General features: G+C 35.4%; 61 protein-coding genes, 1 tRNA gene and 6 pseudogenes (1 of these 68 only partly in view). 52 read left to right on the forward strand and 16 right to left on the reverse strand.

Features of this window, described 5'->3' with window-relative positions:
* The first annotated feature begins 448 nt into the window (after nucleotides 1-448).
* Nucleotides 449-1,462 (forward strand): type I glyceraldehyde-3-phosphate dehydrogenase, encoded by a 1,014-nt coding sequence (gene gap, locus FLP15_RS05425; RefSeq protein ID WP_142766282.1) that lies wholly within the window; start codon nucleotides 449-451, stop codon nucleotides 1,460-1,462.
* Between the two features lie 396 nt (nucleotides 1,463-1,858).
* Here the strand turns inward: gap and def are convergent, their stop codons facing one another.
* Nucleotides 1,859-2,449, reverse strand: a complete 591-nt coding sequence (gene def / locus FLP15_RS05430; protein ID WP_425351491.1) for a peptide deformylase — start codon at nucleotides 2,447-2,449, stop codon at nucleotides 1,859-1,861.
* Nucleotides 2,450-2,971: 522 nt separating this feature from the next.
* On the opposite strand from def, the gene FLP15_RS05435 reads away from it, so the two are divergent.
* The 7 genes from FLP15_RS05435 (at nucleotide 2,972) to FLP15_RS05465 (ending at nucleotide 10,489) form a co-directional block, all read left to right on the forward strand.
* On the forward strand, nucleotides 2,972-3,409 hold the full coding sequence (locus FLP15_RS05435; protein WP_142766283.1) for an RNA pyrophosphohydrolase: 438 nt from the start codon (nucleotides 2,972-2,974) through the stop codon (nucleotides 3,407-3,409).
* A gap of 2 nt (nucleotides 3,410-3,411) precedes the next feature.
* Nucleotides 3,412-3,873, forward strand: coding sequence for an RNA pyrophosphohydrolase (locus FLP15_RS05440; RefSeq protein WP_142766284.1), 462 nt, complete (start codon nucleotides 3,412-3,414; stop codon nucleotides 3,871-3,873).
* Nucleotides 3,873-4,484 (forward strand): hypothetical protein, encoded by a 612-nt coding sequence (locus FLP15_RS05445; protein WP_142766285.1) that lies wholly within the window; start codon nucleotides 3,873-3,875, stop codon nucleotides 4,482-4,484. The genes FLP15_RS05440 and FLP15_RS05445 overlap by 1 nt, the downstream gene beginning before the upstream one ends.
* A gap of 124 nt (nucleotides 4,485-4,608) precedes the next feature.
* Nucleotides 4,609-5,121, forward strand: a complete 513-nt coding sequence (locus FLP15_RS05450) for a hypothetical protein (protein ID WP_142766286.1) — start codon at nucleotides 4,609-4,611, stop codon at nucleotides 5,119-5,121.
* A 592-nt stretch (nucleotides 5,122-5,713) separates the two neighbouring features.
* Complete coding sequence (gene uvrB, locus FLP15_RS05455) at nucleotides 5,714-7,792, forward strand: excinuclease ABC subunit UvrB (protein WP_142766287.1); 2,079 nt, start codon at nucleotides 5,714-5,716, stop codon at nucleotides 7,790-7,792.
* A 727-nt stretch (nucleotides 7,793-8,519) separates the two neighbouring features.
* Nucleotides 8,520-9,338 (forward strand): ABC transporter substrate-binding protein, encoded by an 819-nt coding sequence (locus tag FLP15_RS05460; RefSeq protein WP_190288353.1) that lies wholly within the window; start codon nucleotides 8,520-8,522, stop codon nucleotides 9,336-9,338.
* Nucleotides 9,339-9,385: 47 nt separating this feature from the next.
* Complete coding sequence (locus FLP15_RS05465) at nucleotides 9,386-10,489, forward strand: M20 family metallopeptidase (RefSeq protein WP_142766288.1); 1,104 nt, start codon at nucleotides 9,386-9,388, stop codon at nucleotides 10,487-10,489.
* A 34-nt stretch (nucleotides 10,490-10,523) separates the two neighbouring features.
* On the opposite strand, the gene fabZ is transcribed toward FLP15_RS05465, so the two are convergent.
* Nucleotides 10,524-10,979, reverse strand: a complete 456-nt coding sequence (fabZ, locus tag FLP15_RS05470) for a 3-hydroxyacyl-ACP dehydratase FabZ (protein WP_120771047.1) — start codon at nucleotides 10,977-10,979, stop codon at nucleotides 10,524-10,526.
* A gap of 501 nt (nucleotides 10,980-11,480) precedes the next feature.
* On the opposite strand from fabZ, the gene fabI reads away from it, so the two are divergent.
* A complete protein-coding gene (gene fabI, locus FLP15_RS05475; RefSeq protein WP_142766289.1) occupies nucleotides 11,481-12,233 on the forward strand; it encodes an enoyl-ACP reductase FabI in 753 nt (250 codons plus the stop codon).
* A 30-nt stretch (nucleotides 12,234-12,263) separates the two neighbouring features.
* Here the strand turns inward: fabI and FLP15_RS05480 are convergent, their stop codons facing one another.
* Both FLP15_RS05480 and yidC read right to left on the reverse strand, forming a co-directional pair.
* On the reverse strand, nucleotides 12,264-12,695 hold the full coding sequence (locus FLP15_RS05480) for an NUDIX hydrolase (protein WP_142766290.1): 432 nt from the start codon (nucleotides 12,693-12,695) through the stop codon (nucleotides 12,264-12,266).
* Between the two features lie 168 nt (nucleotides 12,696-12,863).
* Nucleotides 12,864-13,826: a membrane protein insertase YidC gene (yidC, locus tag FLP15_RS05485; protein ID WP_142766291.1), complete on the reverse strand. Its 963-nt coding sequence runs from the start codon at nucleotides 13,824-13,826 to the stop codon at nucleotides 12,864-12,866.
* Nucleotides 13,827-14,313: 487 nt separating this feature from the next.
* Between yidC and FLP15_RS12710 the strand changes: the two genes are divergently transcribed.
* On the forward strand, nucleotides 14,314-14,454 hold the full coding sequence (locus FLP15_RS12710; protein ID WP_190288354.1) for a hypothetical protein: 141 nt from the start codon (nucleotides 14,314-14,316) through the stop codon (nucleotides 14,452-14,454).
* Here the strand turns inward: FLP15_RS12710 and FLP15_RS13830 are convergent.
* The 5 genes and pseudogenes from FLP15_RS13830 to FLP15_RS05510 form a co-directional block, all read right to left on the reverse strand.
* Nucleotides 14,435-15,195: pseudogene (locus FLP15_RS13830) on the reverse strand (HAD-IIB family hydrolase). The gene FLP15_RS12710 and the pseudogene FLP15_RS13830 overlap by 20 nt on opposite strands.
* Nucleotides 15,196-15,381: 186 nt before the next feature.
* Nucleotides 15,382-15,972, reverse strand: coding sequence for an ECF transporter S component (locus FLP15_RS05495; RefSeq protein WP_142766292.1), 591 nt, complete (start codon nucleotides 15,970-15,972; stop codon nucleotides 15,382-15,384).
* A gap of 12 nt (nucleotides 15,973-15,984) precedes the next feature.
* Entirely contained in the window at nucleotides 15,985-16,521 is a 537-nt protein-coding gene (gene coaC / locus FLP15_RS05500) for a phosphopantothenoylcysteine decarboxylase (protein WP_142766293.1), read from the reverse strand.
* Nucleotides 16,522-17,093: 572 nt separating this feature from the next.
* Nucleotides 17,094-17,785 (reverse strand): annotated as a pseudogene (locus FLP15_RS05505) (phosphopantothenate--cysteine ligase).
* A 739-nt stretch (nucleotides 17,786-18,524) separates the two neighbouring features.
* The gene (locus tag FLP15_RS05510) at nucleotides 18,525-18,710 is read right to left on the reverse strand and encodes a 2-hydroxymuconate tautomerase (RefSeq protein WP_142766294.1); all 186 of its coding nucleotides are present in this window, start codon (nucleotides 18,708-18,710) and stop codon (nucleotides 18,525-18,527) included.
* Nucleotides 18,711-19,523: 813 nt separating this feature from the next.
* On the opposite strand from FLP15_RS05510, the gene FLP15_RS05515 reads away from it, so the two are divergent.
* The 6 genes and pseudogenes from FLP15_RS05515 (at nucleotide 19,524) to FLP15_RS05540 (ending at nucleotide 23,903) form a co-directional block, all read left to right on the forward strand.
* Complete coding sequence (locus FLP15_RS05515; RefSeq protein ID WP_142766295.1) at nucleotides 19,524-20,684, forward strand: MFS transporter; 1,161 nt, start codon at nucleotides 19,524-19,526, stop codon at nucleotides 20,682-20,684.
* Nucleotides 20,685-20,926: 242 nt separating this feature from the next.
* Nucleotides 20,927-21,334: a MarR family winged helix-turn-helix transcriptional regulator gene (locus FLP15_RS05520; protein WP_142766296.1), complete on the forward strand. Its 408-nt coding sequence runs from the start codon at nucleotides 20,927-20,929 to the stop codon at nucleotides 21,332-21,334.
* Between the two features lie 11 nt (nucleotides 21,335-21,345).
* Nucleotides 21,346-21,984, forward strand: coding sequence for a nitroreductase family protein (locus tag FLP15_RS05525; RefSeq protein ID WP_142766297.1), 639 nt, complete (start codon nucleotides 21,346-21,348; stop codon nucleotides 21,982-21,984).
* Between the two features lie 9 nt (nucleotides 21,985-21,993).
* Complete coding sequence (locus tag FLP15_RS05530) at nucleotides 21,994-22,281, forward strand: putative quinol monooxygenase (protein ID WP_142766298.1); 288 nt, start codon at nucleotides 21,994-21,996, stop codon at nucleotides 22,279-22,281.
* 2 nt (nucleotides 22,282-22,283) lie between these two features.
* Complete coding sequence (locus FLP15_RS05535) at nucleotides 22,284-22,643, forward strand: DUF1304 domain-containing protein (RefSeq protein ID WP_142766299.1); 360 nt, start codon at nucleotides 22,284-22,286, stop codon at nucleotides 22,641-22,643.
* Between the two features lie 316 nt (nucleotides 22,644-22,959).
* Nucleotides 22,960-23,903 (forward strand): annotated as a pseudogene (locus FLP15_RS05540) (endo-beta-N-acetylglucosaminidase H).
* Nucleotides 23,904-24,301: 398 nt separating this feature from the next.
* On the opposite strand, the gene FLP15_RS05545 reads toward FLP15_RS05540, so the two are convergent.
* On the reverse strand, nucleotides 24,302-24,883 hold the full coding sequence (locus FLP15_RS05545) for a TetR/AcrR family transcriptional regulator (RefSeq protein ID WP_142766300.1): 582 nt from the start codon (nucleotides 24,881-24,883) through the stop codon (nucleotides 24,302-24,304).
* Nucleotides 24,884-25,057: 174 nt separating this feature from the next.
* Between FLP15_RS05545 and FLP15_RS05550 the strand changes: the two genes are divergently transcribed.
* Both FLP15_RS05550 and FLP15_RS05555 read left to right on the forward strand, forming a co-directional pair.
* On the forward strand, nucleotides 25,058-25,291 hold the full coding sequence (locus FLP15_RS05550) for a helix-turn-helix domain-containing protein (protein ID WP_120771061.1): 234 nt from the start codon (nucleotides 25,058-25,060) through the stop codon (nucleotides 25,289-25,291).
* A 657-nt stretch (nucleotides 25,292-25,948) separates the two neighbouring features.
* A complete protein-coding gene (locus FLP15_RS05555; RefSeq protein ID WP_142766301.1) occupies nucleotides 25,949-26,263 on the forward strand; it encodes a hypothetical protein in 315 nt (104 codons plus the stop codon).
* A gap of 332 nt (nucleotides 26,264-26,595) precedes the next feature.
* Here the strand turns inward: FLP15_RS05555 and FLP15_RS05560 are convergent, their stop codons facing one another.
* A complete protein-coding gene (locus tag FLP15_RS05560; RefSeq protein ID WP_142766302.1) occupies nucleotides 26,596-27,474 on the reverse strand; it encodes a lectin-like domain-containing protein in 879 nt (292 codons plus the stop codon).
* Between the two features lie 838 nt (nucleotides 27,475-28,312).
* Between FLP15_RS05560 and FLP15_RS05565 the strand changes: the two genes are divergently transcribed.
* From FLP15_RS05565 to fitD, 10 genes and pseudogenes are all read left to right on the forward strand, one after another.
* Nucleotides 28,313-28,876 carry a hypothetical protein gene (locus tag FLP15_RS05565; protein ID WP_142766303.1) on the forward strand — a complete coding sequence of 188 codons (564 nt, stop codon included), beginning with the start codon at nucleotides 28,313-28,315 and terminating at the stop codon, nucleotides 28,874-28,876.
* A 21-nt stretch (nucleotides 28,877-28,897) separates the two neighbouring features.
* On the forward strand, nucleotides 28,898-30,031 hold the full coding sequence (locus tag FLP15_RS05570; protein ID WP_142766304.1) for a WxLIP family cell surface protein: 1,134 nt from the start codon (nucleotides 28,898-28,900) through the stop codon (nucleotides 30,029-30,031).
* Nucleotides 30,032-30,141: 110 nt separating this feature from the next.
* Entirely contained in the window at nucleotides 30,142-30,492 is a 351-nt protein-coding gene (locus FLP15_RS05575; RefSeq protein WP_142766305.1) for an LPXTG cell wall anchor domain-containing protein, read from the forward strand.
* A gap of 16 nt (nucleotides 30,493-30,508) precedes the next feature.
* Nucleotides 30,509-31,174, forward strand: coding sequence for a WxL domain-containing protein (locus FLP15_RS05580; protein ID WP_142766306.1), 666 nt, complete (start codon nucleotides 30,509-30,511; stop codon nucleotides 31,172-31,174).
* 75 nt (nucleotides 31,175-31,249) lie between these two features.
* Complete coding sequence (locus FLP15_RS05585; protein WP_142766307.1) at nucleotides 31,250-33,286, forward strand: lectin-like domain-containing protein; 2,037 nt, start codon at nucleotides 31,250-31,252, stop codon at nucleotides 33,284-33,286.
* Nucleotides 33,283-33,750: a WxL domain-containing protein gene (locus FLP15_RS05590; RefSeq protein ID WP_190288355.1), complete on the forward strand. Its 468-nt coding sequence runs from the start codon at nucleotides 33,283-33,285 to the stop codon at nucleotides 33,748-33,750. The genes FLP15_RS05585 and FLP15_RS05590 overlap by 4 nt, the downstream gene beginning before the upstream one ends.
* 703 nt (nucleotides 33,751-34,453) lie before the next feature.
* A complete protein-coding gene (gene fitA / locus FLP15_RS05595; RefSeq protein WP_142766309.1) occupies nucleotides 34,454-35,401 on the forward strand; it encodes an iron chelate ABC transporter permease FitA in 948 nt (315 codons plus the stop codon).
* Nucleotides 35,398-36,366, forward strand: coding sequence for an iron chelate uptake ABC transporter family permease subunit FitB (gene fitB / locus FLP15_RS05600; RefSeq protein WP_142766310.1), 969 nt, complete (start codon nucleotides 35,398-35,400; stop codon nucleotides 36,364-36,366). Before fitA ends, fitB begins: the two co-directional genes overlap by 4 nt.
* Nucleotides 36,363-37,121, forward strand: coding sequence for an iron chelate ABC transporter ATP-binding protein FitD (fitC, locus tag FLP15_RS05605; protein WP_142766311.1), 759 nt, complete (start codon nucleotides 36,363-36,365; stop codon nucleotides 37,119-37,121). Before fitB ends, fitC begins: the two co-directional genes overlap by 4 nt.
* Before the next feature lie 48 nt (nucleotides 37,122-37,169).
* Nucleotides 37,170-38,119, forward strand: a pseudogene (fitD, locus tag FLP15_RS05610) (iron chelate ABC transporter substrate-binding protein FitD).
* A gap of 203 nt (nucleotides 38,120-38,322) precedes the next feature.
* Here the strand turns inward: fitD and FLP15_RS05615 are convergent.
* Complete coding sequence (locus tag FLP15_RS05615) at nucleotides 38,323-38,598, reverse strand: hypothetical protein (RefSeq protein ID WP_142766312.1); 276 nt, start codon at nucleotides 38,596-38,598, stop codon at nucleotides 38,323-38,325.
* Between the two features lie 160 nt (nucleotides 38,599-38,758).
* A complete protein-coding gene (locus FLP15_RS05620) occupies nucleotides 38,759-39,103 on the reverse strand; it encodes a hypothetical protein (protein ID WP_142766313.1) in 345 nt (114 codons plus the stop codon).
* 649 nt (nucleotides 39,104-39,752) lie between these two features.
* Between FLP15_RS05620 and FLP15_RS05625 the strand changes: the two genes are divergently transcribed.
* The 5 genes from FLP15_RS05625 (at nucleotide 39,753) to FLP15_RS05650 (ending at nucleotide 43,493) form a co-directional block, all read left to right on the forward strand.
* On the forward strand, nucleotides 39,753-40,109 hold the full coding sequence (locus tag FLP15_RS05625; protein ID WP_142766314.1) for a hypothetical protein: 357 nt from the start codon (nucleotides 39,753-39,755) through the stop codon (nucleotides 40,107-40,109).
* A gap of 1,031 nt (nucleotides 40,110-41,140) precedes the next feature.
* Complete coding sequence (locus FLP15_RS05635; RefSeq protein ID WP_142766315.1) at nucleotides 41,141-41,416, forward strand: hypothetical protein; 276 nt, start codon at nucleotides 41,141-41,143, stop codon at nucleotides 41,414-41,416.
* Nucleotide 41,417: 1 nt separating this feature from the next.
* On the forward strand, nucleotides 41,418-41,777 hold the full coding sequence (locus FLP15_RS05640) for a DUF342 domain-containing protein (protein WP_142766316.1): 360 nt from the start codon (nucleotides 41,418-41,420) through the stop codon (nucleotides 41,775-41,777).
* A complete protein-coding gene (locus FLP15_RS05645) occupies nucleotides 41,768-43,117 on the forward strand; it encodes a polymorphic toxin type 44 domain-containing protein (RefSeq protein WP_142766317.1) in 1,350 nt (449 codons plus the stop codon). The genes FLP15_RS05640 and FLP15_RS05645 overlap by 10 nt, the downstream gene beginning before the upstream one ends.
* The gene (locus FLP15_RS05650) at nucleotides 43,104-43,493 is read left to right on the forward strand and encodes a hypothetical protein (RefSeq protein WP_142766318.1); all 390 of its coding nucleotides are present in this window, start codon (nucleotides 43,104-43,106) and stop codon (nucleotides 43,491-43,493) included. The genes FLP15_RS05645 and FLP15_RS05650 overlap by 14 nt, the downstream gene beginning before the upstream one ends.
* Nucleotides 43,494-43,629: 136 nt before the next feature.
* On the opposite strand, the gene FLP15_RS05655 is transcribed toward FLP15_RS05650, so the two are convergent.
* The gene (locus tag FLP15_RS05655) at nucleotides 43,630-44,544 is read right to left on the reverse strand and encodes an ImmA/IrrE family metallo-endopeptidase (protein WP_142766319.1); all 915 of its coding nucleotides are present in this window, start codon (nucleotides 44,542-44,544) and stop codon (nucleotides 43,630-43,632) included.
* A 9-nt stretch (nucleotides 44,545-44,553) separates the two neighbouring features.
* Nucleotides 44,554-44,916, reverse strand: a complete 363-nt coding sequence (locus FLP15_RS05660) for a helix-turn-helix domain-containing protein (protein ID WP_142766320.1) — start codon at nucleotides 44,914-44,916, stop codon at nucleotides 44,554-44,556.
* A 732-nt stretch (nucleotides 44,917-45,648) separates the two neighbouring features.
* Between FLP15_RS05660 and FLP15_RS05665 the strand changes: the two genes are divergently transcribed.
* The 19 genes and pseudogenes from FLP15_RS05665 (at nucleotide 45,649) to FLP15_RS05745 (ending at nucleotide 55,989) form a co-directional block, all read left to right on the forward strand.
* Nucleotides 45,649-45,719 (forward strand) — tRNA-Trp (locus FLP15_RS05665).
* A gap of 81 nt (nucleotides 45,720-45,800) precedes the next feature.
* Nucleotides 45,801-46,811: a hypothetical protein gene (locus tag FLP15_RS05670; protein ID WP_142766321.1), complete on the forward strand. Its 1,011-nt coding sequence runs from the start codon at nucleotides 45,801-45,803 to the stop codon at nucleotides 46,809-46,811.
* A gap of 49 nt (nucleotides 46,812-46,860) precedes the next feature.
* A complete protein-coding gene (locus tag FLP15_RS05675; protein WP_142766322.1) occupies nucleotides 46,861-47,190 on the forward strand; it encodes a helix-turn-helix transcriptional regulator in 330 nt (109 codons plus the stop codon).
* The gene (locus FLP15_RS13035) at nucleotides 47,114-47,743 is read left to right on the forward strand and encodes a hypothetical protein (protein ID WP_223804738.1); all 630 of its coding nucleotides are present in this window, start codon (nucleotides 47,114-47,116) and stop codon (nucleotides 47,741-47,743) included. Before FLP15_RS05675 ends, FLP15_RS13035 begins: the two co-directional genes overlap by 77 nt.
* Nucleotides 47,740-47,994 (forward strand): hypothetical protein, encoded by a 255-nt coding sequence (locus FLP15_RS05685; protein WP_142766323.1) that lies wholly within the window; start codon nucleotides 47,740-47,742, stop codon nucleotides 47,992-47,994. Before FLP15_RS13035 ends, FLP15_RS05685 begins: the two co-directional genes overlap by 4 nt.
* Nucleotides 47,995-48,160: 166 nt before the next feature.
* Nucleotides 48,161-48,427: a hypothetical protein gene (locus FLP15_RS05690; RefSeq protein ID WP_142766324.1), complete on the forward strand. Its 267-nt coding sequence runs from the start codon at nucleotides 48,161-48,163 to the stop codon at nucleotides 48,425-48,427.
* Nucleotides 48,420-48,689 (forward strand): hypothetical protein, encoded by a 270-nt coding sequence (locus FLP15_RS05695; RefSeq protein WP_120772699.1) that lies wholly within the window; start codon nucleotides 48,420-48,422, stop codon nucleotides 48,687-48,689. Before FLP15_RS05690 ends, FLP15_RS05695 begins: the two co-directional genes overlap by 8 nt.
* A 440-nt stretch (nucleotides 48,690-49,129) precedes the next feature.
* Nucleotides 49,130-49,468 (forward strand): hypothetical protein, encoded by a 339-nt coding sequence (locus FLP15_RS05700; protein WP_142766325.1) that lies wholly within the window; start codon nucleotides 49,130-49,132, stop codon nucleotides 49,466-49,468.
* A 2-nt stretch (nucleotides 49,469-49,470) separates the two neighbouring features.
* Nucleotides 49,471-49,965 carry a DUF961 domain-containing protein gene (locus FLP15_RS05705; RefSeq protein WP_142766326.1) on the forward strand — a complete coding sequence of 165 codons (495 nt, stop codon included), beginning with the start codon at nucleotides 49,471-49,473 and terminating at the stop codon, nucleotides 49,963-49,965.
* 10 nt (nucleotides 49,966-49,975) lie between these two features.
* A complete protein-coding gene (locus FLP15_RS05710; protein ID WP_142766327.1) occupies nucleotides 49,976-51,586 on the forward strand; it encodes an FtsK/SpoIIIE domain-containing protein in 1,611 nt (536 codons plus the stop codon).
* Nucleotides 51,587-51,958: 372 nt separating this feature from the next.
* Nucleotides 51,959-53,320, forward strand: coding sequence for a replication initiation factor domain-containing protein (locus tag FLP15_RS05715; protein WP_142766328.1), 1,362 nt, complete (start codon nucleotides 51,959-51,961; stop codon nucleotides 53,318-53,320).
* Nucleotides 53,310-53,576 (forward strand): hypothetical protein, encoded by a 267-nt coding sequence (locus FLP15_RS05720; RefSeq protein WP_223804739.1) that lies wholly within the window; start codon nucleotides 53,310-53,312, stop codon nucleotides 53,574-53,576. Before FLP15_RS05715 ends, FLP15_RS05720 begins: the two co-directional genes overlap by 11 nt.
* A 29-nt stretch (nucleotides 53,577-53,605) precedes the next feature.
* The gene (locus FLP15_RS05725; protein ID WP_142766329.1) at nucleotides 53,606-53,866 is read left to right on the forward strand and encodes a hypothetical protein; all 261 of its coding nucleotides are present in this window, start codon (nucleotides 53,606-53,608) and stop codon (nucleotides 53,864-53,866) included.
* Nucleotides 53,867-54,049: 183 nt separating this feature from the next.
* Nucleotides 54,050-54,184 carry a hypothetical protein gene (locus tag FLP15_RS13575; protein WP_280954093.1) on the forward strand — a complete coding sequence of 45 codons (135 nt, stop codon included), beginning with the start codon at nucleotides 54,050-54,052 and terminating at the stop codon, nucleotides 54,182-54,184.
* Nucleotides 54,185-54,194: 10 nt separating this feature from the next.
* Nucleotides 54,195-54,395 (forward strand): annotated as a pseudogene (locus FLP15_RS13700) (helix-turn-helix domain-containing protein); the annotation flags it as partial.
* A gap of 117 nt (nucleotides 54,396-54,512) precedes the next feature.
* A pseudogene (locus FLP15_RS13705) lies at nucleotides 54,513-54,782 on the forward strand (helix-turn-helix domain-containing protein); the annotation flags it as partial.
* Nucleotides 54,779-55,240, forward strand: coding sequence for a hypothetical protein (locus FLP15_RS05735; protein WP_142766331.1), 462 nt, complete (start codon nucleotides 54,779-54,781; stop codon nucleotides 55,238-55,240). The pseudogene FLP15_RS13705 and the gene FLP15_RS05735, both read left to right, overlap by 4 nt.
* Nucleotides 55,237-55,644: a DUF3850 domain-containing protein gene (locus FLP15_RS05740; RefSeq protein ID WP_142766332.1), complete on the forward strand. Its 408-nt coding sequence runs from the start codon at nucleotides 55,237-55,239 to the stop codon at nucleotides 55,642-55,644. The genes FLP15_RS05735 and FLP15_RS05740 overlap by 4 nt, the downstream gene beginning before the upstream one ends.
* Nucleotides 55,645-55,725: 81 nt before the next feature.
* On the forward strand, nucleotides 55,726-55,989 hold the full coding sequence (locus FLP15_RS05745) for a hypothetical protein (RefSeq protein WP_142766333.1): 264 nt from the start codon (nucleotides 55,726-55,728) through the stop codon (nucleotides 55,987-55,989).
* Here FLP15_RS05745 and FLP15_RS05750 read toward each other — a convergent pair.
* Nucleotides 55,979-56,229, reverse strand: partial view of a hypothetical protein gene (locus FLP15_RS05750; RefSeq protein WP_142766334.1) — the 3' portion only. The gene runs 160 nt beyond the window's last position; 251 of the gene's 411 nt are visible here — the last part of the coding sequence; its start codon lies off the right edge, out of view — the gene reads right to left on this strand; the stop codon is at nucleotides 55,979-55,981. The genes FLP15_RS05745 and FLP15_RS05750 overlap by 11 nt on opposite strands.

The raw sequence follows: 56,229 nt of genomic DNA on the forward strand, positions 1-56,229 counted from the left end.
AACCACTTCGCCTTGTTACTTTAGCAGCTTTAGAGCGAATGGATACCTGTGGTGTGAAACGAACGTAGACCATTCGCAGAATAGCGCACAAAGTGCGTGGCTTGAGATGCTTGGAAAAAGCGCTCATTTCCTCATTCACATCTTTGATATAATGGTTTAAGCACAATAAGTAGTAGTAGAAAGTTGACAGGAAATGTAAAAAGTAGTATCATCTATATTAGAGATAAGAAATATCTCTAATAGCTATGATTAACTTCATTTAATTATAACAAAAAAAGTGAAAGAACTCATCTTATACTATTTATCAATAAATAATATGAGCATTACTTTAAGGTAAAATAATAATTGAAATTGAAACAAGACTTTGAAGTGATAGGATATAGTTGATGATTTTATATGGCTATAAGTAAATTTGGTATCAAAAATTTAAAAAACGGAGGACTACATCATGGTAGTTAAAGTTGGTATTAATGGTTTTGGGCGTATCGGACGGCTTGCATTACGTCGTATTCAAAATGTTGAGGGTGTTGAAGTAACTCATATCAATGACCTTACTGATCCAGCAATGCTTGCTCATTTGCTCAAATATGACACCACTCAGGGAAGATTTGATGGGAAAGTTGAAGTTAAAGATGATGGATTTGAGGTAAATGGTAAATTTATCAAAGTTACGGCAGAACGCAATCCAGAAGACATTAAATGGGCAGATTCAGGTGTTGAAATCGTACTTGAGGCGACAGGATTCTTTGCTACAAAAGAAAAGGCTGAAAAACATTTACACCCAGGAGGAGCAAAAAAAGTAGTGATTACAGCTCCTGGAGGAAATGATGTGAAGACCATTGTCTTTAATACGAATCATACTATTCTTGACGGAAGTGAAACAGTAATTTCCGCCGGCTCTTGCACAACAAATAGTTTAGCACCAATGGCGGATGTCTTGAATAAGAATTTTGGAGTCAAAGGTGGTACAATGACGACTGTCCACAGTTACACAGGTGACCAAATGACGCTTGATGGCCCACACCGTGGTGGAGATTTCCGCCGCGCGCGTGCTGCTGCTGAAAACATTGTTCCTGCTTCAAGTGGTGCGGCAAAAGCAATTGGACTGGTATTACCAGAACTTGAAGGATTGATGAAAGGTCACGCGCAACGTGTATCAACACCTACTGGCTCAATCACAGAGCTTGTTACAGTGCTAGAAAAACACGTCACTGTTGATGAAATCAATGCTGCGATGAAAGCTGCGGTTAATGAAAGCTTTGGATATAATGTAGATCCGATTGTTTCAAGTGACATCATTGGGATGACTTATGGTTCATTATTTGATGCAACGTTGACAGAAGTTACGGATCTTAAAGATGGTGGTCAGTTGGTAAAAACGGCGGCTTGGTATGACAATGAAATGAGCTTTACTGCTCAACTTATCCGCACTCTTGAGTATCTCGCAAAACTTGGAAAATAAAAGTTAGAATTAGCTTTATTCCACGTTAAGAGGGATATAATTGAAGCGAGATTAATCTTTACTATAAAGGTCAATAAATAAAACGCTCTGTCAGCATACTGACAGAACGTTTTTAACGTATTGACGATTAAAATTTACTGACAAAACCTCTGTCAGTGAATTTTAACTTAGCAAGTGCGTGCTATCTCCGTCCTTTGGGCTCCGGCTGTCCATCCTCGCTACAGCACGAACGTGCCTAGCTACGTACTTCGCACGCCGTTCTACGAATGGTCTATGCAACTTCCTCCGCGATGTGAGATTGTGCCCTAATATCAGTGGGAGAGAAAGAATCCCCCACCAATGAAGTAATCACTTCAATGATATTGGTGATAGGATATGCCAGCAAACGTTGAAAGATTACTTGACAACAAGCATTCCATCTTTGATTTCCCAAGGGTCGTTCATGTTGATATGGTCGTAGAACATGATACCGTTAGTGTGATCAATTTCATGTTGGACACATATTGCTGGAAAATCTTTAAGGCGAATCTTTTTCTTTTCTCCATCTTTATTGACGTATTCTACGGTAACACGTGCGTGACGGACGACATAGCCTGGCACCTCGTGGTCAACAGAAAGGCATCCCTCCCCACCTTCAACCGCAGCATCTTGAACAGAATGGCTAATAACCTTAGCATTATACATAATTTCGCGCATTTTATAGGCTTCTTTGGGTGCAATTTCATTGCCTTCTTCATCAAACTCGGATTCATTGGGAATTAAAACAGCAATTACCTTTTTGAGCAGTCCAAGCTGATTTGCAGCTAGTCCAACGCCACCACGAAGTCCTAATTTTTCACTCATCACGGGGTCTTGCGAATGGTGCAAGAACTGCAACATTTTTTCGCCTAAGATGATATCTTCATCTGATAATGGGAATGTGGCATCAGAGGCAACTTCACGCAAAGTAAAAAAACCTTCACGAACAATATCATCCATATCAATCATATGACTTGCCGTAATCAAATTTTGTTGAATTTCATCAGGAGTCAGTTGACTTAATTTATTATTTATTTCTTCACCAGTCATTTTTTAGTCCTTGTCTAAACATTGGGTGTACTTTATCAGCATTTGGACCCAACAAGTATTTTTTAAATATAAGCTAATTATATCATATTTTTACTGACGAAAATGGTAAAATTGTACTATGGAATTCTGTCAGTATTTTTATGAAAATATTGAGCAGATATACTGCCTTGCGCTTTAGTGTCTAAGCAAAGGGACAAATGCTCTGAGCGCAAGAATCGGATTGCGTGGAACGCAAAAGTTGCGATTGCGACTAGGCGCTTTGCCTTTTGCTCTTGCAAGCTTTGCTTGCTAAGCAAACGGACAGCGGAGCAACGAAGTTGCGGAGACCGTTCTCAGAACGGCGTGCAAAGCACGTAGCACCGTAGCGAGCATCGACAACGTAGCGCAACGAAGTGATTTCTAAATGGGACATTTGGAAATCAAAGAGTATTAGGTGATAAAATGAAAACTTACAGAAAAAGTGTCGCAGCAGTCATTGTCAATAGCGAGCATAAAATTTGGCTAGGCGAGCGTTCTTATGCGCCCGAAACCTATGGATTTGTGCAAGGAGGGATTGAAGCGACTGATGCAACAAATGAGGCAGCTTTGCGACGCGAATTTCGTGAGGAAATAGGTACAGATGATTTTACAATTCTGTCAGTACTGACAGAAACACTGTATTATGATTTCCCAAAAAACAAACGGCAAAATTACCTCGGTCAAGCGCAGCAGTTTTATCTCGTTCGACTGACAGACTTATCAAAAATTAATTTGGTTACTGACGAACCAGAGTGGCTATCTTACAGCTTTGTCAGTACTGACGAAATCAAAAATTATGATTTAAACATGGAAAGAAGCAACTATCTCAAGGCTTTAGCTTACTTTGAAAAGGAAATCTGAAAATGAAAGAATATCGTAAAAATGTTGCAGCAATCATTATCAATCGCGAACACAAAATTTGGCTTGGAGAGCGTGCTGACAAGATGGCATGGGGTTTTCCGCAAGGTGGTATTGATAAAGGAGAGCTACCTGAGGCAGCGCTCTATCGTGAGATGATGGAGGAACTTGCAACTAACGAATTTGAACTCATTGCCCAATATCCTGGCACCTTGAAATATGACTTTCCAGCAGATATGGAATTTCCGACATGGACTTATGCAGGACAAGAGCAATACTACTTTTTGATTAAGTTGCGTGATACAGCAAAGATAGACTTTAATAGTCACCCAGAAGAAATAGAATTTTTAACCTATAAATTTTTGTCACTTGATGAAATTCGTCAAATAGATTTTGATTTTAAAGACAAAGTTTACAAGAAAGCGCTGGATTATTTTGAACCTTTTATCATTAAAGGAGAAAACTAATGTGGGCGAGAAATTGTAAAAATTGTGGAGCCTCGTCTTTTAATCACGAGAAGGGGAAGATGATTTGTACTTATTGTGGAACAGAATATAAAGAAGATGTCAAGCCACGCAGTCGCAAAAATATTTGGCTGAGTATCCTTGCACTTACTTTTGTTGCGATTCTTATTTTGAGCTATCTCATAGCACGCCCAAACTTTGCTAAAGTGACAAAACAGACGATTTCCTCCTCTATGCGAACAAAAATTAACTATGGTGTGGTCAACGGCTCTGTGAATAGTCCACAATTTGCGCATGAACACATTAATAGTCTCAAAGGCTGGACGCTCGTAAAATATCAAAATATTCATCTTGCTGAACAACATATTAACCAAGCGAGCGCTTATCCAACTTATACAAATGGTGATTTATATACAAATGTAGAAAAAATAATAGGGAGTAAACCCACCAAGTTAGAAGAATCAAGAACCCAAGGGACAGATATCCAAGTTACGGCGACTTGGGATAGCGGAGCAACTCTCAAGGATGGCACAGTAAGTATTATGCTGATTTATGATAAAGCAACCGGGCAAATCACAACAAAAATTTTAACAGGACAAGTCTATGGGAACTAAACCAAGCTGTAGAAACTGTGGAGCAAATCAATGGCTCACTCAAAATGGCAGAACTTATTGCGCCTATTGCCATACTGAATACGAAAGCAAACCTTTACGAGCAAGAAGCCGAAAGCTTATCTGGTTGTCCCTTGCGATACTTTCGCTTTGTTTTATTATTGTACTTGCCATCATTGTAAAACCCAGCCTATCCGCTCGCGCAACAAAATTAACCAATATACAAAATTCATCAAGCGTTTCCGACAAAGTATACGAGCAAAATTTAAGTAGCAATATAGCCGAATCCGCCGAAAAGAAGGAAATTGCTCGGAAAAATATTGAGAGAGTTGTAGGCTGGACGATGAATAAATACAACGCAGTCAAACTCGCTGGTTTTGTTAGTCACAAAAATGATAAAAATGGAGATTATGTTGGTGGAACGGTCTATTCCAATCTTGTAAAAGAAATCGGGCAACCAACTAGCCTGATTGAGTATACCCAGTATTATCCGACAGGGACCGCGATTGAAGGTAAAGCAACATGGAACAGCACGGATGAGTCTGTCAGTATCATCATTTATTACGACAAAAGTTATGACCAAGTTATTAATAAACAACTCTATGTCAATAACCAACTTGTTGATGGATACAATTATTAATACTGTTTAATTTCTAAAAAGAACGTTTAGAAATTACTCCGCTCCATTGTCGATGCACCACGGGTATCCGTAGAACATTTGTCCTCTATTCGTAAGTCAGCAGAGCTGACAACGATAGAGGCATTCGCTCTATCTCTGCTTTTCTACGCTGTCGATTTCACTATCTCCACTGTCCATGCTCGCTATGGTGCTACGTGCTTTGCACGCCGTTCTGCGAACGGTCTCTCCGCTGTCCGTTTGCTTAGCAAGCAAAGCTTGCAAGAGCAAAAGGCAAAGCACCTAGTCGCAGTGGCAACCGACTAAAGTCGGAAGTTCAAATCGCAATCTGTAAAGCAGCAAGGCGAAATAGTTCGCTATGAAACAACTAGCATATTCGTTGCTGCTTTAGCGCCAATGGCTATCCTATAAAGTCGCTAGTTGCAATCGCAACTTTTGCATCTTACGTAAACCATTTCTTGCGCTTGACGCAATGCGTCAAGGGAGCAGATAAGAAAAGCAATGCCATCGCAAGGCAGTACATTTGCATTTTAACTACTAAGTCCGCTAATTTAGATTTAGAGATGAACCAGTATAAAAACAAAAGGAAAAAAATATGCCAATAGAACGTATTACAACCAATAAATTTGACCTTGTTAGTAAATACAGTCCAGCAGGTGACCAAGGTGAGGCAATAGAAGAACTTGTAGAAAATATTGAAAATGGTGAAAAAGCACAAATTCTACGCGGTGCAACAGGAACGGGAAAAACTTACACCATGAGTCAAGTCATTGCTCGCACTGGCAAACCAACACTTGTCATGGCACACAACAAGACTTTAGCAGGTCAACTTTACAGTGAGTTCAAAGAATTTTTCCCGAATAATGCAGTTGAATATTTCGTAAGCTACTACGATTATTATCAACCAGAAGCTTATGTTCCAAGCTCTGATACTTATATCGAAAAAGATAGTTCAGTGAATGATGAAATCGACAAACTTCGTCATAGCGCAACAAGTTCACTTCTTGAGCGTAATGATGTGATTGTTGTCGCATCAGTCAGTTGTATCTATGGATTAGGCTCACCCAAAGAATATCAAGATAGTGTTGTAAGCTTGCGCCCAGGTCAAGAAATCTCACGAGATTATTTGCTCAATGAACTTGTTGGTATCCAATTTGAACGTAATGATATTGACTTTCAACGTGGACGCTTTCGAGTTCGAGGAGATGTTGTTGAAATCTTTCCAGCTTCCAGAGATGAACACGCTTTTCGTGTTGAGTTTTTTGGTGATGAAATTGACCGAATCCGTGAAATAGAGGCTCTTACAGGACAAGTCTTAGGTGAAGTTGACCATCTTGCGATTTTCCCAGCGACTCACTTTATGACAAATGACGAGCGCATGGAAGAATCTATCGAGAAAATAGAGCTAGAACTCCAAAAACAACTCAAAGTTTTTCGAGAAGAAGGAAAACTCTTGGAAGCTCAGCGTCTAGAGCAACGCACTAATTATGACATCGAAATGCTTCGAGAAATGGGCTATTGTAACGGTGTCGAAAACTACTCACGACATATGGATGGACGTGAAGAAGGAGAGCCTCCTTATACTCTGCTTGACTTTTTCCCAGATGATTTTTTGATTATGATTGATGAGTCACATATGACGATGGGACAAGTGAAAGGGATGTATAATGGTGACCGTGCCCGAAAAGATATGTTGGTCAACTATGGTTTCCGTCTTCCATCAGCACTTGATAATCGCCCATTGAAACGTGAAGAATTTGAAAGTCATGTGCATCAGATTGTCTATGTTTCAGCAACTCCAGGGGATTATGAGATGGAGCAAACTGACACAATTGTTGAACAAATCATCAGACCAACAGGACTTCTTGACCCAGTTGTTGAGGTTCGGCCGATGATGGGACAAATTGACGATTTGGTTGGAGAAATTAACAAGCGAGCTGAAAAAAATGAGCGTGTTTTTGTTACAACACTTACCAAAAAAATGTCAGAAGATTTAACTGCTTATTTTAAAGAAATGGGAATTAAGGTCAAGTATATGCACAGTGATATTAAGACTTTAGAGCGAACAGAAATTATACGTGATCTCAGGCTTGGTGTCTTTGATGTACTTGTCGGTATTAACCTGTTGCGTGAAGGAATTGATGTTCCCGAAGTGAGCTTAGTTGCTATCCTTGATGCAGATAAAGAAGGATTTTTACGTAACGAACGTGGCTTGATTCAAACAATTGGTCGTGCTGCTCGTAATAGTGAAGGTCATGTCATCCTCTACTCAGATATGGCAAAACCACTGGATGAAAATGAGCCAGCAGACAAAGAAATTCTTGATACAGGATATTTCACAGAATATCAAGGTGAAAAATATAAGATTACACGCAGTATGCGCCATGCGATAGATGAAACTTCACGACGACGTGAAATCCAGATGGCTTACAATGAAAAACATGGTATTGTACCAAAAACGATTGTCAAAGAAATCCGTGATTTGATTGCAATTACAAAGAAATCTGAATCAGGAGAAATAGAAGAAGTTGATGCAAGTGCAATGACGAAGAAAGAACGTAAAGCTTTAGTTTCAAAACTTGAAAAGGAAATGCAAGAAGCAGCATCAGCACTCGATTTCGAAGGAGCAGCTCAATTGAGAGATATGGTATTGGAACTTCGTGCAATGGATTAGCCCCAGAGTATTTGACAATGAATATAAATGAAGTCAAGACTTATTCAGTGGGAGTTTCGTAAAACATTTGTCCATTTTCTCTAGTCGCTGTCTTCGCTGCGCTACGCTGTCCGTTTGATTGCCATTTGGCGTTGGCTCTATTCTTGTCACTTTAGTGACTTAGAGATAGAGGACAAATGTTCATCGGCACTTTAGTGCCTTACAGCCAATGCCTTTTGCTCTTGGGGCTTTAGCCCTAAGCAAACGGACAAATGTCCTAGGGTCATGCGAAGCTAGCTGCTAAAGCAGCAAGAGCAAAAGGCAAAGCGACTGATAAAAGGGCAACTCACCACTGAATTTAGGGTACAACCTCTAGGTGTAACAACTAAGCGACCTGTACGCAGCTAAAGCTGCAACAGTCTGCTTAACATCTTCGATATGAGGTCACACCGTAGCGAAGCTTCGTTATCCATTCTAAAGTCGCAAGGCAAAGTGGTCTTGTCCCAGAAGCCTAAGTGCTATCTCCGCTTCGCTGCGCTGTCCACTCTCGCTAAGTGGCTAAAGCCACAAGTCGAGTCGCAAAGCACTAATGCCCTAGGGCAGTCGGACGAAATTCAAAGCAATACTTGTTTTGATAAAAATTCACTTTATAGTGAATTTTTTTATATTTTTTCAATAAAAATACTTGACACAGTAAATTATAAGTGTATAATTATACCTATTATATTTATAAAATAGGAGATTAAACATGAACATTAAGAAAATTGCATTGGGAATAATTGGATTGGCAGCGGTAGCGACTTTGGCGGCTTGTGGAAACGCAAATGCATCTTCAAGTAATCAATTGGATAAAGTTAAGAAAGCCGGTGTACTAAAAGTTGCACTATCACCAGACTATCCACCCTTTGAATTTCAAATGATTAAAAATGGAAAAAATGCAATTGTTGGTTCAGATGTTGATTTAGCCAACGCGATCGGTAAGAAGCTGGGAGTTAAGGTGCAAATTGAAAGTATGGACTTTAATAATGTATTGGCGAGCTTAACGACTGGAAAAGCAGATATCGCTATTTCTGGCATTTCAAAAACACCTTCTCGTGAAAAAAGTGTTAATTTTTCAAATGTATATTATTCATCAGATAACTATCTGGTCGTTAAAAAATCTGATTTGAATAAATATACTTCTATTTCAGATTTTAAAGGTAAAAAAATCGCAGCACAAAAAGGTTCTATTCAAGAAGGAATAGTGACAAATCAACTTAAAGGCGCTGCTGAAATTGCATTACCACAGATTGGTGATGAAATTAATGAAATCAAAGGCGGACAAGTACAAGGTGCCGTAATTGAAGAATTGATTGCAAAGAGTTATGTAGCTGCTAATCCTGACTTAGCTATCTCAAAAGTGACACTTAAAATGCCCGAAGATAGCTATGGTTCAGCTGTTGCTCTGCCTAAAGGTTCATCAGAACTAACAAAAGTGGTCAACAGTGTCATTAAAGAACAACTTAAAAACGGACAAATTGATAAAGATATTCAGAAAAATTATGCCTTGTCAGAAGCCAATAAATAGATTGGGGTTTCTATTAAAACGACAAATGAACAGGCATAAGGAGAGTTATGGAAGCGTCAGTTGAATTATTAAAAAAATTAGTATCTATTCCATCTGCATCAGGGAATGAGAAAGAGATTCTAGAATATATTGAGCAATGGTTAATAGATAAAAAATTCGATTTTGTATTACGTGAAAAAAGTTTTGTTGCAGGACAAATTAAGGCGCAAGTGAAAGCTAAGAAAGCGGTCATTTTTGCTGGTCATATTGATACTGTTGTTGCTGGAAATTTGGAGGACTGGAATTTTCCTCCAACTGAGCCACAAGTCAAAGATGGAAAAATTTTCGGTCTTGGTGTAAGCGACATGAAAGGCGGAGATGTTGGTAATTTAATTGCTGCAGCTGATTTTGTAGGAGAAGCGCTCACACAGGATATTTGGGTTGTAGGGACAGCTAATGAAGAACTAGATGGTAAAGGTTCAGAGGATTTTGCAAATTGGTTCGTAAAAAATACAGATTATCAATCAGCAGTTTGCATTATTTCGGAACCAACAAGCCTGAATAAAATTTATGTTGGACAGCGTGGGAATCATTTTATGAAGCTGCATTTTACAGGAAAAGCAGGTCATGCTTCACATCAAGAGCATTTTGGATTGAGTGCTTTGGGGACAGCAAGTCAGTTTTTGGCAAATATTGATACTATTGCTGAAGATTTAAAGAAGTATAAAAATCAGGTTTTAGGAGTTCCATCATTTGTAGCGACGTCCATTCAGGCTGGAGATTCAAGTTCACCAAATAAAACAGCAGATTATGCAGATGTAGTAGTAGATTGTCGTCTAACGCCAGAGCTAGAAGAGGTTTTTGAAGCTTATATGGAGGAGTTAGGTAAAAAATACAACTTTACTTATGAGAATGTTGTAACTCCAGTATTATCTACTTTGACAGATGGACAGGCTCCTTTTGTAGAAATATTGAAAGAATTATCTGATGCGACAACGACTGCTGCTGTCGGTTCAAATGACCAAGGCTTTTTTGAAAATATTGGGGTCAGTACAGTAGTATTTGGACCAGGAGAGCATGATCAGGGACACGTTGCCAATGAATATTTTATTATTGAGAACTTGGAGAAACATATTCAATTATTAAAGCAATTTATTCATCAGATGCAGTAAAATAAAAATGTTACTCAATCGAGTAACATTTTTATTATTTTGTTTGTTCAGCAGCTTCATCAACGATGAAAGTAAATTGGCAAGTCGTTACTTTTTTACCATCAACATAAGCAGCAGCATCAGCCGTCCCAACTTTTCCTCGGAATTTAGTAATTTCAAATTCGAGTTTCATAACATCGCCAGGTACAACTTTTTGGCGGAACTTAGCTTTGTCGATTCCACCGATATAAGCCATTTTACCTTGAAATTCTTCTTTTTTGAGAATCAATATCGAACCAGCTTGAGCAAGTGATTCAAGAATCAAAACACCTGGAAAAGTAGGATTGCCTGGAAAATGACCATTGAAAACTTCTTCATTGATTGTCACATTTTTTGTGGCAATGATTTTATTTTCAGAGAGTTCATCAACATAGTCAATAAACATGATTGGGTAGCGATTAGGAATAACTTCCATCACTTCAGTTGCGGTCATGGCATATTGTTTTGTCATTGTATTCTTTTTCCTTTTACGAATTTATGGATACTTATAATTATATCACGTAAGATAGATTTTGTTATATTTGAACATGTTTTTTTTACTTACCGAGTGCTTCTATGAATGTGAAGTGTTATGAACTAATATAAGCAGAGAATTGAGAAACTCTAACTTGACAGTTCGGCATTTTTAAGTTAAAATTTTATGTATCAAGTATTTTGATATACAAAACCTTTTACATTTAATCTTACCAATTTCTTGTGAAAGTGTCAACTTTTTTATTAAAGATATGAGAAGTGCTCACTTACAGGCTATGAAAGATAGAAAAATCTATGGTTTCGCATAATCGCAGGCTCTAGGTTTTATCTTTTTTTACGGGCTTTTAAGTGAAAGGCTGGTATTTATACTCAACTAACTTTAAACCATCTGTGAGTGTTTTTAGCGAATCTAGTATAAAAATATCAGAGTGTGCTTTGAATTCAATTATTAAATTAAAGAAAAGGACTTATTTTATTTATGTTTTTAGAAGGTAAAAAGATTGTCGTTATGGGTGTCGCCAACAATAAATCTATTGCTTGGGGATGTGCAAAGGCGTTGAAAGATCAAGGTGCTACACTAATTTATACTTTCCAAAATGAACGTATGGAAAAACAATTGGCAAAATTGGCTGAACCGGAAGATTTGCTTATTGAATGTGATGTTGCTTCTGATGAATCAATTCGTCGTGCTTTTTCAACAATCGAAAGTCGTGTAGGGAAAATTGATGGTTTAGTTCATGCTGTTGCTTACTCTAAAAAAGAAGAACTTGGCGGGAATGTCACTGATATTTCACGTGACGGTTATGCGCTGGCACAAGATATTTCGGCTTATAGCTTGCTTGCTGTTTCCAAAGCCGCAAAACCTTTGCTCAATAAGGGTTCTGGTATTGTAACTTTGACTTACATGGGTTCAGTTCGTGCGATTCCAAACTACAATGTCATGGGGATTGCTAAAGCGGCACTCGAATCTACAGTTCGTTATCTTGCTGCTGAAATGGCACACGTTGGTGTTCATGTAAATGGTATTTCTGCTGGTGCAATTAAAACGCTTGCTGTATCAGGTGTTTCAGGTTATAAAGATTTGATTAAAGAATCTGATAGCCGTACAGCAGATGGTATTGGTGTAACAATCGAAGAAGTAGGGCAAACTGCTGCTTTCCTTGTTAGTCCTCTTGCTGCGGGTATCATTGGTGACATCATTTATGTTGATAAGGGTGTTCATTTGACTTAAGAATAATGAAAAGCACTGACAGAAACTCTGTCAGTGTTTTTTGATATATCTTATCAGCCAATTATCACGGATTTCTTGAGAAATGGGGCTGTCAGTATGCTGACAGCTCTTTTTGATTTGCATTTTTCTATGAGGGACCATGAGAAAAGGCAGATGATGGATGGAGAAAAATTTGACTTTTGCAGTTTCTGAGCCAGATTTTAGGGCAGTTCCATCGATGATTCTTCCTGTGAAGATATACTGACGGTCATCGAGCTCGATGTTATCGTACTGACCTGAGTATTGGTCAATCTTTATCTGGAAACCTGTTTCTTCAAAATACTCGCGAACTGCAGCCTCCATAGGACTTTCGCCTGAGTCAATATGTCCACCAGGTAAATCCCAAAGGGGAAAGTCGCGACGTTTGACTAATAAAATCTTATCATCTTTTTTACAAATGGTAAATGCTCCCGATGTTTTCATAGCGTAATAATAGCATAAAACACTTGGTCTGACAAGATTTTTTAAATCATTCTTTATAAATAAGAAACTCTGTCAGTTCAATGCGATTAACGTGAGCATTGAATCGGCGGATAAAATCTTCATCAGCAGAGCTGATAAAGCTGTCAGTACACTGACAGAGTTTTCTTTTTATTTTCGGTTTTGTTTACCAGCGTTTCGGCCGCCTTTTTTGCGTTCTTCATCATTTCTTTCGCTAGTGATCGCTTTAAAATTTTCTTGAACAGATGTTGGAGTAACATCTTTGACGCCTTCATCATTGATTTTTGGAGGATTTTTTGTAAATTCTTCGTCAATTTTACGACGCATCCGAGGCTTCATAATGAAAGTAATGATGACTTGTTGGATGACAATAACGAAACCACCAACAGCCCAGTAGAGTGCAACTCCAGCAGGTGACATGAAGCTGAAGATAACAATCATGGCAGGACTCATAATCAACATTGTCATTCCTGTTTTCTTTTGCTCTGGAGTCATTGAAAATGTTGAAATCCAAGTTTGGAGGAAGTAGAGTACTCCTGAGATGATTGTTAAAATGATGCTAGGGTGACCAAGTGGGATACCAAAGAAAGTTGCATTTGAAATTCCTTGAGTATAGGCAGCGGCATTATAGAGCGCGATAAAGAAAGGCCATTGTATCAGCATTGGTAAGCAGCCAATCGAGGCAAGCATGTTAATCCCATTATCTTTTTGGGCTTTCATGAGTGCTTGTTGGGCAGCCATTTTTTCTTCGGAAGTTGTTGCTGATTTTAAACGTTCATTTAATGGAGCAAAAACAGGAGCGAGATAAGCCGTTTTTTCTTGCATATATGTTGATTTGTAGGCTTGATTTAAACCTAAAGGCAAAATCAAGAAACGAATAATCAAGGTAACAAGAATAATTCCCCAGCCATAACCTAAACCGAGATTATGGGCAAAAAGGTCAACAAACCCAGACATGGGACGGACAAGGAGATTATAGGTCAAACCATGAGTAGCGGCTTGCGTGGGGACACGAACGCCGTTAACAACATGAGTCTGAACACAGCCAGATAGAAGCAACAGCGCTGCCACAGAAATTCCGGCTAGGGTTAATTTTTTCTTTGAATTTTTCAAAATAAGTTCACTTTCTATAAAGATGAGTTAGAGTGTAAAGTGTAAAAAACCTAAATAGTGAAGCACAGCTTCTTTACAGTCAACAGGTTTGAAATCACCAGTTGACATTACTACCTTATCGGCTTGAGGATATGCTAGTTGTTTCATATAGTCAATTGTCACTGCAACTTGGGGTCTTAGTTAAGTATCATATCATTGCTTCAGCACATAGTTAGGCGAGCATGGATAGCGCAGCAACGAAATTGCGGAAAACGTGAAATCGACAGTAGAGTTATCTACTAATTTTCAGAAAAAGTTAGAGATGACTGTACTAGCTACTCTTTCAAGAGATAAAGAATACAACACAAGCAGTGTTTTTGAACACATCTACTCATAAATTAAACATACTTTACCATTTTACCTGATTTTTTGTTGAAATTCAATAGGACTAAAGCCCGAAAAATCACGGAGATAGTTGACAAAAAGCTGTCAGTTCAATGCGATTACCATGAGCATTGAATCGGCGGATAAAAGTTTTGTCAGCGAAGCTGAAAAAGCTGTCAGCATACTGACAGCTTCATTTTTATTAATAAGAGTCTTGTCAGCAATATTTTCTGGCAAATCAGATGTTAAAGTTCGTCGTCCATAGCAATAACAGTTTTCAAAATTGCTGCTGTTTCTTGCCAGTCACGCACTGTAATTGTTTCGATGCCCATTTGCACAACAGGGTAGTCATTACCACCAGGTTGAGTCATATCACCAAAATAAAGGATTTCAGGTTTAGTCACATTGAGTTCTTTCATCATATGATTCATACCAAATTCTTTGTTTTGTCCTGGAACAAATCCATTGATTGTTGTTGTACCTGCAACTTCAAATTCGAAATCAGGAGCGTATTTAGAGGCGAGCTTCGCAATTTCATTACGTTTGGTCATGTCTGGATCCCAAGCTTGTTTTGCCTCAACACCAGCTTTTTGACCGATTGCAGAATAGGCAATCATTGACTCACGATTTTCATTGATTTCGTCGCCTGGAAGAAGCACTGACTCATCCCAATGTCCAAGTTCTTTAGCTGCTTTTTCAAGTGCTCCATGATAGCGTTTGCTTGCTCATCGGTTAATGAGAAATTAAAGACTTGTTTCCATTCACCATTTTCATGAGCATAGTATTGTGTGCCTTGTGCGACAAATAAATGAAAATTATCTAAGTTTGCAGTTTCGGGCAAATTATTGATAATTTGAATCAGAAATTGGTCGTATTTTTGCCCACTAATTGGAGCAATGATATATTTCTGAGACAATGTTGCGAGCAACTCAGCCATTTCAGGAAAGATTGGCATTTTTGGTTCGTTGAGTGTGTTGTCAATGTCGAAACTTAAGATTTTTTTCATAAGTCTTTCTCCTTTAAGGTACAAAAACGACTGACTTGACTTTGAGAAGTAGCTAAAACGGGCTAGTCTATTTTTCAAAGCCAAGTCGTTTTCGTTCGTTTTATTTTTTATTTATCAACGCTTACATTATAACACTTTTATAACAAAAAACACAGTCAAACTATGAATGAGACTGTGTTTTTTTCATTATTGATTACCTCTAGCTTTGGATAAAGCAGGGACAATTGCCATTGTCAAGATGACTGCGATGACAACTTCAGCGATAGAATTTCCAGTGATAATAGAAGCGAGTAAAGCACCAAAAGTTTGTTTAGTGACAGCTCGAAAGAATAAGAAGATAAATCCGAGGACAAGCACAGTATTTGTCGCAGTGCCGACGAAGGCAGCCAGACCAGCTCCAAACTGATTTTTACTCATTTTGTAAATGTAATAAGGAAAAACTCCGATTAAAATTCGAGGAACAATAGCGATAACTAAAGCCCAAATTGAACCATGATTCGTTCCAGGAATAGGTTGTAAAGGGCTGAACATGAAGCTTGAAGGCAAGGTGACTACAGTCGCGTTAACCACGCTGATAATCCCCATCACTAAACCAAGGAACGCGCCTTTTTTGCTCCCAAGAACGATTGAGCCGATAATCACTGGAATGTGCAATAGCGTGGGAACAATTGGCAAAGGCCAGACACTATAAACAATCTGGCTTAAAATTTGGACAACGACCATGATTGCGATAAAAATCGCAAGAATCGCAACGTCAGATGCTTTAGAATTTTTCATATTTACCTCGTTTTATAGGGATTGCTCAATGCTTGATAAGATGTCTGGTAGGTCAGCAAGTGCGCCCTCTCCAAAGTCTCCACAGGCAAGTAAAGATTTTTTAGGTTGAATAATATTATAATCTATTTTCTTAAGAATCTCAATATTTCGTTGCGTTAACGGATTTTGGTACATTTTCGTATTCATCGCTGGCGCAAGATATTTTGGCACGCTAGGCTCTAAAGCGAGTGCGACACTTGTCACGATATCATTTGCAGCACCTTGCGAGAGACGGCTGATAGTGTCTGCGGTAGCGGGTGCAACGAGAAATAGTTCTGTGTTTTTAGCAAGGTCAATATGGTTGACAATTTCAGGACGTTCCTCGTCCATGACATTAAAGTGAACTTTGTTTTTGGAGAGGACTTGAAGAGTCAGAGGAGTGATAAATTGAGTAGCGGCGTGAGTCATGAGTACAGTGACCTCATGATTTTGCTTTGTCAGTAACGAAACAAGGTCAGCAGCTTTATATGCGGCAATGCTGCCTGTAACAGCTAAAGTGATTTTTGTCATGATCAGTCCTTTCTGGGGTTGAAGTCCGAACTTATACTAGTTCACCTTTAATTTTACATAGTAAAATTATTAGATGGCTACGCTGTCCATTGGCTGTATTTCTACTTTGCTCTGCTTCCGACACTATCTCCGCAACTTCGTTGCTTCGCTGTCCATGCGAAGCACCTAGTCGCAGTGGCAAGCCACTAGGTGAAGCAACTAGCATATCCGTAAGCGCTAAAGCGCCAACGGCTATCCTATAAAGTGGTAAGTTCAAATCGCAATCTGTTGAAGCGTAATGCCAAATATAATCAAACGGACAAATGTTTTACGCGCAAGAAGAGGTTTGCGTGAAACGCAAAGCTTTTAATTGCGACTCGGTGCTTTGCCTTTTGCTCTTGCTGCTTTAGCAGATTGCGATTTGAACTTGCCACTTTAGTGGCTTAGTGAAATCGACGGCGAAGCAAAGCGGAGATAGAGCGAATGGATACCCGTGGTGCATCGACATCGTAGCGCAGTGAAGTAATTTTTAAATGGAACATTCAGAAATTAAACAGTATTAGTGTCAATTTGTTGTTGATTTTTATAGTGAATTAGCTATAGTACGTTTTTGATACTGACAGAATTTTGTCAGCAATTTCAGATTTTGTATGGAGTTCCTCCATACTGTCAGTACTTACAATAAAGGCTTTGTGCTGACTGTTTTTGATATTTTCAAGATCATTTGCAATGATGAAATCGGCTCGAGTACTGATGAGTTTTTCTTTGGCAACATCAAGCAATTCTTGCTTCTCCACTCCTGCAAGCAATTTGAAACCAAAAAGAAGTACATGAGGGTTCCAAGTTTTGATAAAACTAATAATTTTGGGTGTTTTTTCCAAAAGCATAATTTGATAATTAGATTTTGATGAGATTTTTTTGGCATGATGAGGATGAAAATTAAGTAAATCTTGTTCTGTCAGTACTGACGGAAAATTTTCGAGTCCAGTCATGTAAAGGGGCGATAATCACTGACTGCCATGCTATGGACGACCACATCTACTAAGGGAACACAGCGTTTCATTTCCTTGTAAAGATTCTCAGTTCCCATGATTGTGATAATCTTTAACCGTTGGTTCGCTTGTGGTAAAACTGCTTTGTCACCAGCAAGAAGAATAACTTCATGTCCATCTTCTAAAAAACGCTCTGCAGTTAATTTGCCAAGTCCTCCTGTAGCAAAATTACTGATGCCACGCACGCTGTCAATAGGTTCAGTTGTTCCACCAGAAGTAATTAGAACTTTCATTTTTATATTTAAACTTTCATATTTAGTTTTTTAGAAAAATTGTACGATATAACATACAGAAATGACTATAACGTCAGACCAGTGTCTTGAGGGCAAAAATTGTGAGAAAAAGTAAAATCTCATTTTATCAGTTGTTCTGTAATCAGCGTGCCTTTAGTTCTCGAAGTTTTAACTTAGCAAGTGCGTGCTATCTTCGCCCTTTGGGCTACACTGTCCATCCTCGCTATGGTGCTACGTGCTTCGCACGCCGTTCTGCGAACGTTCTACGCAACTTTGTTGCTCCGCTGTCCGTTTGCTTAGCTGCTAAAGCAGCACTAAGCTCCGCTTTAGTTCTACTGCCCTAGGGTCTTGCGCTTAGACTTCAGGGACAGGGTGACCTCATATCTTTGATGTGAGGTTGTACCTTAACATTGATGGGGAGAAACCCCGCCAATGAAGTAATCACTTCAATCGCTAAGTAGGTGGACAGCGTAGACAGTTTATAGAACAGAGCACTGAGTGATGTATTCTGCTACATTTTTACACTAGGACAGTTATAAAGTACCATAAATCATTCGTATTTTTTACAATAATTTTGCTATGGAACTCACTTGTATTTTATCTTATTAAAAATTAATTTTCAAGCATACCTACCTCATTGACTGAAAATGCAAAAAAAAATATCTGTCAGTACTGACAGATGTTTTTACTGGCAGTATCAATGTTCATGAGTTATCGCATCAAACTGACAGCATTTCTCTTAATTCTTTTTACGCATTTCACCCGCTTGAAAAAGTGTTCCTTCAGGCAAATCAGTGAAAATAACATTTATCGCTGATGCAGGAGCACCTGCGTGTTTAGTAATTGATTCAGTAATTTCTTTAGCTATAGCAGCTTTTTGCTCCAGCGTGCGTCCTTCAAAAAGTTCAACATGGACAAAGGGCATAAACTTTGGTTCTGGTGTGGAATGTCCACATCAGCCTTTCTGTTATTATGAAAGTATTTTATCATAAAATCAATATTTACACCATTTCTGTCAGTACTGACAGAATCATTTATTTTTAAAATTCTATTGTAAAAGAGTGTATTTTATAGTATAATCAAGGAATTAGGAAAAAAATAAGAAGCTCAAGTTTTGAGCACTACAAACAAAAAGTAACTAGTTATAGTTCTTATTTTTTTGCAATAAAAATTAGAAGAAAGATAATAGCAAAAGCTATCTCTTTTTTTCTAACCCAAATCGGAGCGCTTACCTTGTGATAAGCGCTCCGATTTTAACTTAGCAAGTGCATGCTATCTCCGCCCTTTGGGCTACGCTGTCGATGCTCGCTACGGTGCTGGAGCACCTAGTCGCAATCGCAATTCCCCCACCTCATAAGGTGGCAGGATAAGCAGCACTGAGCTCTGCTTTCGTTCTACTGCCCTAGGATCTTAGCGCTTTAGCGCTTAGACTTCAGGGACAGGGTGACCTCATATCTTTGATGTGAGGTTGTGCCCTAACATTGGTGGGGGAGAAAGAATCTCCCACCAATGAAGTAATCACTTCAACAAAGTTTGTCCTCTTTGAAATGAGTGAAAAAGATAAATCGCACAAAGAACTATACTTTCTTACGCGATTTCCTATCTATGTGTTTTTAACACTCCACTGTCAGTTTGTTTATCTCCTGAAACAGCAAGAGCAAGAGCAAGAGAAGAGCCAAGTAGCATTTTTCATCATTTCAAAGCAGTCGACTTACATCTTATTAACAAGGAGGAACCAATGAAGAACAAAAAAAGAATGATGAATTTAGCCATTTCCAATTTGTTTTTAGTATTTTTAGGAGCAGGATTAGTCATTCCTGTTCTCCCAAAATTAAAAGAACAGATGAACTTTTCAGGGACAACAATGGGAATGATGATTTCTATTTTTGCTATCGCTCAATTGGTTGCTTCGCCAATTGCAGGAGCTTTGTCAGATAAAATCGGTAGAAAAAAACTTATCGCAATCGGGATGATTATCTTCTCCTTTTCTGAATTATTATTTGGTTTAGCGCAAATAAAAATGGGATTCTATATTTCACGTGGTTTAGGTGGGGTGGCAGCAGCTCTAGTAATGCCCTCTGTGACAGCATACGTAGCAGATTTGACGACAATTGCAGAGCGTTCTAAAGCAATGGGATTAGTATCAGCTGCGATTAGTGGTGGTTTTATTATAGGTCCAGGAGCGGGCGGATTTATTGCAACTTTAGGGATTCGTGCTCCATTTTATGTCGCGGCCCTTTTGGCTCTCGTTGGATTTATTCTGACTTTAACCATTCTCAAAGAGCCAGAACATCCGATTCAAACAGATAAAGCAGTTAAACATGGTTCATTTTGGAATATATTAAAAAATCCAACCTTTACATCAATATTTATCATCATTTTGATTTCATCATTTGGTTTGCAAGCTTTTGAGTCAATTTATAGCATCATGGCAACCATTAATTTTGGTTTTACAACAGGCGAAATCGCAATGGTGATAACAGTAAGCGGTATTCTTGCACTGATTTTCCAACTCTTTTTATTTGATACAATTGTAAGTAAAATGACTGAACTTGGATTGATTCAGTGTACTTTCTTTGTCAGTGCAATATTCATTGCGATTATTGCCGTTACTAAGAATAATCTTGTTGTTGCATTGTCAACATTCATTATTTTCCTTGCCTTTGATTTATTTAGACCCGCTGTCACAACGTACCTCTCAAGACACGCAGGTGAGCAGCAAGGAGCGATTAATGGATTAAACTCAACTTTTACAAGTTTTGGTAATATTTTAGGACCACTTGCAGCAGGATATATGTTTGACATCAACCATCTTTTCCCATACTATATCTCCGCAGCAATTCTTTTGGGAACTGGATTTCTATCTCTATTTATGAATAGAAAAAAAGCCCTAGCATAACTATTATCATCTCATTTGGACAATTATAGAGTTTCACCGAGCCAGTGAGAGAGAAGCTGCTATTTGATTATCATGCATTATGTAAGGTAGAGAATATACAAAACTAGTAGTACATCTAAAAAGAGGATTTTTCAGAAATCCTCTTTTTAGATTCTATAAAACCTTTTTTGTTTACAATAGAATACAAAAATGATATGATTGACCAATCAATGATTGACTAGTCAAGAAATGAGGTGAGAAATATGAAGCTTAGAAATGTGAGTAAGTTGCTCTATCAGCTAAAAATAGCAAATCAGGAGATGACATCATCTTTTGAAAAAGTAACGGGATTTAGTATCACTAGATATGAACTTATGATGATTTTAAAAACCAAGGGGAGATGTTCCCAAACTCAATTACAAACAGAGCTCAAGATAGATAGTGCTGCGGTAACAAGACATTTGAAAATACTTGAAGAAAAAAATTACGTTACTAGAGAGAGAAATAAAGATAATAATCGAGAAGTTTTTGTAGAAATCACAGACAAGGCGAAGGAAGATTTAGCATATTGTGAAAAAGAACACCCTTCTGCCGAACAATCTTTAAATATCACTTTAACCGAAGCAGAAGAAGATTATTTATTACAACTACTAACGAAATTAACAAAATAGAAGAGGAAAAAATGGAAACAAAATTGATTAATAATGATTTTTCAGAAATTACTTTTGGAAGAAAATCAATCAGACTTTATGATGAAAATTTTAAAATTTCACACGAAGAAATGCTTCAATTAATTCAGGAAGCGACTGCTGCACCATCATCAGTAAATATGCAGCCGTGGCGTTTTGTCGTGATTGAAAGCAAAGAGGAAAAAGAAAAATTAAAGCCGTTGATTCGCTTCAACACCAGACAAAATGATACTTCTTCAGCGATGATACTAATCTTTGGTGATACAAATTGTTATGAACTTGGGGAAGAAATCTATAATCAAGCTGTAGAAGAAGGAAAGATGCCTGAAGAAGTTAGAAATCAACAATTAGAAGCAATCATTCCATATTATAAAAGTTTCACAAAAAGTGAAATGAATGATGTGGTCAAAATAGATGCTAGTCTAGCCGCTATGCAATTGATGTTAGTAGCACGTGCTCATGGTTATGATACTAATCCAATTGGTGGCTTTGAAAGTGATCAGCTTGCGGAAACATTTGGATTAGATAAAGCACGCTATGTTCCAGTATTGATTTTGTCCATCGGAAAAGCAATCGAAGAAGGCTATGAGTCAGTTCGATTAAATGCTAGTAAAATAACATCATTTAAGTAAGGAAAGCAAATGAAAGTTATTAATATCTCGTTTTATATAAAAGAAACAAAAAGAAATGAATTTTTAAAAGCAATGGCTCCATTGATTGCATCTGCTCGACAAGAAAAAGGTTGTCAACGATATGATTTATACGAGAATATTGAACAAAAAAATAATTTTTCTATGATTGAGCATTGGGAAAGTCAGGAAGATATTGAACAACATAATCAAAACCCACTTTTATTATCACTTTTTGAACACCTTTCTGCTTATAGTGAAAAGAAAGCCAAAATCACAGTCTTTGATAAAGGAGAATAGAAATGTCAATTTTAACAACGCTTCTGACAATTTTTGTTGCATTAGAATTTTTTTATATCATGTATTTGGAAACTTTCGCAACAGATTCAAAAACAACTGGTCGAGTTTTTAAAATGAATAAAAAGGAACTAGAACGCTCATCGGTTAGCTTATTGTTTAAAAATCAAGGTATTTACAATGGATTGTTAGGTATCGGGCTTCTTTACGGTTTGTTTTTTTCAGTAGCTTCTTTAGAGATTGTAAGAGTGTTACTAGTATATATTATCCTAGTGGCGCTTTATGGAAGCTTAACGACTGATAAAAAAATTATTTTCACTCAAGGAGGATTAGCGATTTTAGCCCTAATTTCGTCTTTTGTTTGAAGTGAAATGAGTTTAAGGAGCAAGAGAAGTCCTGCTCTTTTTGAATATCCAAAATTATTCAAAGAGGTATTAATATATAAATAAAGTTCGATATCATTAGTTTGCATTCAAAGAGTAGGAAAGTTTTCATAGGCATTTGCTAATCTAGAAAAACGTAAAGTATCGTACCTCTGGGCAGATATGTACGAATCAGGAAGTATTGAGAATGTAACTCATTGTGAATAAAAAATTATGAAATAATACTTGTTTTTTAATGATAAAAAAGATAGAATGACTCTGTAAACGCTATCAATTTTATTTTAAGGAAGGAAATTTTATGAACAGTATACCCAGCACTCGACTTTTTAATAAAAAGAATGCTCTTGTCCTAGCTCTTTTGACTTTGCTGATTTTTGTTGGCAGTCTATTTTTACCTCCTTTCATTTTAAAAGCTCACGCGGCTACAGAAGGAATACCTAAAACGGTCATGTATGTAGAAGTGAACAATAATGACTTTAATAATGTTGGAAAATATACATTGGAAGGTACAACAAAACCAGCTTTTGACATAGGGATTATTTTTGCAGCAAACATTAACTACGATACAACAAGCAAAAAACCTTATTTATTTTTAAATGAACGTGTCACACAAACTTTAAATGAATACGAAACACAAATTCGTCCAGTTCAGGCGCGTGGTACAAAAGTTCTTCTATCAATTTTAGGCAACCATCAGGGCGCAGGTTTTGCGAATTTTACGACTTATGAAAGTGCTGACGCCTTTGCCGCAGAGATTGAACAAGTGGTTAATAAATACCATCTAGATGGTGTAGATTTTGATGATGAATACGCAGAATATGGTAAAAATGGAACAGCACAGCCAAATAATTCTTCTTTCATTTGGTTACTTCAAGCGTTACGTAGTCGCTTGGGAACAGATAAATTAATTACCCTCTACAATATTGGCCCTTCAGCTTATAACTCTGCGACTAATCCATTGATGAGTGAGTTGGTTAATTATTCATGGAATCCCTATTATGGTAGCTGGCAACCACCACAAATTGTTGGATGGATGCTTCACGACTTGGGGCAGCAGCAGTTGAAGTAGGGGTGAATCAAGGCACAGCAGTACAGTTAGCAAACAGAACTAAAACAGAAAAATACGGTATTTACTTAATGTATAACCTTTCAGGAACAAATTCAGCTTCATATATTTCCGCCGTAACACAAGAACTTTATGGTCGTAAAACATTATATAGTTCAACTATCCCAGTACCATAAATGAGAATCTATTTTATTGATAAATGATTAGGATAACTAGTAAATCATAGTTTAGTCCAAACCAAAAAAAAACTGAGCGAAAGTCATTTTGCTCAGTTTTTTTTATATTGTTCCCAAAATGATTTTCTCACACTTAAATAGATTATTTTATCAAGGGGAGTTTATCAAGTAAGGTAATGAAATTAAATAAAACCATCTAATTATAATATATAAATTGAACAAAACCATCTATTTCTAAGATTGATTATCAAAAATACAGATGATCTATCAATAAAATTAAAGGAAATCAGCGATTTGCCATATTTATCAATATTAATTATAATACTATTGTCATTTGATGACATATATTGATAACAATATTTTATTTTTATATACAAAAAAAGATTTACCTCTTGAGATCAATTTAGACCAATATCACCATAAATCAAGTCTTTCATGGATGTTTTCATGAGATAAAGAAATTTTTCTTTGAATACTTCAGGTGGGACAGGAGTTTTTGCGGAAAGCCAAAGTGAAAAGCAAGCATAAAGAAAAATGTTATAAAAGCGAAGGAGTTCTTCTGCCGAGAAGTAAGGGGCAAGATGATGTTCTTTTACCAATCTTTCATAGCGCTCGTGTAACCAATCAATGGAAAGTTCTACGGTATGGTCGGCAGGAAGAAATGGAAGAGGAGTAGTATAAATCAGATGTGCTTCATCTCTATGTCGCCATAGCACTGTTATTACAATATCAATAAAAATTTCAATTGGAAGTTCATTAGGGTTAAATCTAAAGATTTGCTCGTTAATTTCTTGAATAATAGTGATATTGATATAATCAATGATTCCCGCAACGCCTTGGTTATTAAAGTTGCTTTGGATAGTGTTTCTAGTAATCCCAGAACGACGAGAAATTTCCTCTACGGTGATATTTTGAGTTTCATTTTCTGCGGCAATCTTGAGTAAAGTTTGGATAATGATTTGTTTAGTGTCTTTTGCCATTATTAAAAATTCCTCTTTAGGCGAATATTAGTTTGATTGTTATTATACCAAATATATAAAAGAATGATAAATCTTAAGATTACGACGCGGACAGAAGTAAGATGTTATGATTCTAAAAAATAAGTAGTGAAAATTTTAAGTTATATTGATTTAAAGATAAGGAGCAAAAATTAAATGATTTTTGAACAAGATTTTAAAATAAATTATGATCCTGCAATGTTTTATTGTAGGATAGAGGAGTGCATCAAAGCATCTGGGAAGACATTTAATGCAGTGGAAAGAGAATTGGGTTATCCTCGAAATTCACTTCACAACTATCGTGGAGGCAAAATACCGAGTTGGGTGCGAGTGCTAGAGATTTCAAGATATTTCGGTGTTGATTTAGAATGGCTTGTGGGATTGGAATGAAAATATTGTTATCGAAATTGATGGATAGACCAGTAGTTGCTGGTCTTTTTGATTGTCGTGATATTTTAGTATTTTGCTGGGGTATTATCATATTGTCGAATTATTTGACAAAGTTTTTCGTATCCTTGAATCATCCTTCGTATATATTGGATTTCTCTTTTGTAGGGGATAAAACTATAAAATAGTTTTATAGGTCGAAAAAAGTGCTATAAATGTTATAACAGGAGAGCTTTGTTTATTGTTTATTTCTACAAAAGTAGAAGTGAACGTTTAGTAAAAAGTGACAAGGTGAGAAGCATCTTTTGAGACAAGCTATCTCATTTTTTATTTGGGGAGTTTGGAATCCCAGTCTATTAATATGGAATATTAGGAACATTAAGGAGAAAGCGGGTAACGTATGGCACAGTTTTATTGAAAGCCTGAAAAGTTTTATTTCACTGAATCTCTGAAAAATAAAAAATCACTAATCTTATATGTAATTAGGGAGTGGTTTTAGCGTAGTTTATATATTCAAAGTATAAGCGAGGTAGCTTCATTATGTCATTAGGATATAAAATGTTATAATAAAAGAAAATGATATTATTTAGAAAATTGAAAAAATAAAAAGCTTAATTTGATAAGTATTATAACGCTTTTGATGATAAAGGAGGGGAGCTTATGAAAAAAGTAATAACATTATTCACTTTTTGGGGAGTTGTAGTGAGTTTACTGATAATACTGCTTCATCAAGTAGGACAAGACTCAAAGAGTTTCATATTGATTGCTTTGAATCCGATTTTATTCATGCTAGGTCAAGGTGAAGAGTCATTGACATTTATGAATTCTGGTTTTCAAATAAATGCTCAAACCATTGATGGAATGATATCAATATATTGGTATATTGCTTCAATTCTGACCTTTGCTTTTTACGGTGGGATTATTGATTTTATGCGCTATACTATAAAACGAAAACGAGATGATGGTGTCCTATAATTTAAAAACGATATCTTAGATTTAGCGGAGTATAAACAGTTTATTTTCAGTTAAGATAACTAATGAAGAAATAAAAATTTTCACTACTTACTTTTTTAGGGAACACATCATAGTTCTAACCAACTGAGTTAAAGAACCTAAGAGAAAATTAGTAACACTAGTTAATTTCTTCTTAGGTTAAAGGTATACTTATTATGAAATTTTTTATTTCCTAGAGAAAAAACACTATCATAGCAGGAACCATGTCTAACCATATTGTAGTATACATTATCTAAAATAAACTCGTTATTTTATCTATGGTTCCAGATTCAAATAAAATAATAATTCCCAATTCAATATAGATTATGGTCATTCGTAGAGTAGTAAGTGTCCCCAGCTCCTCCCGTAACAGAATTGATGTAATTTACTCTGAGGGGCTGAGTTGCTTTAGCTGAGTTCAGATAGGCGCCACTATTAGAGTAATACATTTTTGAGTAATGCCCACCAGTAGAGCCAATTAGACCAATAGATAACATTTGAGCAACAGTACAGTCATAAGAAACTTGCCCTGTTTGTCCCATGATGTTTCCGTTTGTATCTGAACCAGAGCCATAGGTCATTGTCAGTCTTCCCGATACGTTACCCTTTGCATCAACCCTACCAGTTGTAGTTGGTACCCATTTAAGTTGAACATAATCAGTGTAAGTATTTCTCGGACTAAGTATCGTTCCGTTCTTCCAATTTGCACCATTTACTGAGGATGATGCACTGACGGGAGGTGAAAGTAATGAACTACCATCGGCGGATACTTGTCGAATGGCAATCATATTGGAGATATTAGGTAAAATTAAATTTTCAGTTCTTACTCCTACATTGGGGTCGTTATACTTTGAGTCATTATTATAAAAAAAATCTCGCCCAGCAAAAATAGCATCTGGAATCCCTACGACTCCAAGTCCAGCATTAGTTTGCCCAGCAGTCATTCCTTGGGCATCTGTTTTAGCTAACACAAACCCTAAACTATCTCCTGCTGCGTAATCGTAAAGCCAGCTGATATCAATTTTAAAAGCACCTGTGATTGTTACATTTTGACTAAAATCTGCTGCATAATCAAAGATACTTCCTCCTGCTTGTGTCCCTTTATCATTAATAAGATTTAACCAGCCATCACTTGACCAGCTAGGACTTGCTCCTCCAACTCCAAAATTGGTCCAATTTGATAAATTGGCCATATCTGTTCTATCAAAGGTATGATTCCCTGTATCAAAATTTGAGTTCGGAGGAATTGGTGGCGATATACTTTGGTATAAAGCATTTCTTTATATTAGAGGGAGGGATGATAGCAGGAACTTAATTCATTATCAAGTATAAATTTATGGATATCATTTGTTATTTTCCATTAGTTGCTATATAAGCGTAACGTTATGACATTAAAAGCTTATTATTCATCAAATCAAAAAAGAAATTCAATTCAAAAAGTATCAAAGTGGTTATCTCAACATCATGTCCCTTATTATAGTAAAAGGATAATTTTATCAACTTTATTAATCCAAATTAAAAAAACTCCTCCGATGAATCGTGTGAAATTTCGGAGGAGTTTTTTGATTTGGTTAAAGAGTAGAGAGGTATCATAAAAAATTTAAACTGTTTAACTATTAATGAGAAAATATTAAAATATATAAGTTGATGACGAGTTCTGGTTCTCATTGTTATAATTATTTTCTAATTGAAATATTTCGTAAATTTTTTTGAAGTGAAATCAAAAAAAATCATTAATATCAGGGATTAAAGAGGATTTTATTTTCCGAAAAACAAGAGTTTTTCGGAAAGAACTTCTATAATAAAAAATATAATTCCAATTTGTTTTTAATCTTTTAATTATATTACTTATTAAGATTACAATTTTATTATTGCTCTGTCAAGTAATATGTTCCGAATTTAATTTAAACAAATTTTCAGAATTTTATATCTAAAAAAATTCCTTATGTCAAGAGATAAAAAAATAAAAAACTTGTTTATTTCTTTATCTCTCCGAAAAACTCTTGTTTTTTGGAGAGATGAGGAAGTGAAATGATCAAAAAGAACCTGTTATATAAAGAAGAGTTAAAATTAATTAATAAAAAAATAAGGAAGTTAAGGATTCCGCTTGCAAAATTATCTAAATCTCTAGAGATTCCTATCGTTAGATTGTCAGATATTCTCTCCTCGAAAGTAGAAACAGATCGAGGCACCATTCAGAATCTGCATATTTTTTTAGGAATGCGTGAAAAAGTAGAAGAAACACAAGAGACTCCTCTTTTAAGTGAAGTGCGTTTGAATAAAGAACAAACGAAAATATTTTTTCTTTTTGTAAGAAAAATAATGAAAGAGAGAAGGTTGACCATTATTAAATTAGCTCAAGGGTTGGATATGGAGGTCTCGACGGTCTCAGATATTCTTTACTTCAGAAGGGGAGCTCCTGGAAGCTTTATAAAAGCGCTCGCCCAATTTTTACGCTTCGAAGGAGAGCTAACGACTGAAGTGGCGTTGTTTCAGTTGCTTGAGTGTCATGGCTATGAATATTCAAAAGAGGAATCAACGGTAATAGCTAAAAGATATCTTGAACCAAAATTAATGAAATTTGTCCAATCTTGAGAAGGAGAAGAGATTAAATAAATGAAATGGAAAACAATAAAACATGTAACAATAGCTTTTTCTATCAGCCTATTCATTGGATTAACTGCTCATGTTGTTTATGCAGAGGAAAGTTCAGGGTTCTCAGTTACACCTGTACTTGAAGAAAATCAAATAGAAGCTGGACTTGGATATTTCAACCTTCTGTTAAAACCTGAGCAGAAACAAACCCTTAAATTTAACATCACTAATAATGGAAAAACACCAGTAGAAGTGGAGACGAGTTTTGGCACAGCTTTCACGGGTGATTTAGGTAATGTTTTATATACCCCTAATAAGATAAAACCTGTTTCTTCCTTAAAGATTAATATAAAAGATTACGTTAAACTTCCAAAAACAGTTACAGTACCTGCTCATGGTAAAACGGTGGTTTCGGCAGAGGTAACGATGCCACACGAAACTTTTAAAGGGGTTATTGCAGGAGGCTTTAACTTCAATGAAAAAGAAAATGGAGCAAACACCAAAGGTTCAGAGGGGGCAAAATCTGGGGCTTCAATTACTAATCGTTATACTTATGTTATTGGTTTAGTTCTACAAAATTCCAAGGACAAAGTTGACCCTGCTTTAAGTTTGGGAACTGTTACTCCCTCACAAGTGAACGGTCGTAATGTCATCAGTGCCAATTTAAAAAATTCTGCGATGACTTATCTTTTAGACATGAATATTGATGTAGAAGTGACTAAACTCAACGATTCTTCTATTAAGTACAGTTTTGATAATGCTACATTAAAAATGGCACCTAATTCAAACTTTAATCTAGGCATTCCTGTATCAATTCAGGGAGCATTAAAAAATGGACAAAGCTCTGTTCCGCTTAAAGCTGGAAAATATCAGTTAGAAATGACTGTCTACGGGAACAAAAATACCAATGGGAAGTATCAGAGTATGGTGGAGGGTCAAATCACAAAATATGATTATAAGTGGACTTTTTCAAAAGAGTTTGAAATTACAGGAAATCAAGCTAAAACACTGAATGAGAAAGATGTCACGATAGATCATGTTAAAGAAACACCTTGGATGCTCTATGGTTTAGGACTTGTTATCTTAGCTTTAACTATAATTATTTTCATTCTCGTATATAAGAGCAGAAAAAAGAAACAAGAGATTGAGTCATAAAATTTTTAGAAACTAAAAATAGTTTAAGTGCGTTTAGCGTTCAATGGAAATATATTGATGTCAACTTTGCATTGGACGTTAAGCGCATTTAATAACGAAAGGAGTTTAAAGTGAAGAGTTTTTTGAAATTTTATATCGTGGCTCAACTATTGTTTATTGTAGCACCGCCAACACGAGCAGATGCGGATATAAAATCTACGGAAAGTATCGTATCAGTGACCTTTATCGCTAATCCCAATCTTCCGAAACCACCAGCCCCTGGTCTTCCTCCGAATGGAAATCCAGTACAAGGGCAGATACAAGCCTCTAGTTTGAAAGGAAAACTTCCTAAAACTGGCGAATCACAGTCTAATCTAATTGTGTTAGGTTTTACTATTATGCTTGTAGCACTATTACTTTTTATAAGTAAAAAGAAAAAATTTAATTCATATTCTCAAAACACCCCTAAATTCTTCAATTAAGAAAGGAAGAACCATTATGAAAAAAGTAACTACATTATCTTCAGCTGCAATTGCACTTCTTACTTTGGCAGCTTCTGTCTCTCCTCTGACAGCATTAGCTGACACAACAGCAACTTCAGAGAACACCGTTACATTTACTGCTCCTACAACTGTACCTGACGTACCTAATCCAACTGACCCAACAGAACCTCCCACAGTTATCCCTTCACAACCAGGCGCTCTAGCTGTAGACTTTGCTTCTGCGATTGATTTTGGAAGCCATACACTGGATGGAGCAACGACCACTTTTGCAGGAGCAGTGGCTTCTGGAACAACTGGTGATGCTGGGACTCCAATTCTTGCTTGGCATGATCTTGATGGTACTTCCCCAGCTGTCAGCTATGAGATTACGGCAGCTGTAACCAACCCCTTTGGAATGGATGGAGCAACAGTGACGTATGGTGAAGGAGATTTAATTAATACATCAGGATCTGATGCGACAGCTACTACAGGTGTATCTACTAATGGAGCGATTACACTTGGAGAAAACGGAACACCTGCGACAGTAATCGCAAGTACAGGTGCACTTGATGGTCACTATGTGGATGCTTTCAGCGATGTGTCACTTTATGTACCGGTAGCTTCACAAACAGCAGGAGAGCATTCAGCTACGGTAACATGGACAATGACTAATGCTGTATAAGTAACTTACCAAATGATATATGGCTTAAGATTCCTTTTGTTAGAAGGAATCTTAATGCTTTGAAAGGAAATGACAGTGGCAAAATTTATATACTTACTTAGAAAGATAACAAATATTGGCGCAGGCGCCTTACTTTTAGTAAGCTTTTTGTTGCCAACTTTAAGTTTGATTTCGCACACTTTATCCGTCAAAGCTGCTACAGGCACTCCGCCACCAATTCCTCCGAACTCAAATTTTGATACAGGGAATCATACCTTTGATAGAACAGATATGGCCAATTTATCAAATTGGACCAATTTTGGAGTTGGAGGAGCAAGTCCTAGCTGGTCAAGTGATGGCTGGTTAAATCTTATTAATGATAAAGGGACACAAGCAGGAGGAAGTATCTTTGATTATGCAGCAGATTTTAGTCAAAATGTAACAATCACAGGTGCTTTTAAAATTGATATCAGCTGGCTTTACGATTACGCAGCAGGAGATAGTTTAGGGTTTGTGTTAGCTAAAACAGATGCCCAAGGAATGACTGCTGGGCAAACTAATGCTGGACTTGGAGTCGTAGGGATTCCAGATGCTATTTTTGCTGGGCGAGATTTTTTTTATAATAATGACTCAAAGTATAACGACCCCAATGTAGGAGTAAGAACTGAAAATTTAATTTTACCTAATATCTCCAATATGATTGCCATTCGACAAGTATCCGCCGATGGTAGTTCATTACTTTCACCTCCCGTCAGTGCATCATCCTCAGTAAATGGTGCAAATTGGAAGAACGGAACGATACTTAGTCCGAGAAATACTTACACTGATTATGTTCAACTTAAATGGGTACCAACTACAACTGGTAGGGTTGATGCAAAGGGTAACGTATCGGGAAGACTGACAATGACCTATGGCTCTGGTTCAGATACAAACGGAAACATCATGGGACAAACAGGGCAAGTTTCTTATGACTGTACTGTTGCTCAAATGTTATCTATTGGTCTAATTGGCTCTACTGGTGGGCATTACTCAAAAATGTATTACTCTAATAGTGGCGCCTATCTGAACTCAGCTAAAGCAACTCAGCCCCTCAGAGTAAATTACATCAATTCTGTTACGGGACAACCGATTGAATCTGCTCCTTACTCTACAGTAGAAGCAAATGTTGGAGATAGAATCGGAGTGGTGAGCCCAACAAATTTAGCACTTCCAGCTGATAGCTATGATTATAGAGCTCCTAATTTGACTGGTTATACATTTACTGGGATTTCAACAGGAAGTGGAGTAAATACATCGTCTGTTGCGCAAACAGGATCGGTGGTAGTTAATAATAATGATCCATTAACAACTACGGGCTTGATTACACCAAGGAATAACTCGATTAATATTTACTATCGTCCCTCAACAGTATCTGCATCGTTTTTATCAGTGTATCTTGGTGGAACACCTGGTACAACAAATATTGGTAGCGCAGGAGGGGTTGCGATTGCCACACCTTCTGGAAATCCAACCACGGTAGGTTTTGCGGCACCATTATCTGGCATTCCAGCGACAACAGGTTTAGTTGGACTACCAGCAAGTGCGCCAGACGTTGATATTCCTGAGGGTTATAATATGTATGGAGTTGTTGGACCAGATGGTATTGCCTATCTGCGTTCAACATATGGAACTCCACAAGCAACACTGACAGCCGCTTTAAATGCCAATCCTTTGACAACAGCTGATGTCACTGTTCCGTCTGGGTTACCGAATAGTTTTACGGTTATCCTTCAAGCAGAGCAGGTAAGTGTTATGATTCACACAAGAGTAAATGAAGAAGGAGTACCCGAAGGCACTGAAATACCTGACGAACAAAGTTTTCAACTTTCCCAAGGTTTAGTTGGCGCACCAATCTCTGCTTCGGATATTTCAAGTGCCATCTCTACTTTAACAACTGGTGGAGGTGTCCTTGATATGACAAGTACCTTGTATAACAATTGGTATATCATTGATCTAGTAGGTCCTAAGAATGATACAATAAATACTAGTGAATTAACCGATAATGCGGCAGCAGTTGCTCGATTAACAGATTTAGTTAATTATACGCCTTATATTCTAGCTTCGGGGCTAAGAATGTCTATACCATTAATTTGAGTTATTCAGGCACCTTATCGTTAGAGGTTCCAGAATTAATCTCTTTTGGTTCCCATGAAATTTCAGGAAATACGATAGCTGCTCAAGGAATAATGGATAGTGATGTTCTAGTCCATGATGGTAGAGGTACACCAAGGTCTTGGAGAATGGAGGTTCAACAATCTGCCCCACTAACTGCCTATGATACAACGACAGGATTGGTTATTCATAGTTTTGGTCTTGATGGTGCATTGCACTTTGTGGATAGTGCAGGAAACGATACCGCATTGACAGGGACAGCTTCTCCTACAGTCTTTAATCAAACTGTAGGAACGGATCATTTAGTGAGTGTCTTAGAGGCAAGCAGTATAGGAGGGGCAGGATTATATTTAGAAGTTTTGCCTGAGCAACAAATTGCTACATGGCAAGGAAAGGGAATAGTCTACAAAGGTGCACTAAATTGGATTATCTCGGACGCTCCTTGATTTGATAAAAGTATGTAATTCTTTTTACAACAAAACAATACAAAATTTTTTCAATAAACAAGATAAAACGAGAAATTGCGAAATTTCTCGTTTTTTTATAGTCAAAATATAATTTTAAAATAATAACAAAATTTTGGTAACGATAAGCTTTATAATTCCTGCATCAATAGTTATAAAAATGAGATAAAAATTAATAACGTAATAATCTCTTTCTCAGTGACGATTATTTTCTTTAAATTGAGTGAACGACCTATTGAATTTCTCAACAACTTTGAAAAGATATGGCTTCCTCGTAATTCCGCTCCATTCCATAATGGATAAATTATTTTTATTTTATAGAGTTATATATACTAAATATAGTACAAAACATTATCAACCCTTAATATATATGATTGTAAAGGTTTTATTGCAAAGCTTTTCACATCAATCTTTAATCCCGATATATTGTTTTCTTCGAAAAATCATTGTATTCTTTTTTATGCTTTGCTATAATAGATAATGTAAAATATGTTTTACATTATTCCCGCAATTGACAGAATTGGAGGAACTATGAAAATACTTGATACCATCCATGTGGGACAAATTTACTATATAGATAAAATATTTGGTGCTAATCAACCAAAGGTGTACGAGATGAGATTTTTTCCGTAAAGTTATAAATGAGAATGAAAATCTTTCTCAATTAGAAAAGAAGAGTGAGTATATGAAAAAAATAGGCCTATTTGTTCTCTTACTCCTTTTGAGTGTTTTATCAATTTTTGTAGGTGTTAAAGAACTTTCTTTGACACAGTTATTTCAATGGGATGCTCAACAACGGTTGGTATTAGTCACAACAAGGATTCCTAGAACAATTAGTTTATTGATTGCAGGCAGTACGCTAAGTATTTCTGGTTTGATTATGCAACATTTAACTCAAAATAAGTTTGTTTCTCCTAGTACATCTGGTACGATGGACAGCGCAAGGTTAGGTATTCTAGTGGTTATGATCTTTTTTCCTAGTGCGCCGTTGTTGTTTCGGTCGTTCATTGCTTTTTTATTTGCCTTAGGTGGGACGCTATTTTTTATCTATTTAACTAGATTTTTACCAGCGAAAAATCAAGTAATGATCCCGTTAGTTGGGGTCATGTTTGGGAATATTATTGGGTCAATCGCAACTTTTTTTGCGTATCAATTTCAATTAGTGCAAAATATGTCTTCTTGGCTACAAGGTAATTTTTCAACTGTTATGAAAGGAGGCTATGAATTATTATTTTTAACCGTTCCATTGTTAATTATGGTGTACTTATATGCCTATCAATTTACGATGGCAGGAATGGGAGAAGATATGGCGACCAATTTGGGCTTGGATTACCAGCGAATCCAATTACTTGGCTTGTCAATTGTGGCTTTGTCTAGTGCGGTAATCTTAATTATGGTGGGGAGTATTCCTTTTTTAGGCGTTATTGTTCCCAACTTAGTTTCATTGCGTTATGGAGACCACATGAAAAACACCCTAGTTCTGACGGCTGTTGGTGGCAGCATTTTCTTATTAATTTGCGATATTTTAGCGCGAGTAGTAATTGCTCCTTATGAAATTCCAGTGAGTGTCGTGGTAGGCGCTTTAGGAAGCCTCATTTTTATTACATTATTGATGAGGAGGCGCTGGACATGAAAAAACAAGAACAGCGTTCTTCGGTTAGGTTGATGATATTGTTATTGGCTGTTTTGGGGATTTGTTTCTTATATTTATCCTACAATACTTATGGCATTTGGGCTTTTGCGTTAGAACTACGAGGGGGAAAAGTGCTTGCCTTTATTTTGGTAGGAATTGCTGGGGCTTTTTCAACAATTAGTTTTCAGACAATGACTCAAAATCATTTTTTAACCCCGAATATTTTAGGTTTGGACTCGTTGTATGTGTTAGTGCAAACTTTGCTCTTTTTCTTTCTAGGTGGGCGCCAAACGTTGGGCGAAACTTCATTAACCACATTTCTAATGAACGTCCTGTTGATGGTGGGCATCAGTGTCACATTGTCGTATTTTCTGTTGAAAAAAAGTGGTAATGATTTATTCCTTTTGTTGATGATTGGTATGATTTTAGGAACCTTTTTCAACAGTATCAGTACCTTTTTGCAAGTGGTGATGGATCCTAATGAATATGATTTACTACAAGGGAGACTCTTTGCGAGTTTTGGGAATGTGGATAGTCAATATTTGTTGATTGCAGGGCTTTTGATTGCGGGCTTAGTGTTTTTTCTATGGATAAAAAGTTATTTGTTGGATGTGTTACATTTGGGGAATAATCAGGCGAAAAATCTAGGAATTAATGTGCCAAGATTTCAATTAGTTTTACTGTTTGTTATCAGCGGTTTGGTGGGACTGTCCACTGCCTTAGTCGGTCCGGTGACCTTCTTAGGATTTATTGTCGCTAATGTCAGTTACCAATGGATGAATACCTATCGCCACCGTGAATTATTTATTGCAGGGAGTTTATTGGCAATTTTCTTATTAGTTTTTGCTCAATTTTTGATTGAGCAAGTCTTCAAATTGAACACGACGTTAAGTATAGTTATTGAGTTTGTCGGTGGCTTGTATTTCGTCGGTAAAATTGTAAGTGAAAGGAAACAGCGTAGATGATTGAAATAAAAAATGTTTCAAAAAAGTATGGTGAAAAAATTGTTGTCTCTGAAGTACGATTACCTATTACTGAAAAGAAACTAACGGCTTTTATTGGTCCTAACGGTGCTGGAAAAAGCACACTTTTATCTATGATAAGTCGCCTGATACCCAAGGATACTGGGGAAATCTATCTTGATCATAATGAAGTGAAAACATGGAAACAAAATGACTTATCCCAAAAATTATCGATTTTAAAACAGGCGAATGATATTAACTTAAAATTGACAGTCAGAGAATTGGTTAATTTTGGACGTTTTCCTTATTCAAAAGGTCGCCTAAAAAAAGAAGACCATGAAAAAGTGGATGAAGCAATGGAAAATCTTGGTTTAATGATGCTTGCCAACGAGTTAATTGATACATTATCTGGTGGTCAATTGCAACGAGTTTATATTGCGATGGTCTTAGCCCAAGATACGGATTACATTCTGTTGGACGAGCCATTAAATAACTTAGATATGAATTATGCCGTTCAAATGATGCAGACGTTACGTCGGCTAGTTGATGAATTTGGTAAAACTGTTATTATTGTTTTACACGACATTAATTTTGCTGCAAGCTACGCAGATGAAATCGTAGCTATGAAAGAAGGACGTCTTTACACGCATGGAACTACAGATGAAGTTATCCAATCAGAACTTTTAAATAAATTGTATGATATGAATATCCGAATTTGTGAAATTGAAGGTAAACGTTTTTGTATGTATTTTACTTGATTTAGATAAAAGTAGTTTAAATAAAATAACAGGTTTAATGGAGGAGTAATGAAAAAGAAATTAATTGCGTTAGTAGCAATATCAATGACAGGATTTTTCGCATTAAGTGCGTGTAACAATGGGACCAAGTCAGCAACAAATAGTGAAACTAGCATAGAAAGTAAGATTAAAGTAACTGATTCAAATGGAGAAATAGAAGTTCCTAAAAATCCTAAAAAAGTCGTTGTTTTTGACAACGGTTCATTAGATACAATTGATGCTTTAGGCGCTGGTGATACCATTGTTGGAGCGCCCACTAAAAATTTACCAACTTACTTAGACACGTATAAAAAAGTTGAATCTGCAGGGGGATTAAAGAACCGGATTTGGAAAAAATTAACCAATTAAAACCTGATTTAATCATCATTTCTGGCCGTCAACAAGATTTCCAAGAAAAATTAAAAAAAATCGCTCCAACGATTTACTTATCAGTTGATGCTAAAGATACTTGGAACTCAACCAAACAAAACATTAAAACATTAGGACAAATTTTTGATAAAGGAAAAGTTGCTGACGAAAAAATTGCTGATTTAGAAAAGGAAATTGCCGACATTAAAGAGCAAGCTTCTGCTAGTGATGAAAAATCCTTAGTTGTTTTGGTTAATGAAGGCCAACTTTCTGCTTATGGTAAAGGTTCACGTTTCGGAATTGTTCATGATACTTTTGGTTTCAAACAAGCTGATGAAAACATTGAAGTATCAACTCATGGACAAAGTGTTTCGTATGAGTATGCCCTAGAAAAAAATCCAGATATCTTATTTGTTGTTGATCGTACGAAAGCAATTGGTGGCGATGCTTCAAAAGATAACGTTGCTGACAACGAATTGATCAAACAAACCAATGCTGGTCGTAACAATAAAGTCATTTCGCTACAACCAGATGTTTGGTATTTAAGCGGTGGTGGACTTGAATCCACTCATTTAATGATTGAAGACGTTCAAAAAGCGTTAACAAAATAAAGTAACTGGGTTAAAGAGATTGTCAACTTACTCATTAGTTACAGGGAGATAATTTATAATGAGTGTGTTAAAATAATGCATAAGTTCAGTCTTCCTGTTGACTATATTACAATCTATCGTTATAGATATGCTCCATCTCTAAAAGTGATCAAATGACTAAAAGAGGATAGAGTTCTTCAATGGGAGTGGTATTTGGTGGTGAGTTAGCTAATAATCATGACGATACTTAATGGGTTGGATACTTTCCAAAATTCAAGAAAACATTCGCCAAGTGTTGCGCCTTTTATACCGCATGCTGACATACCAAATAGTTTTTGGAAATCCTGATGAATCGTTTGTGAGAGCTGTGTAGAAACTGGTGAAAAGGTTAATTTTTGTTGAACTAATAAGCTTGATTGTGATTTAAAGCTACAAGCTGTCAAAGAAATCAGCGTCAGTAGCAAAGAGAATAAACCAAAAATTTTTTGATACTTTATCATAAACTTTCTCTAAAATTTTATAGTTTTTTAACTTGCTTATATCATGATACATGAGTGTGTAGATAAGGTTTCTGAGCCAGCTGAAAAATTAGAGATTTTTATAGTTCTTTCTTATACTGATATTACTTTATTGATTAAGTTTTGATCAAATTTTATCATATTAACTGATTAAAGAAATAAGGGCTGTAACTAAAAATCCAACTAGAAAAATCCATGTCCAATACTTATTAGAGATGAAAAATAGAGTTGGATTTTCAGAAACTTTTATTCTTTCTCCCGTCTCCTCATCAATGAAATATTTTACCTTTTTTGAAACAAATCTTTTTTCGAAAAGATAATTAAAAGCTGAGGAAAAAATAGCTATCAAAAGACATAAAACTACATTCATCGTTTTGCTGCCTGTTGGAAGTTTTAAAAGCATTGTTGCAATAATCGCTGATAGTAGAACTCCTAGAAATAATGAAAGGATTACAAGACTTCCTTTCCCACGCCAAATAAATAACATTTCATTTTTCTCCTAATTTTTTTGTTAATATTACAATAGCCAATTTTCAACTATTGTAATTATATTATAACAAAACTAACCAGATAATAAAAAAATAAAACGAAAAGCAATGATTTGTAAAATCTGTTTGACTTCGTAAGTCATTTTCTTCTATACTAATTAACAAATTTGTATTTGTAAGATAACATTGTGATATTGAGGTTTGGATATGTAGTATATTGTTTAGTCTTGCCAAAAAGTAGGTTTTAGCATTCCCTGCTTTTTTTGCTTGGATAAAAAGTGATTTAGTAGGGGGATTTAGTACCATAGGATAAGATACGAAAGAGTATATTGGGGAAAGTAAAAATCAATCACTTTTTAAACTTAATATGCAGAGGTATATAACTTGAAGGTGAAGTATAAACCATAATATTGCCAATATCTTTTGCTCCCTTTAGTTATTGATTTTATCCGAGAATTTATCTAAACGGTAGCAAGTTTATCTGATTACTATTAGCAAAAGGTCTTAGAGATAATAAATAGCAACATTGTGAAAGGTGTTGCTATTTTTGCTTTGACTTTCAACTCGAAAACATAAAAAGAATATACTAGAATGGGAATAAAAAATTCAGGAACTAATCAAAGAAAATGAAAATAATCTATAAAAAATATGGACGAGCTTTTCACGATTTATGAGTACAAAAGAATATCTCGTTATCTTACTTTAAAAGGCAAGGAATTGCTACCAAATCGTCGTTATCGAATTTTGAAAATGGAAAAATCAGAACAAATTCATATTGCGGTCATATTTTGGGAACGCTTAGTTGCGGTTTTCAATGAAGAGGCAAAAATCTATGGTCCAGAAGACTATAATAGTCCACTCGGTTTAATCGGGGGAGTTTCCTGTCAAGAAGTTTGTCGTCCTCAGCAATGGGCGGCTTTAGGCGGGGAAACCTTAATTGGTAGTCATCATGATTCTGAGATTGGTGGGAAAAATGGTGAGGACAAAGGCTATGAGGATTACTGAGGTATTACGTATTTGATTGAGGAAGAACATCAGGGGAAACATTTGAAGGCGGGGATTATTCTATTTGGAAGTTGAATTTCAAAGTAAAGATTAAAAATATCAGACGAATAGCAATGATGTTATTCGTCTATTTTTTTGAATATAAAAGTAATTGTAAAAGAAGGGAACTAACTTGGAAATAGAAAAAACAAAAAATCTTGCGGGAATAAGCAAAAAATATGTGAAATTTTGGCGTTCTACAGGGAATATTATTGAATGATTTGACGAAGAAGCGACATTCACCCGAACTTTCTTCATACATTTTGAGGGCTTCTCATGGAGAGAATATATCTTGATAGAAGACTATAAAATCTACTCAAAATACTGCTCCGAAATTCGAAAAAAGGTACTATAAATGGTATAATAGAGAGGTTCTGTTTACTCTCTATTTTGAGAAAGGTAGAAGTAAATGTTTAATAAAAAATTATTGAGTGGGAAGTATCGTTTCACAGAAAAGTACTTTACTACGAGTGGAGAATGGAAAACGGTATGTTGTACCATGAATTCTGCACGTAGATAGGCAAAAGCGGAAGCCCATAGTAAACTTGAAAAAAGTAAGGGAGAAACTTTAAAAAAACACCAAGAAAAATACCAAAAAGGTGGGAAATGCTGATAACTCTTGGGATGTGAAAGAAAATGAAAAAACTTGGGGATATTGATAAACAAAGAACTAAGGGAAGTATTAGGAATATTAAGGAGAAAGTGGGTAACGTATGGCACAGTTTTATTTTCAATTTGTGAAAAATAAAGAAGTTACTGATAATATAGCTAGTATTTAATTAAAATAAATTTTAGTGGGCAAATAGTGGGCAGAATTAAAATACAAAAATTAAGATTTATAAAACAAAGAGCCGTTATTAAAATTTAACGACTTTTTGTTTTGTAAATTTGAAGTATTAATTGTAAATAAAATGGAGTAAGCAGTTGCAAAAACACTCAAAACCTTGTAAAATTAATGTAATGATAAAATAACATTAGTAAAGAGGTGAATTATGGGAGCATCAAGAATTAGCTCTGATGTCATGACAGCACAAAGCGCAATCTCTAAGTTAACAGGAATAGAAGCTGGTGCAATTCAAAATGAAAGCGTCCATTTTGCAGGAAGTAATATCACTTGCATGAAAGCAGGGCAAGACCTAACAAATCATTTATTAAAAGATGTTGGAGAACTCGTTTCAACCATTCAAAAACAGGCTGATAAAATTGAGGGGTTGGCTCAAACGATTGAATATCGAGATAGTATGGATGCGACAAGCTGGGGGTTCTAGTATGGCAGGAGATAGAAATGCTGATAAACGTGTCATTCTTGAAAGAGAAATAAGACTTAAAGAAAATCAGTTAGATGACCTTTCGCAAGAACAACACACGATTCAAAATCAAATTGAAAAATTTCAAAATAATATGAGCCAGTTGTTTAGACAAGAGGAAGAATGCTATTATATGCTTCATCAAGAGGGAGAAAGAATAGATAATCAAACGGTTACGTTACAAGAGGTAAGTAGGGTAATGCGAGAAATGTCAGACCGTCAATCTGATGAATTAGAGCAAGGCTATCGTATCGCACGTATAAATGCACAGGAAGAAATTGAGCAACTGCATCGTGAAAGGAACGCTTTAGCATGGGATTAAAATATAATAAAAATGATGGCGAACTATTGTTATCTGCTTTAACTCATAATGTTCAAAGTGCTGATGAAATTATTAGGAGATTGCAAACAGGAGTAAACTATTTAACATGGTTATTAGACAATCCGTTTTCAGGTCTATCAGGGAAAGCTTATAACGCAGCAAACACACTTTTTAAGGGTATTATTCAAACGACACTTGATAAACTAGAGCAAGCCTTAACAGATATAAAAAGTGATAGCACCCTCTATCATTCTGCAATTGGTGCATTTAATGCATTCAATGATACAATTTTTGATGAAGATAAAATCCAACAGTTGATTGATATTAAGCGTCAGCAACTTAATTTAGTAGAAAATCAAATCATCTTTTTCAATGATAATCTAGTGAACAGTTTAGCTAAAGGGGTAGCTGAAAACTTACTTTATGAGGGGAAACAGCTTGAAAGTGTTGCAAGTCATTATCAAGAAGAAATTGTAAAACTCGAAGCAAAACTACAAATTTTACAAGAGTTTTCATGGAAGACATCCAGTCTTTTTCAAGATAGCTTACAAGTTTTTCAAAATGCGATGCAAGGGGCAAAGGCTTTAAATCAAGGAAATTTTGATAAAAACGGTAATTTTAAAATTCCAACAAGTGCAAACATGACTTGGTATAAAGCAATGATAGGACAAGAACTTGATTCATCACTTGTGGCAGGCGATAGAGACCCTAATACTCTTCCAGAGAAATATCGGATTGAAATTGAGGATATAAAAAATTCCAACTTGTCAGAGGTTGAAAAAGCTGATAAGATAACAAATACTTATGAAAAATATTTATATTCGTTAGCAAAATCTGAATTTAATAGTTACAATGAAGTGAAAGAAAAATATTTAAAAGGAGAAGCTTCAAGAACTGAGCTAGATAAAAAAGAGGCTCTGCTTTCTGAGAAATTACAAAGTTTAAATATTAATATAAAAGAAATTGCTAGAGAGGTAGGTAATAATGTTGTTGAGGTTTCGGATAAAAAGAATCTAGTCGTGTTTTATGATATGGTACAAACAAAACATCCATTAGATTTAAAAAATCGTACCTATGGAAATTTAACATATTCTATTTGGTCTAGGAACTGGAATAATGATTTAAAAATTGATGGGAAAGATAGATCAACAGACTACTTGGGTAATTATTTATACGGTTACTATGGAAAAGCGATGGGGTTTAGTAATGATATTTTGTTAAATGGCGCAGGGACTGCTCAAACTTTTAGTAATCTTAGTAAATTTGATTTTTCTTTTGGAGATAATGCAGGAGATTCAGAAATTATAAAGCAAGGAATTAAAGATTTTGAAAAAAAATAGAAAAAAAATAATAACGATTTTCTTTATAGCTTTGTGTATGATTTTATTAGCAGTTTTTTATAAAAATACTGTGAAAGCTTTCTATTTTCCAAATCAAACAAGAACATATTATCGTAAAATAGCTAAAGATAATATTGAGGGTACGATAAGAGTAGGTAATAAAAACAATAAACCATTAAAACTAGTGATAAAAGTGTTTGATGAAAAGGGAAAAGAGTTGGCACCAACTATTAAACCAGAAAAAAATGGTAATGAATATATTTTCCAAAATCTAAGAGCTGGTATGACTTATAAAATTGTGACTAGAAATCCTAAAAATTCTTTTTTGACGGTTTGGGGTCTGTATATCGTTGATGATAATGGTGGTGTTTTGTAGTTTAATAAGAAAATATTGAATACTTATTATGAAAAAGTTAAAAAGAATTAAATAGATTAGTTAAATTAAACTAAAAAATAAAAGACTTATGAAAATACAAATTTCATAGGTCTTTTTATTTTGTTCAAAAATTGCATTAAATATTGCTTTGTTGTTTCTTTAAATATTCATTCATCACTAATTGCAATAAAGTATAATTTTTATAATGATACGCATAATCTTGTTCAAAGAGTAATTCCTCAATGGATAGTTTTTGTAAAAAAATAATACATTCTTGCTGATTTTCGATCACACCTCGACTTGTTTTGACAGGTAAAAACTTGGTAGTAGGTTTAAAATTCTTTTTGTCAATTAAGCTCTTGATTTGTCTTGCCGATTTATAATTGCCGTTTATAAACTCTGAAACTAAATCTAATGCTTCTTTGTAACTTAGCCCGATGATGTGATAGAAATAATTCAATAACCTATTACGTAGTGCGGTTTTACTTATATTAATTGATGTGCAAATGTTGTTAAATGAATAGTTTCGAGTTAAGAACGTTTCTAATTTAAGAGTAGGGCAAAATAAAATTGAAGCGATAATATTGGCTTCATCTTCAAAAGGCATCAATTCGGCAGGATAAACACCTGAAAATTTAGATGCGAATATCTTTTTGTTTGCTTCAATCCCATGAAAGTATAAATGAGAAAGTTCGTGTAGAATGGTAAAAATAATTCGTGATTTTGGTTTGGTTTGATTTATCATAATAACATTTTTACCATTTTGTGGGATAGTAACACCAGACATTTCTCTAACAATATAATCATCAAGGAAAGAAAACTTATAGTTTTTTACAATATCGTTGTATTTTATTGGAGCGTGGGGGTCTGTTTCAAAAAATGTAAAAAGAATATTGTAGTTTGCTTCAAAATAAGCAATGACATCTAAAGGAGCTACTTTTGAAACAGGTTTATTTAGATATTTTGCGATTTCTTCAAGAAGTTCATTAGCTTTGTTAAGGCATTGGCTATAAATGGTGGAACTAACAACCCGATATTCAAAATTATTCATAAAAAATTATCATTTTTTCCAGTTAGATTCATCATTTAATAAGTCTTTAGCGACTTTCATCATATTTTTAAGTGCTTTATTAAATTGAATTTGTTCTTCTTTTGTCATATCTTTTCGTTCCATGCGAAAAGCAGCAACGAGGTCGTTTTCTTCTTCGGTTAGTTCTTCATTATTTTTAGATTCTTTACGTCCTAAGAGGTAATCGGTACTAACGTTAAAATATTCCGCAATTTCATTTAAACGTCCGATTGAAGGCTTTCTGTTTCTAAGACCTGCTAATGTATTTCTAGGGTATCCAAGTTCTCTGTCAATTTCATTCATTGATTTACCAGATTTACTTACAAGTTTTTCTATGCGTTCAAAATCAATCATTGTCCTCTTCCTTATTCTATATAATTTTTAGGTGTTAAAAAATAATTTAAAAAAAGAATTTTTATAGTTGACAAACGTATCTAAATAAGATACAATAATAATGTATTCAAATAAGATACAAAAAATAAGCGGAAGCACGCTTTGGCAACTCCCACTGAAATGTTAAATTAATAACGTAGAACACTATCATTTTAACATTTCTAAAGGAGAAAAGTCAATGACTGCTAAATCTTATTTAAAAACTGAAAAACCTGTGGCGAGCCGTCGCCCTAATTAAGCGGTACTGACAATCTTCTAGCATGACCGAGGAAGCCACTCAAAAACCTGGAGAGGGTTGAATTATCAGAAAGCAAATGTAACATGAACCCATTTGTGATAATTCTGAATGAGACAGGACGATTGCCTCTCGAAGTAGAACTGACAGCATAACATGAAATTCAATCTTGAAAATTCAGAATTTCTGAGCTGTTCCACTAGATAGAGCCAGCAACGCCTTTCGTTCATTAACTTTGAAAGGACGTTGGAGAAAGTTGAAGATACTTTCTCATTTGTAAAGTTTTTTGTGTCCAAAATTTAGAGAATTGATAAAGGTCAATTCTTTTTTTAATTTAAAATGAGAATAAAATAAAAACCAATCAAAATCTTGTCTAGGGATAAAGATAACACTTATGAAAAGAGAGATACTTTCTAAAGTGCCTTTATTTTTAGCAAAATGGCGATAGGTTTTTTTATAGGAAATTAGTTAAATGGAATAACAACAGTCTCCAAAACTGTAATCAGTGGTTCGATTCCACTATTTCCTGTTAAAAAAATAAAACTATCGTTTGTTTATGTTATAATTAAGATGAATCTAACGGTAACACAACTAACAAGGAGTAATCAAAATGCAATTCAACCCGTTAAATTGGAATAAAAACCAAAAAATCATTGGGAGTGTCGCCCTCGCCCTTATCCTTGCAGGGGGAACAGGACTTTCAGTAAGTGCTTATCAACATGGTGAAAAGGTAAAGGCTGAACAAGTCAAAGTAGAAACTCAAAAAGCTGAAGCTTTAAAAAATGAAAAAGCAAAAAAAGCTGAACAATTGGCTCAATCAGAAGCAAAAAAAGCATTAGAAACGACAGAAAAAACACCGAATGAAGCGAACCTTAAACTTTCAGAAACAGCGATATCAAAAGTGAAAGATAAAGGAGTAAAGGCAACTTTTACAAGTCAGCTTGAAGGAATTAAGACACGCCTTAAATTAGAAGCATCCGCAAAAACAGCAGTTGAAGCCTATAAAAAAGATGCGACAAACGAAAGTAAGTATAAAACAGCTGAACAAGCACTTGCTAAACTTGTGAGTTCTTATTCTAAAGCGTTGAAAGAAGATTTAACAAAACAGTTAAAAGCTTCTAAGGAACAAGCAGAACAATCAAAACAAGCTAATGAAGCGAAAAAGCAATCAGAGCAAGAAAAACAATCTACTTTGTCTGATACAAATACCGCTCAAACAGGCACGGCAAGTGCGGGAAACAGCGGTAGTACAAGTTCTAATAATTATAGTTCTTCAACGAATAATAGCACAAACACAAATCAAGGTAATTCAAGCTCACAAAATTCAAATAATAATGGGTCAAGTAACAATTCCAATGGCAATAATACAGGTGGTAATGGTTCTTCTAATGGCAATAACAATGGTGGTGGACAAACCACACAACCCTCACAACCAGCACCAGTATATAAGTATGTAGGCTGGGTTTCAGTTGATGGAGTGCGTAGATATTCTCAAACGTTTAACACCTTAAGGGAAGCAGAAGCTTATGCAGATTCTGTGAAAGATTCACAAGAGGTTGTTGATTTACTTCTTGCAGGTCATAGTATTAGATACGGTGTTGAACCCGTTCAAGTCAATTAATCACTCAAACAGTCTTTCAAAGGCTGTTTTTTTTAATGGAGTAAATAAAATGGTAACTATTGCAGAGCGACTTTCAGATTTAAGACATATGAATAATTTAACTCAAAATCAAGTATGTGATGCTTTGGGTTTGACTGAAAGAACGTATATCAGATATGAAAGAGGGCAGACAAAGCCTGATACAGAATTATTGATTCGCTTTTCTGAGTTTTATAACAAAAACTTATTTTGGATTCTAGGGCTTACTGAGCAAATGGAAATATTCAATTTTGTGATGGACGTTTTGGAGCAAAATGCAAAATATGGCGATTCAAATGGTTTACGTTCAAGAGCTTGTTTGGAATATATGGAGCAATGCTTTGTGGCGAGAGGAATATAGGATGACTAATATATTTGAAGAAATTAAACGACCAGACAATGGTCCTATTACTGAACTCAATAATAATATGCAGGCTGTTTTGAACCAGTACCGCAAAATGCGAAACTATGCTACCAAGCTTGAAGAACAAAATAGTGAGTTGAAGTCTGAAATAACAAAATTGGCAATAGAACTATGTGGTTTGGATGAAGAAGCCCTGCCAATAGTTCCGCAGTTTATGGCGGATTATATTGAGAAATGCAAAGCTGGAAATGAATGGTATGGTTATGCATTCGCTTTAGAGTCAGACGATTTTCTAAGTCCTGATGATTCTGAGCTTGAAAAAGTCAAGAAAGAACGTGATGAATTAATTCATACATTAATTTATATAAGTGCTGCCGCAAACATTAATCAAAATATTGTTGAAGGAAATATTGCCGATAGTAAACTTGCTGAGTTAGCTAAAACTCAAAAAAATGCAGCTGATTATATCGAAAAAGTGACTGGAAGAAATATTGAAGATGTGCTGGCTGAAAATGAAGCACTTGCAGCGATTGAAGAGGGAAAGAAATGATAAAAGCTAAGAACAAAGAGACGACGATGTATGTGATTGAGAGTACAACAAAGTTTTTAGAGGGATATTATACAGGAAAATCATTTATGGTTCAGAGAAGTAGATATGCGGTCTTTTCTAGAGTTAAAAGTATGGCTAAAACTTATTCTAGTAGAAAACGTGCTGAAAATGCCTTAGAAAGCCTAATAAATTGGGCAGAAAATATTTATGGGAATGATTTAATTTGTGTTGTTGAATTAAAAAAATCTTGACCTGAACAAGTCATAAAAAGGTTTATTTACTCCTAATGATTGCTTTCTCACCAATTGAGAGAGCAATTTTTTATTGAGCGGAAAAAGGATTCTCGGTTGAATAAAGTGAGTTCGATTCTCACTTTCCGCATAAGTGCGTACAAAATTAAGTGAAAGGAAAAAAGAAATGAAATTATCCTCACAATGCTTTCAAGCAGAAAAAGAGTGTAGGGAAATTTACGTCCGTTTTGAAACAAGTCGTTGTCTAGATTGGGATAAGTCACAAGCATTACGTGAAGCTTATGATAAAGCCATATTAAGCCTTAAACATCTAAAAGAGCTTTATCCTAACCTTTATAAGATTTATAAAACATATGAAATAAAAATCACTGGTTCATACAATAACGCAGTGATTTTTTTATGGAATGAAAGGAAAAACAAAAATTATGCCTAAAATCAAAACACAAGTAGAAGCTCTGAATTTAATATTAGATATTTCATGTGGAAAGTCAATTCCTTTACGGGTAGATATTGCGCTTTCAGAAGAAGAACTTGAAAAAAAGATTCCTGACCTTGATGATTTTGAGCGTTCAATTCAAGAAGCTATTAAAAAGCAGTATTTGTTAGAACGACTCGCTAAGGAAAGAGAAGACTGTCACCGATTGGTTGAAGAAGCCTTTGAACGTGGAAAAGAAAAGATTTTAGCGGGTGAGTAACAATGGGTAAAATTGCTAAGGAAGAAAGAGAATATCTAGCTCGTTCTGTGAAAAATTTATCGCAATGTCAGCGTAATTTGGAAGAACTCTAATTAAGAATTCAAGATGATAATGAAATTTCTGAAAGTTTTAAAAATAATGTTTCTACAGGACTTCTAATAGTTCATCTTGTCCAAGTGACTATTCTTGATGAATATGCGGTTGATTTTCCAAAATTATCAGCATTTCTAAAAGATAATATAAAAGACTTATAAATTAAAGAAATTGACCGCAAAGTCAATAAACTATAACTCTAAAAAAGAGAGGAAATATGCTAGAAAAAGTGAAAGATATACCACCTAAAATACTGTTAGTTAACGGTAATCAAAAACAATGGCTTCGAAATCATCCTGATTTTGGAGTTTTTATTGAACAAAAAATGAAAAAATAGGAGAAAAAAGATGTCCCAATTAACAGAAATCAAAACGCCGACTAGAGATTTTACAGATGATGGTCGGATTTTCGTATCACCAAATTATGTGACGATTCCACGTACAAAAACAGTTCCAGAGCATTATGTTTTTGTTGCAATGGGGTCAGGTCAAAAGAACTTTCGTGTTGTTACCTTTGATACAAGTGTTCCCTCGCAAGATGTGCTTGCAAAATCAGCGGTAGGGGGTCGAATTGAATTAGAGGTTAGTGAGCTTGTACTGATTGACTTTAATTTTATTGAAAATGGCGTATCAAAAAATCAAGTTGCTGTAAAAGTTGAAGCGTTTAAAATCAAAGGAGGTAAATAATTATGGCAAAATATGGTGTTGAAGAATTTAAAGACGGTCAACCAATTAAATATCCGATTAATGCAGAGGCAACATATGGTATTTTAACTTTTAATGGTTCGGAAATCAATGAGAAATTTGTCTATGTTGATGATGAAGGTGAGATTCATGAGCGCCAAAATGAGCGAGAAACATGGCTTGCTCAAAACACAGGGGAAATTACAGGTAAGTTTATTCTTGCTTATTCGTCAGAAAAGGCTGATGTTATGGATATTAAAGTACCGCTTGATTTTGACTTGGAACGCTTGACTTTCGGTCAAAAGCTTAAATTGGTTGGTGCGAGTGCAACGGTTCAAAATGCACAGAAAGAGGAGAAAGTTACTACTCGAAATGGAGAACAAATCCGATTAGTTCCGTGTAAAGTCTTTCCTGTTCAAGTGGAAAATGTGGAAGTGATAACAGATAAACCACAGTCACAAAATCCAACAAAAACAGAACAAACTCCGAAAAATAATTAAGGGGAAGTAAATGAATAAAATATTTGCGAAAGGGCACCGTTTGCGTAATAGGGATAGGTTTATTCCTTACTGGCTGGCTTCTATTGTCGGTGTTCCTTTTTTGCTTGTGTTTGTAGGGCTGTGTTATGGTTTATATTTTACTTTAATGGGGCAATGGGTAGTGATGGGAGGAATTGCTACCGTTGTTCTTTTGATTTTTGTTTTTATTGTTTACAAACTCTATGTTAAAGCATTAGTAAAAATTCCTTTTTTCTTGCACCGTTATAGAGAATTTCTTTTGTGGCGTTTTATGTTTCAAAACGCTTTTTATTTTACTAAACAGGTTAAAAGTTCTAATGGAACAAGGACAAAAACCAAATTTCCCAAAGTCTATTTAAAACAGGAAAAATATGCTTTGTCAGTATCCTTCCAACTAGAAGGTATTAAGTTTCAAGACCGTTTTTTAAAAATCGGTGGAGAGTTAGAAACCATGTTTTCGGCGGATATGATGGGAAATACAGACGAAAAAGCCTTTATTACATATCATTATGCGATTGATTCAATCAGAAGTCGAATTTCAGCTAAAGAGGTTCAGGCAACGATTGAGCAAGGAGTAAAGCTTTCAGAAACAGATGTTTGGGATTTTGTGCATGATCCTCATTTATTGGTTGCTGGTGGAATTGGTGGCGGTAAAACGGTATTTCTACGTTCGCTTTTAGTCGGTTTACTTCGCTTAGGTCGTGTAGAAATTTTAGACCCTAAACAAGCAGATTTTGTTTCTTTAGAAAAACTTCCAGTTTTAAAAGGTCGGGTAACTTGGGAAACGGAGGAGATGGGGCAACGTTTGATTGATATTAATTCAAAAATGGATAAACGTTATGAGTTAATGCGTCAACGTTCAGAAGAACGAGGAGAGGAAGAACTGGGCGCTTTTTATAAATATGATTGTGACCCTGTTTTTGTTTTGATTGATGAATTTCCTTCTTTAGTTTCTGCTTTGGAAGATTTACCAATGAATTCAAGTGTCAATTATATGATGGTAATGAGTGCATTAAAACAAATCATATTAAAGGGGCGTCAAGCAGGTTTTTATGTGATTATCAGTACTCAAAATGTAAAAGCAGATGATTTACCTTCTACATTTAAAGATAATCTGATGTTGCGTATTACTTTAGGGCGTGTTTCGTCCTTTACGTACGATACTTTGTTTGGTGAAGAAAATAGAAATAAACAGTTTAAATATATCGAAAAAATAGGGGCAGAGCGTATTTTTGGAAGAGGATATTATGGTGTTTTTGGTCGTCCAGCGAAAGAATTTTATGCTCCACTACTTCCTGATTCAAAAGACTTTAATTTTTATAATGATTTTAAGGCTTTAGAACGAAAAGAGGAAGAAGAAGGACAGCAGAAAGTTTCGGTGGAAAAACGCTATAAACAATCTGAACTCTTAGCGCTTCTTTCGGTTCCTCGCAGTACGATTAAAAAAATAGAAGAATTATTAAAAGATAATCAGTATCAATTGACAGGGAACGGCTATTCTAAACAAGAGCTAGAACTATTTAGAAAAATTTTAAGTCAACGTGATGAAACAGGACAGACCTTGCGAGATGTCGTAAGTGAAATTGTTTCAACAGTAGTATAAAAAAGTAGCGCTCCTGTTGGCTTCATTCCGAGTAATGACAAGCGCAATAGTGAGGGAAAAAGTATCCTTTACTTGTCTAAACGCCGATGTAATGAGCGTAGTGAGCGAAGCGAAACGGAGCGAGTTCAAGGTGGAGAGGCTAGGAAAGGTCTTTTTGCCTTGCGTTAAATGGAGCGCAGGAGTTCGAGGAAATGAAGGTGTACAGGAGATGTGCGGACAGGCTTTGCCTGTTCCGCACACAGCACCCTGTACCTCGTCGAGTAACACGAGGTACAGGTAGTACACAATGCTCACAAACCGTATGACTAAGCGCTTAAAACTGTGAACTCCTAAGTTTTAATAAAAAATTTAAAAAAATAAGAGGATTTATAAATGGATTTGCTTAAAGTTCGTAAATCATTTGGACTTTCACAAAATGATATTGTAAAAATAACAGGATTGTCAAAGTCAATGGTTTCAATGATTGATAAAGGTGAAAGAAAGTTAAGTGAAGAAAAAACAGAGCTTTTAAAAAGTTATCTCTATCAAAAACCAAAAGCTGATGTTACAGCTATGATTGATTATCTCGTCATTCGATTTAAAACATTGAATTATAAAAAAGTGATTAATGAACTTTTAAAAATTCCTGATTTTCGTTTTGAACAAGGTCAATATGGTGGTACAGGTTATCCTTTTCGTGTTGAATATGGTGAAATTAAAGTATTTTACCATAATACAGATATTGATATGGGAACACGCTTAGAGTTAAAAGGGAGCGCTTGTCGCCTGTTTGAACACTTTTTAGAAGAACAAAACCGAACTTGGCAAGATTTCTTGTCCGAGGTTATTGATTTTTCTTATTCAATGACGAAGGTAAACGGTGAGTTAAGTGAAAATGACGCACAAAATTTTTTAAAATTTAATCGAATAGACCTTGCCTTAGATGAACGATTCAACGAAAGAGGAAATTACAATCTCATGCACCTTTGGGAAAAGGTAAGAAACGAGCAAATTGAGATGAAGCTTAAAGGCTTTCGCCCAGAGGAAAATTTTAAAATAAGTGAAGGTATGCTTAAATCATTAGGCATTTCTTTATATTTTGGAGCGATTCAAAGTTCGATTCGGCTTAATTTTTATGAGAAAGACCGTGAACAAGCGTTTAGACGAAATATCCCTGTTGAGGACATTCAAGAGATTTTTGGTTATAAAAACAGATATGAGATTCGCTTGAAAGATGATAAAGCAAGACAGGTGATAGAGGATTTCGTGAGGTCTATCCCTCTGTATGATTTAGGGGTCGGTATCATTATGGACTATTTACAGGTTTTTGATGAAACAGGGCGTCCTGATAGAGCTTGGTATGATGTTTTTGGAAGGAATAAAAGTTATCGTTTTTTCACTCAACCCACAGAGGAGAGCCTTGAAAAACGCCGCTCTTGGTTTGACCGCCAATTGAAGCGTTCATTATATATTGAAGCAAGAATTGCTCGTGAAACAGGACGTTCATATGTTGGAGAATTAGTTTCAGAATATCAACCTGATGAAGAAGATGAAAAAATAATTCAGCGTGATGTTGAACGGATAAAAAATCGTGATTTTGAACATGAAGCAAGAAGTACATCAGAAGGACAAGCCCTTTTGCGCGCCTTAGGAAAAGATGACGGTCAATTTGTGAGTGAGACTTATAAGCGGATTGGCAAAAAGAGCGAAGCAGGGCGAAAATTCTTAGAAGCCATAGGAGAAAATGATGAGTAAAGCACAGAGAGATTATGCCGATCAATTACGGCAATATATGAACAGTCGGCTTAATCTTCCTGAAGCTCAAAGTTTAAGAATGAAAATAGACGCTCTATCCACGTATCATTATTTACCTGAGAGTGAAATTTATAGAGAATATATCAAAAAAGCAAGACATTATCCTGTCGCACAACGTTTAAAATGGATAAAACAATATGTGAAAGAATACGACTTATTACTTCATCAAGGCTTTTCACCAAAGGTAGAGGAATAGTAAAAAAGTGAAAAAATCGAGGTAAAACAATGGCATATAACAAAAAAGAAGCACAAACAAAAATTCAAACGCTCGGCAGTTTGATGGCAAACAAGAAATATGAGGAAGCTTGGACGTCCGCAGGTGATTTAAATGCTTATTTAAAAGTACATAAGAGTGAGATGTCAGGTTCAGATTATGAGTTAATTAATGGAACTCTGAAAAGTTTTTATGCAGTGAACAAACAAATTGAAACTGTCGGCAAACGTGCATTTGCGATGGGGAAAAAAGCCGAAGGAATTCAACTCTAACCACAATAATTAAGGGTGGGGGTGAAAAGCCTTGATGAAGTAATAATAAAGTAAGAGATAAGTTTTCCTGACAAGGAGGCAAAGAGGGGAGGTAAAGGTCTTATCGCTAGAAAAAAGAAAGTTCAGGAGAACAAGAAAATTATTGATGTCACTGATTATATTGGAGGTCAGGAAAGTTTAGGAATGTTGCAATTACAATTAGAGTTTTCGCAAATTGATACTGGGCGCCAAGCCAAGCTTGACCCCTATAATGAATTAAACAATGCAAGAGCTTATCAGAATATGTTGCATTTGAACACTAAATATAAAGGGAGATAAGGAGTATAAAATGTTTACATACATTCTTAAGAAGTTAAGAAATGAAAAAAATCTTACTCAAAAGCAAATAGCAGAAGACTTAGGAATTTCGCAACCAAATTATCAACAGTGGGAAAGTGGCAAGCGTTCACCAAGTGGGGAAACACTAGAAAGATTAGCAGATTATTTTCAAGTTAGTACCGACTATTTATTAGGCAGAACTAAAGAAAAAGAAATATTTAGAGGGAAACTGCCAAAGTTACAAATGGCAGAAGAAGCTGCTTTCATTGAACGTTTGAAACGATTACGAAAAGAAAGAAACTTAAGACAGGTTGACATTGCAGATAAATTAGGAATTAATCAAGTTGCTTACGGTAGAATCGAGCTTGGCATTGTGAAGCCCAAAGTAAAACATCTTAGAGTTTTAAGTGAATTTTACAATATTTCAATAGATGATTTACTAGGAAGGTCAATTTCAGAAAAGGATAATGAATTCCTCTCTCAAAAAGACATCTTCTTATCTCAACTGGAAGAAATAGAACAAATTTCTAATGAAATCATTCAAAAGCAACAGATTCTAGAAAATAAAATCCAAGCTTTAAAAAAGGAAATCTTATGAAAAAAACATTAATTAAAGAAGTAGACAAGTTTACTCCTGTTATTCTTGTTTTATTATTTTTTATGTTTGGATTTGTATTAAACGGGCGAATTGCTTCTAATAATTTAAAAGTTAAGCATAGGGCGCAAACTGAAAGCTTTGTAGCCAATAGAAAAATTTCTGTTAGTGTTGATTTTGAAGGTGCTCAATTTTTTCATGGTATGCCTTTAGAACCTTTAAGAGTTCCAAAAGATAGTGACATTGTTGATTCAGGAGATTATCTTATTACAACGGTTGTGACATTAGGAAATGGTTCAAAGGTATCGGGTTTTTGGCTGAAAGAAACTCATGTAAAGGTAGAACAACCAGTATATTTTAAAAACATAAATCTGAAAGAAATTAAAAATATTTCATTTTCTAAAAATAAAGGTACGATATATTCTCCTGAAATATTAGAGATAAGGAAGATAGCGGAATGACGAAAGTTTTAAAAAAGAAATTAGATCCTCAATTTTTTCCCAGTGTTGAAAGCGAAGAAAAGGACTTTGAGGTACGGTTAAATGATTGTGATTATCAAGTTGGGGATATTTTAGAGTTAAAAGCTTTTAAAGATAATCATTATTACTGTCGTGTTAATATCAATGATAAAGTTTCATGGGTAACTTGTCATGAGGGTTGGGCGGATATCATCAGAGTAAGAGTGGTAAGTGTGTTGAGTGGTGAAGCTTTTAATTATTATGAAGAATATTATGATACGATTGACGGCATTACTACCTCTGCTGTAATGGAAGTTTTACATGACTATTTCCATATAGAATTTTTGCCAAAGAATTATGTTGTACTAGGCATTAAACTTTTAGGACAGGGAAAGGATATAAAATGAGTATTGTCCGAAACGACAAAAAACTAGTCGCTTAATCTGTTAGTATTGACAGATTTTTAAATTTAGAAGATTGAGGTAAAAATGGAAGATTCACGATTGAAATATTTGAGTTTTTTAGAAGAAGACATTCAAGGAATTTATAGAAAAATTAATCTAATTTCTGTAAATGATGGACTTTTGAAAAATGGTGGGGGTGCAAAAATTTATGATGAAAATGAAGATTATAAGAAGCTCGTTGATGAATTAGAAAAAATGCAACAGGAAATAAGACCTATTGCACTTGATTTATTTAGACGAGTATTGGCTCTTAAAGCAGATTGGATTCAGAAAGGGATTATTGATTAAATTTATCTAATTCTTTGTTGAAATATCTAGTGTAAGGCTGATAAGGTTCATCAAAATAAAATTCAATCACTTTGAAAATTTGGGAGACTATTCTTGAAGAAAATCGATTGTTTTGCTCTAAATAGCGAGAAAGTTCACGTTGAATAGTATATAAAGTGTCATAAGTGAAATTTTGAATGGTATCGCAAATAAAATCTATTTGCTTGTCGCTTATATCAATATGTTTGCTGGCAATGAGCA

The organism is Lactococcus protaetiae, from assembly GCF_006965445.1.
In the GTDB taxonomy this organism is placed as follows: domain Bacteria; phylum Bacillota; class Bacilli; order Lactobacillales; family Streptococcaceae; genus Lactococcus; species Lactococcus protaetiae.

What these genes read in the sequence shown, in the direction of transcription:
- FLP15_RS05555 (WP_142766301.1), top strand. Translation starts at nt 25,949, where the DNA reads ATGAAAAAAGTAATAACATTATTCACTTTTTGGGGAGTTGTAGTGAGT.
- FLP15_RS05615 (WP_142766312.1), bottom strand. Translation starts at nt 38,598, where the DNA reads ATGATAAAGTATCAAAAAATTTTTGGTTTATTCTCTTTGCTACTGACG.
- fitC (WP_142766311.1), top strand. Translation starts at nt 36,363, where the DNA reads ATGATTGAAATAAAAAATGTTTCAAAAAAGTATGGTGAAAAAATTGTT.
- FLP15_RS05685 (WP_142766323.1), top strand. Translation starts at nt 47,740, where the DNA reads ATGATAAAAGCTAAGAACAAAGAGACGACGATGTATGTGATTGAGAGT.
- FLP15_RS05535 (WP_142766299.1), top strand. Translation starts at nt 22,284, where the DNA reads ATGTCAATTTTAACAACGCTTCTGACAATTTTTGTTGCATTAGAATTT.
- FLP15_RS05440 (WP_142766284.1), top strand. Translation starts at nt 3,412, where the DNA reads ATGAAAGAATATCGTAAAAATGTTGCAGCAATCATTATCAATCGCGAA.
- FLP15_RS05560 (WP_142766302.1), bottom strand. Translation starts at nt 27,474, where the DNA reads ATGGCCAATTTATCAAATTGGACCAATTTTGGAGTTGGAGGAGCAAGT.
- FLP15_RS13035 (WP_223804738.1), top strand. Translation starts at nt 47,114, where the DNA reads ATGGCGATTCAAATGGTTTACGTTCAAGAGCTTGTTTGGAATATATGG.
- FLP15_RS05720 (WP_223804739.1), top strand. Translation starts at nt 53,310, where the DNA reads ATGATGAGTAAAGCACAGAGAGATTATGCCGATCAATTACGGCAATAT.
- def (WP_425351491.1), bottom strand. Translation starts at nt 2,449, where the DNA reads ATGATTGATATGGATGATATTGTTCGTGAAGGTTTTTTTACTTTGCGT.
- FLP15_RS05710 (WP_142766327.1), top strand. Translation starts at nt 49,976, where the DNA reads ATGAATAAAATATTTGCGAAAGGGCACCGTTTGCGTAATAGGGATAGG.
- FLP15_RS05545 (WP_142766300.1), bottom strand. Translation starts at nt 24,883, where the DNA reads ATGGCAAAAGACACTAAACAAATCATTATCCAAACTTTACTCAAGATT.
- gap (WP_142766282.1), top strand. Translation starts at nt 449, where the DNA reads ATGGTAGTTAAAGTTGGTATTAATGGTTTTGGGCGTATCGGACGGCTT.
- fitA (WP_142766309.1), top strand. Translation starts at nt 34,454, where the DNA reads ATGAAAAAAATAGGCCTATTTGTTCTCTTACTCCTTTTGAGTGTTTTA.
- FLP15_RS05715 (WP_142766328.1), top strand. Translation starts at nt 51,959, where the DNA reads ATGGATTTGCTTAAAGTTCGTAAATCATTTGGACTTTCACAAAATGAT.
- FLP15_RS05635 (WP_142766315.1), top strand. Translation starts at nt 41,141, where the DNA reads ATGGGAGCATCAAGAATTAGCTCTGATGTCATGACAGCACAAAGCGCA.
- FLP15_RS05510 (WP_142766294.1), bottom strand. Translation starts at nt 18,710, where the DNA reads ATGCCCTTTGTCCATGTTGAACTTTTTGAAGGACGCACGCTGGAGCAA.
- FLP15_RS05495 (WP_142766292.1), bottom strand. Translation starts at nt 15,972, where the DNA reads ATGAAAAATTCTAAAGCATCTGACGTTGCGATTCTTGCGATTTTTATC.
- FLP15_RS05625 (WP_142766314.1), top strand. Translation starts at nt 39,753, where the DNA reads ATGGACGAGCTTTTCACGATTTATGAGTACAAAAGAATATCTCGTTAT.
- fabI (WP_142766289.1), top strand. Translation starts at nt 11,481, where the DNA reads ATGTTTTTAGAAGGTAAAAAGATTGTCGTTATGGGTGTCGCCAACAAT.
- coaC (WP_142766293.1), bottom strand. Translation starts at nt 16,521, where the DNA reads ATGACAAAAATCACTTTAGCTGTTACAGGCAGCATTGCCGCATATAAA.
- FLP15_RS05620 (WP_142766313.1), bottom strand. Translation starts at nt 39,103, where the DNA reads ATGTTATTTATTTGGCGTGGGAAAGGAAGTCTTGTAATCCTTTCATTA.
- FLP15_RS05515 (WP_142766295.1), top strand. Translation starts at nt 19,524, where the DNA reads ATGAAGAACAAAAAAAGAATGATGAATTTAGCCATTTCCAATTTGTTT.
- FLP15_RS05435 (WP_142766283.1), top strand. Translation starts at nt 2,972, where the DNA reads ATGAAAACTTACAGAAAAAGTGTCGCAGCAGTCATTGTCAATAGCGAG.
- uvrB (WP_142766287.1), top strand. Translation starts at nt 5,714, where the DNA reads ATGCCAATAGAACGTATTACAACCAATAAATTTGACCTTGTTAGTAAA.
- FLP15_RS05740 (WP_142766332.1), top strand. Translation starts at nt 55,237, where the DNA reads ATGACGAAAGTTTTAAAAAAGAAATTAGATCCTCAATTTTTTCCCAGT.
- FLP15_RS05700 (WP_142766325.1), top strand. Translation starts at nt 49,130, where the DNA reads ATGTCCCAATTAACAGAAATCAAAACGCCGACTAGAGATTTTACAGAT.
- FLP15_RS05460 (WP_190288353.1), top strand. Translation starts at nt 8,520, where the DNA reads ATGAACATTAAGAAAATTGCATTGGGAATAATTGGATTGGCAGCGGTA.
- FLP15_RS05580 (WP_142766306.1), top strand. Translation starts at nt 30,509, where the DNA reads ATGAAAAAAGTAACTACATTATCTTCAGCTGCAATTGCACTTCTTACT.
- FLP15_RS05550 (WP_120771061.1), top strand. Translation starts at nt 25,058, where the DNA reads ATGATTTTTGAACAAGATTTTAAAATAAATTATGATCCTGCAATGTTT.
- FLP15_RS05520 (WP_142766296.1), top strand. Translation starts at nt 20,927, where the DNA reads ATGAAGCTTAGAAATGTGAGTAAGTTGCTCTATCAGCTAAAAATAGCA.
- FLP15_RS13575 (WP_280954093.1), top strand. Translation starts at nt 54,050, where the DNA reads ATGTTGCAATTACAATTAGAGTTTTCGCAAATTGATACTGGGCGCCAA.
- FLP15_RS05675 (WP_142766322.1), top strand. Translation starts at nt 46,861, where the DNA reads ATGGTAACTATTGCAGAGCGACTTTCAGATTTAAGACATATGAATAAT.
- FLP15_RS05530 (WP_142766298.1), top strand. Translation starts at nt 21,994, where the DNA reads ATGAAAGTTATTAATATCTCGTTTTATATAAAAGAAACAAAAAGAAAT.
- FLP15_RS05645 (WP_142766317.1), top strand. Translation starts at nt 41,768, where the DNA reads ATGGGATTAAAATATAATAAAAATGATGGCGAACTATTGTTATCTGCT.
- FLP15_RS05745 (WP_142766333.1), top strand. Translation starts at nt 55,726, where the DNA reads ATGGAAGATTCACGATTGAAATATTTGAGTTTTTTAGAAGAAGACATT.
- fitB (WP_142766310.1), top strand. Translation starts at nt 35,398, where the DNA reads ATGAAAAAACAAGAACAGCGTTCTTCGGTTAGGTTGATGATATTGTTA.
- FLP15_RS05570 (WP_142766304.1), top strand. Translation starts at nt 28,898, where the DNA reads ATGAAATGGAAAACAATAAAACATGTAACAATAGCTTTTTCTATCAGC.
- FLP15_RS05705 (WP_142766326.1), top strand. Translation starts at nt 49,471, where the DNA reads ATGGCAAAATATGGTGTTGAAGAATTTAAAGACGGTCAACCAATTAAA.
- FLP15_RS05465 (WP_142766288.1), top strand. Translation starts at nt 9,386, where the DNA reads ATGGAAGCGTCAGTTGAATTATTAAAAAAATTAGTATCTATTCCATCT.
- fabZ (WP_120771047.1), bottom strand. Translation starts at nt 10,979, where the DNA reads ATGACAAAACAATATGCCATGACCGCAACTGAAGTGATGGAAGTTATT.
- FLP15_RS05640 (WP_142766316.1), top strand. Translation starts at nt 41,418, where the DNA reads ATGGCAGGAGATAGAAATGCTGATAAACGTGTCATTCTTGAAAGAGAA.
- FLP15_RS05480 (WP_142766290.1), bottom strand. Translation starts at nt 12,695, where the DNA reads ATGAAAACATCGGGAGCATTTACCATTTGTAAAAAAGATGATAAGATT.
- FLP15_RS12710 (WP_190288354.1), top strand. Translation starts at nt 14,314, where the DNA reads ATGAGCATTGAATCGGCGGATAAAAGTTTTGTCAGCGAAGCTGAAAAA.
- FLP15_RS05660 (WP_142766320.1), bottom strand. Translation starts at nt 44,916, where the DNA reads ATGATTGATTTTGAACGCATAGAAAAACTTGTAAGTAAATCTGGTAAA.
- FLP15_RS05655 (WP_142766319.1), bottom strand. Translation starts at nt 44,544, where the DNA reads ATGAATAATTTTGAATATCGGGTTGTTAGTTCCACCATTTATAGCCAA.
- FLP15_RS05735 (WP_142766331.1), top strand. Translation starts at nt 54,779, where the DNA reads ATGAAAAAAACATTAATTAAAGAAGTAGACAAGTTTACTCCTGTTATT.
- FLP15_RS05525 (WP_142766297.1), top strand. Translation starts at nt 21,346, where the DNA reads ATGGAAACAAAATTGATTAATAATGATTTTTCAGAAATTACTTTTGGA.
- FLP15_RS05670 (WP_142766321.1), top strand. Translation starts at nt 45,801, where the DNA reads ATGCAATTCAACCCGTTAAATTGGAATAAAAACCAAAAAATCATTGGG.
- FLP15_RS05725 (WP_142766329.1), top strand. Translation starts at nt 53,606, where the DNA reads ATGGCATATAACAAAAAAGAAGCACAAACAAAAATTCAAACGCTCGGC.
- FLP15_RS05565 (WP_142766303.1), top strand. Translation starts at nt 28,313, where the DNA reads ATGATCAAAAAGAACCTGTTATATAAAGAAGAGTTAAAATTAATTAAT.
- FLP15_RS05690 (WP_142766324.1), top strand. Translation starts at nt 48,161, where the DNA reads ATGAAATTATCCTCACAATGCTTTCAAGCAGAAAAAGAGTGTAGGGAA.
- FLP15_RS05445 (WP_142766285.1), top strand. Translation starts at nt 3,873, where the DNA reads ATGTGGGCGAGAAATTGTAAAAATTGTGGAGCCTCGTCTTTTAATCAC.
- FLP15_RS05695 (WP_120772699.1), top strand. Translation starts at nt 48,420, where the DNA reads ATGCCTAAAATCAAAACACAAGTAGAAGCTCTGAATTTAATATTAGAT.